The sequence below is a fragment of the Stenotrophomonas sp. DDT-1 genome, assembly GCF_001580555.1.
GTDB lineage: Bacteria > Pseudomonadota > Gammaproteobacteria > Xanthomonadales > Xanthomonadaceae > Stenotrophomonas > Stenotrophomonas sepilia.
Map to the genome: position 1 here is coordinate 1 of NZ_LEKR01000016.1, position 57,671 is coordinate 57,671.

Annotated in this window: 47 protein-coding genes (1 of these 47 running past the window's edge); 32 read left to right on the forward strand and 15 right to left on the reverse strand. The window is 67.2% G+C overall.

Annotated features, from left to right (window positions below; all coding sequences use genetic code 11):
• The 7 genes from AB839_RS21140 to AB839_RS10045 form a co-directional block, all read left to right on the forward strand.
• A partial coding sequence (locus AB839_RS21140) for an IS3 family transposase (RefSeq protein ID WP_156476642.1) occupies positions 1-96 on the forward strand: 96 nt, incomplete at its 5' end.
• 633 nt (positions 97-729) lie between these two features.
• Positions 730-3,195, forward strand: a complete 2,466-nt coding sequence (locus AB839_RS10020; RefSeq protein WP_061479245.1) for a GH92 family glycosyl hydrolase — start codon at positions 730-732, stop codon at positions 3,193-3,195.
• Between the two features lie 96 nt (positions 3,196-3,291).
• Positions 3,292-4,341, forward strand: a complete 1,050-nt coding sequence (locus tag AB839_RS10025) for a LacI family DNA-binding transcriptional regulator (protein ID WP_061479246.1) — start codon at positions 3,292-3,294, stop codon at positions 4,339-4,341.
• Between the two features lie 60 nt (positions 4,342-4,401).
• The gene (gene fucP, locus AB839_RS10030; RefSeq protein WP_061479247.1) at positions 4,402-5,715 is read left to right on the forward strand and encodes an L-fucose:H+ symporter permease; all 1,314 of its coding nucleotides are present in this window, start codon (positions 4,402-4,404) and stop codon (positions 5,713-5,715) included.
• A 7-nt stretch (positions 5,716-5,722) separates the two neighbouring features.
• Positions 5,723-6,718, forward strand: coding sequence for a carbohydrate kinase (locus tag AB839_RS10035; protein WP_061479248.1), 996 nt, complete (start codon positions 5,723-5,725; stop codon positions 6,716-6,718).
• A complete protein-coding gene (locus tag AB839_RS10040; protein WP_061479249.1) occupies positions 6,715-7,941 on the forward strand; it encodes an AGE family epimerase/isomerase in 1,227 nt (408 codons plus the stop codon). The genes AB839_RS10035 and AB839_RS10040 overlap by 4 nt, the downstream gene beginning before the upstream one ends.
• A gap of 101 nt (positions 7,942-8,042) precedes the next feature.
• Entirely contained in the window at positions 8,043-10,661 is a 2,619-nt protein-coding gene (locus tag AB839_RS10045) for a glycoside hydrolase family 2 protein (RefSeq protein WP_061479250.1), read from the forward strand.
• Positions 10,662-10,785: 124 nt separating this feature from the next.
• On the opposite strand, the gene mtnC is transcribed toward AB839_RS10045, so the two are convergent.
• The 5 genes from mtnC to AB839_RS10070 form a co-directional block, all read right to left on the reverse strand.
• Positions 10,786-11,481 carry an acireductone synthase gene (gene mtnC / locus AB839_RS10050; protein WP_061479251.1) on the reverse strand — a complete coding sequence of 232 codons (696 nt, stop codon included), beginning with the start codon at positions 11,479-11,481 and terminating at the stop codon, positions 10,786-10,788.
• Positions 11,482-11,484: 3 nt separating this feature from the next.
• Positions 11,485-12,042: an acireductone dioxygenase gene (locus tag AB839_RS10055; protein WP_061479252.1), complete on the reverse strand. Its 558-nt coding sequence runs from the start codon at positions 12,040-12,042 to the stop codon at positions 11,485-11,487.
• A 92-nt stretch (positions 12,043-12,134) separates the two neighbouring features.
• Positions 12,135-12,776: a methylthioribulose 1-phosphate dehydratase gene (locus AB839_RS10060; protein ID WP_057497058.1), complete on the reverse strand. Its 642-nt coding sequence runs from the start codon at positions 12,774-12,776 to the stop codon at positions 12,135-12,137.
• Between the two features lie 557 nt (positions 12,777-13,333).
• Positions 13,334-14,761, reverse strand: a complete 1,428-nt coding sequence (locus tag AB839_RS10065) for an amino acid permease (RefSeq protein WP_053500013.1) — start codon at positions 14,759-14,761, stop codon at positions 13,334-13,336.
• An 80-nt stretch (positions 14,762-14,841) separates the two neighbouring features.
• Complete coding sequence (locus AB839_RS10070) at positions 14,842-16,317, reverse strand: amino acid permease (protein ID WP_005416354.1); 1,476 nt, start codon at positions 16,315-16,317, stop codon at positions 14,842-14,844.
• A 133-nt stretch (positions 16,318-16,450) separates the two neighbouring features.
• On the opposite strand from AB839_RS10070, the gene AB839_RS10075 reads away from it, so the two are divergent.
• Entirely contained in the window at positions 16,451-17,065 is a 615-nt protein-coding gene (locus tag AB839_RS10075) for an NUDIX hydrolase (RefSeq protein WP_082783325.1), read from the forward strand.
• Positions 17,066-17,159: 94 nt separating this feature from the next.
• On the opposite strand, the gene serA is transcribed toward AB839_RS10075, so the two are convergent.
• A complete protein-coding gene (gene serA / locus AB839_RS10080; protein ID WP_061479254.1) occupies positions 17,160-18,401 on the reverse strand; it encodes a phosphoglycerate dehydrogenase in 1,242 nt (413 codons plus the stop codon).
• Positions 18,402-18,570: 169 nt separating this feature from the next.
• On the opposite strand from serA, the gene AB839_RS10085 reads away from it, so the two are divergent.
• The 3 genes from AB839_RS10085 to AB839_RS10095 all read left to right on the forward strand — a co-directional run bounded on the left by AB839_RS10085 (position 18,571) and on the right by AB839_RS10095 (position 22,229).
• Complete coding sequence (locus AB839_RS10085; protein WP_061479255.1) at positions 18,571-19,959, forward strand: FAD-binding oxidoreductase; 1,389 nt, start codon at positions 18,571-18,573, stop codon at positions 19,957-19,959.
• Positions 19,960-20,020: 61 nt separating this feature from the next.
• Entirely contained in the window at positions 20,021-20,320 is a 300-nt protein-coding gene (locus AB839_RS10090; protein ID WP_049447145.1) for a DUF2388 domain-containing protein, read from the forward strand.
• 145 nt (positions 20,321-20,465) lie between these two features.
• Positions 20,466-22,229, forward strand: a complete 1,764-nt coding sequence (locus AB839_RS10095) for a DUF4105 domain-containing protein (protein WP_061479256.1) — start codon at positions 20,466-20,468, stop codon at positions 22,227-22,229.
• Here the strand turns inward: AB839_RS10095 and AB839_RS10100 are convergent.
• Positions 22,207-23,283 (reverse strand): ATP-binding protein, encoded by a 1,077-nt coding sequence (locus AB839_RS10100; protein ID WP_061479257.1) that lies wholly within the window; start codon positions 23,281-23,283, stop codon positions 22,207-22,209. The two genes, AB839_RS10095 and AB839_RS10100, sit on opposite strands and share 23 nt — an antisense overlap.
• Positions 23,283-23,999, reverse strand: coding sequence for a response regulator (locus tag AB839_RS10105; protein ID WP_005416361.1), 717 nt, complete (start codon positions 23,997-23,999; stop codon positions 23,283-23,285). Before AB839_RS10105 ends, AB839_RS10100 begins: the two co-directional genes overlap by 1 nt.
• A 129-nt stretch (positions 24,000-24,128) precedes the next feature.
• Between AB839_RS10105 and AB839_RS10110 the strand changes: the two genes are divergently transcribed.
• From AB839_RS10110 to AB839_RS10125, 4 genes are all read left to right on the forward strand, one after another.
• Positions 24,129-25,277, forward strand: coding sequence for an efflux RND transporter periplasmic adaptor subunit (locus AB839_RS10110; protein WP_061479258.1), 1,149 nt, complete (start codon positions 24,129-24,131; stop codon positions 25,275-25,277).
• A gap of 36 nt (positions 25,278-25,313) precedes the next feature.
• Positions 25,314-28,463, forward strand: a complete 3,150-nt coding sequence (locus tag AB839_RS10115) for a multidrug efflux RND transporter permease subunit (RefSeq protein WP_061479259.1) — start codon at positions 25,314-25,316, stop codon at positions 28,461-28,463.
• Positions 28,444-28,836 (forward strand): nuclear transport factor 2 family protein, encoded by a 393-nt coding sequence (locus AB839_RS10120; RefSeq protein ID WP_061479260.1) that lies wholly within the window; start codon positions 28,444-28,446, stop codon positions 28,834-28,836. Before AB839_RS10115 ends, AB839_RS10120 begins: the two co-directional genes overlap by 20 nt.
• A gap of 83 nt (positions 28,837-28,919) precedes the next feature.
• Positions 28,920-29,612, forward strand: a complete 693-nt coding sequence (locus AB839_RS10125) for an MliC family protein (RefSeq protein ID WP_061479261.1) — start codon at positions 28,920-28,922, stop codon at positions 29,610-29,612.
• 164 nt (positions 29,613-29,776) lie between these two features.
• Here AB839_RS10125 and yeiP read toward each other — a convergent pair whose 3' ends face one another.
• From yeiP to AB839_RS10150, 5 genes are all read right to left on the reverse strand, one after another.
• The gene (gene yeiP, locus AB839_RS10130) at positions 29,777-30,343 is read right to left on the reverse strand and encodes an elongation factor P-like protein YeiP (RefSeq protein WP_005409468.1); all 567 of its coding nucleotides are present in this window, start codon (positions 30,341-30,343) and stop codon (positions 29,777-29,779) included.
• Between the two features lie 49 nt (positions 30,344-30,392).
• A complete protein-coding gene (locus tag AB839_RS10135; protein ID WP_061479262.1) occupies positions 30,393-31,163 on the reverse strand; it encodes an SDR family oxidoreductase in 771 nt (256 codons plus the stop codon).
• 100 nt (positions 31,164-31,263) lie between these two features.
• On the reverse strand, positions 31,264-32,160 hold the full coding sequence (locus AB839_RS10140) for a hydroxymethylglutaryl-CoA lyase (RefSeq protein WP_061479263.1): 897 nt from the start codon (positions 32,158-32,160) through the stop codon (positions 31,264-31,266).
• Positions 32,157-32,558, reverse strand: a complete 402-nt coding sequence (locus tag AB839_RS10145; RefSeq protein ID WP_061479264.1) for a VOC family protein — start codon at positions 32,556-32,558, stop codon at positions 32,157-32,159. Before AB839_RS10145 ends, AB839_RS10140 begins: the two co-directional genes overlap by 4 nt.
• Before the next feature lie 2 nt (positions 32,559-32,560).
• Entirely contained in the window at positions 32,561-33,349 is a 789-nt protein-coding gene (locus AB839_RS10150) for an enoyl-CoA hydratase/isomerase family protein (RefSeq protein ID WP_061479265.1), read from the reverse strand.
• Between the two features lie 119 nt (positions 33,350-33,468).
• On the opposite strand from AB839_RS10150, the gene AB839_RS10155 reads away from it, so the two are divergent.
• Genes AB839_RS10155 through AB839_RS10165 form a run of 3 tightly spaced genes read left to right on the forward strand, consistent with a single transcriptional unit; the run spans position 33,469 to position 35,830 of the window.
• Positions 33,469-33,723, forward strand: a complete 255-nt coding sequence (locus AB839_RS10155) for a FeoA family protein (protein WP_049464336.1) — start codon at positions 33,469-33,471, stop codon at positions 33,721-33,723.
• Entirely contained in the window at positions 33,720-35,585 is a 1,866-nt protein-coding gene (locus AB839_RS10160) for a ferrous iron transporter B (protein WP_061479266.1), read from the forward strand. The genes AB839_RS10155 and AB839_RS10160 overlap by 4 nt, the downstream gene beginning before the upstream one ends.
• Positions 35,585-35,830: a DUF6587 family protein gene (locus AB839_RS10165; RefSeq protein WP_061479267.1), complete on the forward strand. Its 246-nt coding sequence runs from the start codon at positions 35,585-35,587 to the stop codon at positions 35,828-35,830. The genes AB839_RS10160 and AB839_RS10165 overlap by 1 nt, the downstream gene beginning before the upstream one ends.
• 67 nt (positions 35,831-35,897) lie before the next feature.
• On the opposite strand, the gene AB839_RS10170 is transcribed toward AB839_RS10165, so the two are convergent.
• Complete coding sequence (locus AB839_RS10170) at positions 35,898-36,359, reverse strand: DUF4304 domain-containing protein (protein ID WP_061479268.1); 462 nt, start codon at positions 36,357-36,359, stop codon at positions 35,898-35,900.
• A 191-nt stretch (positions 36,360-36,550) separates the two neighbouring features.
• Here AB839_RS10170 and AB839_RS10175 point away from each other — a divergent pair, with 191 nt between their 5' ends.
• From AB839_RS10175 to AB839_RS10195, 5 genes are all read left to right on the forward strand, one after another.
• The gene (locus AB839_RS10175; RefSeq protein WP_061479269.1) at positions 36,551-37,231 is read left to right on the forward strand and encodes a dihydrodipicolinate reductase C-terminal domain-containing protein; all 681 of its coding nucleotides are present in this window, start codon (positions 36,551-36,553) and stop codon (positions 37,229-37,231) included.
• A gap of 289 nt (positions 37,232-37,520) precedes the next feature.
• On the forward strand, positions 37,521-38,648 hold the full coding sequence (gene carA / locus AB839_RS10180; RefSeq protein WP_061479270.1) for a glutamine-hydrolyzing carbamoyl-phosphate synthase small subunit: 1,128 nt from the start codon (positions 37,521-37,523) through the stop codon (positions 38,646-38,648).
• Positions 38,649-38,797: 149 nt separating this feature from the next.
• Positions 38,798-42,040 (forward strand): carbamoyl-phosphate synthase large subunit, encoded by a 3,243-nt coding sequence (carB, locus tag AB839_RS10185; protein ID WP_061479271.1) that lies wholly within the window; start codon positions 38,798-38,800, stop codon positions 42,038-42,040.
• Entirely contained in the window at positions 42,037-42,513 is a 477-nt protein-coding gene (gene greA, locus AB839_RS10190; protein WP_005409483.1) for a transcription elongation factor GreA, read from the forward strand. The genes carB and greA overlap by 4 nt, the downstream gene beginning before the upstream one ends.
• A gap of 4 nt (positions 42,514-42,517) precedes the next feature.
• Complete coding sequence (locus AB839_RS10195; RefSeq protein ID WP_061479272.1) at positions 42,518-43,435, forward strand: hypothetical protein; 918 nt, start codon at positions 42,518-42,520, stop codon at positions 43,433-43,435.
• A 97-nt stretch (positions 43,436-43,532) separates the two neighbouring features.
• On the opposite strand, the gene AB839_RS10200 is transcribed toward AB839_RS10195, so the two are convergent.
• The gene (locus tag AB839_RS10200; protein WP_061479273.1) at positions 43,533-44,573 is read right to left on the reverse strand and encodes a DUF1176 domain-containing protein; all 1,041 of its coding nucleotides are present in this window, start codon (positions 44,571-44,573) and stop codon (positions 43,533-43,535) included.
• Between the two features lie 158 nt (positions 44,574-44,731).
• On the opposite strand from AB839_RS10200, the gene recJ reads away from it, so the two are divergent.
• From recJ to AB839_RS10245, 9 genes are all read left to right on the forward strand, one after another.
• On the forward strand, positions 44,732-46,489 hold the full coding sequence (gene recJ / locus AB839_RS10205; RefSeq protein WP_061479293.1) for a single-stranded-DNA-specific exonuclease RecJ: 1,758 nt from the start codon (positions 44,732-44,734) through the stop codon (positions 46,487-46,489).
• Positions 46,490-46,633: 144 nt separating this feature from the next.
• The gene (locus AB839_RS10210) at positions 46,634-49,543 is read left to right on the forward strand and encodes a VIT domain-containing protein (RefSeq protein WP_061479274.1); all 2,910 of its coding nucleotides are present in this window, start codon (positions 46,634-46,636) and stop codon (positions 49,541-49,543) included.
• Positions 49,544-49,621: 78 nt separating this feature from the next.
• On the forward strand, positions 49,622-49,870 hold the full coding sequence (locus tag AB839_RS21720; protein WP_061479275.1) for a hypothetical protein: 249 nt from the start codon (positions 49,622-49,624) through the stop codon (positions 49,868-49,870).
• Positions 49,793-50,918 (forward strand): peptide chain release factor 2 gene (gene prfB / locus AB839_RS10220; protein ID WP_111008336.1). Its coding sequence is split into 2 segments (ribosomal slippage): positions 49,793-49,867 and positions 49,869-50,918, totalling 1,125 coding nucleotides; the frame shifts between segments, so codons are not numbered across the junction. The genes AB839_RS21720 and prfB overlap by 78 nt, the downstream gene beginning before the upstream one ends.
• 153 nt (positions 50,919-51,071) lie before the next feature.
• Complete coding sequence (locus AB839_RS10225) at positions 51,072-51,854, forward strand: helix-turn-helix transcriptional regulator (RefSeq protein WP_019661470.1); 783 nt, start codon at positions 51,072-51,074, stop codon at positions 51,852-51,854.
• Positions 51,855-52,404: 550 nt separating this feature from the next.
• Positions 52,405-53,790 carry an NAD-dependent succinate-semialdehyde dehydrogenase gene (locus AB839_RS10230; RefSeq protein ID WP_061479276.1) on the forward strand — a complete coding sequence of 462 codons (1,386 nt, stop codon included), beginning with the start codon at positions 52,405-52,407 and terminating at the stop codon, positions 53,788-53,790.
• 63 nt (positions 53,791-53,853) lie between these two features.
• Positions 53,854-55,494 (forward strand): acetolactate synthase large subunit, encoded by a 1,641-nt coding sequence (locus tag AB839_RS10235; RefSeq protein WP_061479277.1) that lies wholly within the window; start codon positions 53,854-53,856, stop codon positions 55,492-55,494.
• Positions 55,495-55,640: 146 nt separating this feature from the next.
• Positions 55,641-57,152, forward strand: coding sequence for a lysine--tRNA ligase (gene lysS, locus AB839_RS10240; protein ID WP_061479278.1), 1,512 nt, complete (start codon positions 55,641-55,643; stop codon positions 57,150-57,152).
• A 204-nt stretch (positions 57,153-57,356) separates the two neighbouring features.
• Positions 57,357-57,671, forward strand: the beginning of a protein-coding gene (locus AB839_RS10245) for a two-component system response regulator (RefSeq protein WP_049435901.1). The gene runs 831 nt beyond the window's last position; 315 of the gene's 1,146 nt are visible here — the first part of the coding sequence; its start codon is at positions 57,357-57,359; its stop codon lies beyond the right edge, outside the window.

Genomic DNA, 57,671 nt, shown 5'->3' on the forward strand with positions numbered 1-57,671 from the left:
GAGTACATCAAGTACTACAACCAAGAGCGAATCAGATTGAAATTGAAGGGGCTAAGCCCGGTAAAGTACCGGGAGCAGGCCCAAGCAGCCGCCTGACCCCACCGTCCAAGTCTCGGGGGTCACTTCAACCCCTGGGGGCTCGATGGCGCCATCCATGGCGCCAACGGTCCTGCCAGCCCACACCGCCCCGCCTTTGACAGTTTCCCGGTGACGGTTGGATGGGTCCTGGAATTGCGTGGGGTCATGGAGTCAGATCCGTTTTCCAACGGAAAACGGATCTGACTCCAATCGATTTCGTTATCCGACAGAGATTCATCCACGCATGGCGTGGATCTACAGATCGCGGGACTCTGTCGAAGGCGGGGTGGGTCCGGTTGCGGGGGCGTGAGCCGCATGGATGCGGCGACCGAGCTTACATGGACGTACTTGCAGCGTCCCCCGCAACCGGACCCACCCCGCCATCCCACGGACAGCCGGCTTTTGCTGTTGCTGTTGCTCCAGCTCGAAGCAGGTGCAGGGCGCAGCCCTGCCGAACACCCCCTCTCATGCTGCGCCGCAGAATGCATTCGGCCGAACCTGCATGCTCTACTTGAATCGATCTAAATTCACGGTCTGGTGGGTCGGGCGTCATTCCAGGGGAGCTCTCTGCAGGTCAGGGCAGGGCTCAGCGGAACGGTGCCGAACGCCCCCGGCCGTCTGCCTCCGCGTCATCGACTACAGGAACCCGACATGCGCCCAGTGCCGTCCGCTCCCGCCGTCCCATTGTCCTCGCGCCCGCTGGTGCGCCTGGCCTGCCTGCTCGCGCTGTCGTCAGTGCCAGTGCTGCTGCAGGCTGCCCCGGCAGCGCTGGAGCGCGAGGTCAACACCTTCATCGGCAGCAAGGACGACGGCAACACGTTCCCAGGTGCGTCGGCACCGTTCGGCCTGATCCAAGTCAGTCCGATCGGCAGCCACTACTCGGGCTGGCGCTATGACGACGAGAAGATTCGCGGGTTCGGCCACTCCTTCCTGTCCGGCGCAGGTTGCTGGGAACAGGGCGGGCAGGTGTCGGTGCTGCCGGTGACCGGCTCGATCGGTCCGGGCGGTGATTTCGATACCGGCAACGCCAAGCAGTTCGACCACAAGGCCTATGCCTCGGCTTACACCCACGATGGCGAGGTCGGCCAGGCCGGCTACTACAAGGTGCGCCTGACCAGCTACGGCGGCATCGATGCCGAGGCGACCGCACGTACCCGTGCCGCGGCCGAGCGCTACACCTTCAGCCAGCGCAGCGGCGATGGCCACGTCCTCGTCAATGTCGGCCAGGCCAACGAGCGCCATTCGGTGATCGGCAGCGTGGTCGATGTGGTCGGCGACCGCGTGGTGGAAGGCAAGCTGGTCACCAAGAGTTTCTGTGGCGGCCACCAGTACACCACCTGGTTCCGCATCGAGTTCGACCGTCCCTTCAAGGCGCATGGCACTTGGGGCGAGGGTGGTGGCCTGCCGGGCGCGCGCCACAGCATGGAAGGCGAGCAGAAGCCCAACGGCGCCTGGCTCAGTTTCGACCTGGCCAAGGGCCAGTCGGTGACGGCGGTCAGCGCGATCTCGCATGTGGACGCCGAAGGCGCGCGCACCAACCTGCGCGCAGAAGGCATGCAGAATGGGGCGCTGCTCGGCTTCGACCGCATGCGCGCGCTGTCCCAGCAGGCCTGGCGTGAGCAGTTGGGCCGGGTGCGCGTGCAGGGCGGCACCGCCGATGACCGCACCGTGTTCTACAGCGCGGTCTACCACGCGCTGCTGCAGCCGATGACCGGCAACGATGCCGATGGCCGCTACCGCGGCTATGACGATGGCATCCACCGTGCCGATGGCTGGACCTACTACGAGTACTTCTCGCTCTGGGACACCTACCGCGCGCAGAACCAGTGGCTGGCACTGACCCGCCCGGACGTGGCGCGCGACATCGGCCGCACCCTGCTGGCGATCAATGAGCAGATCGGTTGGCTGCCGCGTTGGGGCTATGCCAACTTCGAGACCAACATCATGACCGGCGATCCGGTCACGCCGTTCATGGTCGACCTGTGGCGCTTCGGCGCACTCAAGGGCCGTGAATCGCAAGCCTGGGATGCACTGCGCCGCAATGCCTTCGGCACGCCACCACTGAACTCGCGCATGGCCGGACGCTCCGGCAACCCGACCTACCTGGACAAGGGCTATGTGGCCTACGACCGCGCGTTCCCGTCCAAGGGCATGGACGTCGATCCGCACCACGGTGGTTCGGCCACGCTGGAGTACGCGCTGGCCGACTGCGCGCTCTCGCAGATGGCCGATGGCCTGGGCCATGCGCAGGATGCGGCGACACTCCGTGAGCGTGGCCGCAACTGGCGCAAGGTGTGGGACCCGCAGGTGCGGGATGCCGAGACCGGCTTCACCGGGTTCCCGCGCCCGCGCACCGAGGATGGCCAGTGGTACACCCCGTCCGACGGCCATTACAGCCCGCGTTCGCACCACGGATTCCATGAGGGCACGGCGTGGCAGTACCAGTGGCTGGCGCAGCAGGACGTGCCGGGCCTGGTCGAAGCGATGGACGGCCGCGAACAGGCGGGCCGCCGCCTCGATGCGTTCTTCGCGATGGACGCACTGCAGGCCGATCCGCTCAATGCCGCCCGCAAGGCGTGGGTGGTCGGGCCGTACAGCTACTACAACCAGTTCCGCTACAACCCCAACAACGAGCCGGACCTGCACTCGCCGTGGCTGTACACGCTGATCGGCCAGCCGTGGAAGACCGCCGCCGTGGTGCGTGCCGCGCAGCAGTTGTTCACCAATGCCCCCAATGGCGTGACCGGCAACGATGACCTCGGCACGATGTCGGCCTGGTACCTGTTCAGCGCCATCGGCGTGTACCCGGCGGTGCCGGGCAGCGGCCAGTTCCTGCTGCACACGCCGCGCTTCAGCAAGGTCGAAGTGGACATGGGCAATGGCCGGACCCTGCGCATCGACGCGCCGGGTGCCGATGGCCGCCGCCTGCAGTACGTGCAGGGTGTGCAGGTCGACGGCCAGCCGCATGCACCGGTGTGGCTGGACTGGGACCGGCTGCAGCAGGGCCCGCGCCTGCAGTTCGCACTCGACGCGAAGGCGCCGGAGCAGGGCTGGGGCACCGCGGTGAAGGACCTGCCGGTGTCCTGGTGCGCGGCACCGGGCAGCCAGCTGCGCTGAGCCGGACTGTGCCGTTCTCGCTGACCCAGCGAACGGCACGGCACGACACGGCCCTGATCCATTAGGCTTGAGCCTCCAGCGGAGTCCGGGAAGACGATGAACGACAACGGCAACAGTCCCAGCAAGCGCGCCGGCAAGGCGGTGACGGTGACCGACATCGCGCGCGCGATCGGCGTGTCACGGGCAACCGTGTCGCTGGTGCTGCGTGGCAGCCCGCTGGTCAATGTCGATACCCGGGCCAAGGTCGAGGCCGAACTGCGCCGCCAGCGCTACGTCTACAACCGCGCGGCGGCCAACCTGCGCCGGCGGACCTCGTCGAGCATCGCGCTGGTGATCAACGATCTTTCGAACCCGTTCTTCGCCGAGTTCGCATCGGGCGTGGACGAGGCGTTGGGTGGGCGTGGCTACGTGACCCTGCTCGGCAGCACGGGTGAATCGCCGGAGCGGCAGCAGGCGGTGCTGTCCACGCTGATGGAGCACACCCCGGCCGGCCTGATCCTGTCGCCGGCCGAGGGCAGCGATACCGCACAGCTGCGGCAGGCACTGGGTGCCAATGCCAACGTGCTGCTGTTCAACCGCGAACTGGCCGGGGCCGACTGGGACTTCCTGACCCTGGACAACCAGCACGGCGCCTATCTGGCCACGCGCCACCTGATCGAGCGCGGCCACCGCCAGATCGCCTTCTTCGGCGGCCACGCCGCATCCAGTTCCTGCCACCAGCGCCGTGCGGGTTTCCAGCAGGCGCTGGCCGAGGCCGGCCTGTCGCTGCCGCCGGGCTGGATGATCGAATCGGCGCCGAACCGGCTGGAAGCCGCTGCGCGCACCGATGAGCTGTTCGCCGATGGCCATCGCCCAAGTGCGGCGGTCTGCTACAACGACACCGTCGCGCTGGGCCTGATGCTGGGCTTGAACTCGCGCGGTATCCGTCCGGGCGGTGATTTTGCCGTGACCGGCTTCGACGATATTTCCGAGGCGTCGGTCGCGGTGCCGCCGTTGACCACGCTCACCGCCGACCCGCGCGAGCGTGGCCGCCAGGCTGCCGCGCTGCTGCTGCAGCGGCTGGACGAACCGGACGCGCCGCCACGGCGCACGGTCGCGCCGGTGCAGTTGCGCATCCGCGAAAGCAGCGCCGCACGACCGAACTGATTTCTTCCATATACCCCTTCCACGCAACAACGACCTTCCGCGCATCGAGGCGCGTACCGCATGCCGATCTCCGCAACGCCCCGTCCATCGGGTTCTTCGGGCAACGCACCCGCCGTCACCAACGGCAAGGCGTTGGCTGTCGTCACCACGATCTTCTTCATGTGGGGCTTCCTGACCTGCCTCAATGACATCCTGATCCCGCACCTGAAGGCGGTGTTCGAACTGAATTACGCCAAGGCGATGCTGGTGCAGTTCACCTTCTTCGGTACTTACTTCCTGATGTCGCTGCCGGCGGGCCGCCTGGTGGCGGCGCTGGGCTACAAGAAGGGCATCGTGGCTGGACTGGTGATCGCCGGCATTGGCGCGCTGGGCTTCTGGCCGGCGGCCGAGCTGCGCGTTTACGGCGCCTTCCTGGGTGCGTTGTTCGTACTGGCCACGGGCATCACCGTGCTGCAGGTCGCCGCCAACCCGTACGTTGCGCTGCTGGGCCCGGAACAGACCAGTTCCAGCCGCCTGACCCTGGCGCAGGCGCTGAACTCGCTGGGCACGGCCATCGCCCCGATTTTCGGCGGCATGCTGATCCTGTCCAACACGGTCAAGAGCGCTGACGACATCGCGGCGCTGCCGGCCGCCGAGCAGCTGGCCTACCGTGCCGCCGAGGCGCAGGCCGTGCAGGGACCGTACGTGGGCCTGGCCGTGGCGCTGGTGCTGCTGGCGCTGTTCGTGTTCCTGTTCCGCCTGCCGGCGCTGAGCGACGCCACCGAGCAGGCCGACCAGGGCCACCATCACAGCTACCTGGACGCGCTGCGCAAGCGCCACCTGCTGCTGGGCGTGCTGGGTATCTTCTTCTACGTCGGCGCTGAGGTTTCGATTGGCAGCTTCCTGGTCAACTACCTGTCGATGCCCAACATCGGTGGCTTCAACGAACAGGAAGCCACGCACTACGTGTCGGCCTACTGGACGATGGCGATGATCGGCCGCTTCGCGGGCTCCGCGCTGCTGGCGCGCTTCTCGCCCAGCCGCCTGCTGGCGATCTTCGCGCTGGTCAACGTGGCGCTGCTGGTCACGACCATGCTGAGCTCCGGCAACATCGCGCTGTACTCGGTGGTGGCGATCGGCCTGTTCAACTCGATCATGTTCCCGACCATCTTCGCGCTGAGCATCGAGCGCCTGGGGCCGCTGACCAACAAGGGCTCCAGCCTGCTGATCATGGCCATCGTCGGCGGTGCCGTGGTGCCGTACCTGCAGGGCGTCCTGGCCGACCACATCGGTGTGCAGGCCAGCTTCATCCTGCCGCTGCTGTGCTACGGCTACATCATTTTCTACGGACTGGTCGGCGCGCGTACGCCGGCCTCCGCAACGCAGGGAGGCTGAGTCCGGAATGGGTGCCATCGTTTGCTTCGGCGAAATTTTGATCGATCTACTAGCGCAGCCGCCGGCCTCGGCCGACACGCCGCGCGCCTTCCTGCAGTACGCCGGTGGTGCACCGGCCAACGTTGCCGTGGCGGCTGCACGGCTGGGCGCTAAGACCCAGTTCGTGGGCATGCTGGGCCGCGACATGTTCGGCGACTTCCTGGCCGACAGCCTGGTCGAGCACGGCGTGGGCACGGATTACATCGTGCGTACCGATGCGGCCAAGACCGCACTGGCCTTCGTCGCACTGGATGCCAGCGGCGAACGCAGCTTCAGCTTCTATCGTCCGCCTGCAGCCGACCTGCTGTTCCGTGACAGCGACTTCCAGGCCGCGTGCTTCGACAGCGCGCAGTGCTTCCACGTCTGCTCCAACAGCCTGACCGAGCCGGCCATCGCCGAGGCCACCTTCGCCGGCATGGCCCGTGCTCGCGCCGCCGGTGCGACGGTCAGCCTCGACCTCAATCTGCGTCCTGCGCTGTGGCCGGCGAACGAGGACCCGACACCGCGCCTGTGGCAGGCGCTGGAACGCGCCGACCTGGTCAAGCTGTCGCGCGAGGAGCTGGACTACCTGGCCGCGCCGCTGGGTGCCGATGGCGAGGCAGCGGTACTGCGGCGCCTGCTCGCTGCGCGCGCGCGCTGGGTGATCGTCACCGACGGTGCGGCCACGCTGCACTGGTACACGCGCGACAACCACGGCACGGTCACCAGCTTCCGCGTGGCTGCCGTCGATACCACCGCGGCCGGTGATGCCTTCGTCGGTGGCGTGCTGGTCGGCTTGCTGGAGCGCGGCGGCGCCGGTGCCGGTTTTGCCGCCTTCTGCCAGGACCCGGAGGCGATCACCGCCACGCTGCGCTTCGGCGCCGCGGTCGGCGCGCTGGCTGTTACCCGCAAGGGCGCGTTCGCCGCGATGCCCTCGCTCGATGAAGTGCAGCACCTGCTGCAGGCCCAGGACATTACCGCATGAGCACCTCCCCCGACTTCCGTTCGCCCGCGTTCCTGCGCGCGCATATCGCCGACACGATGGCGTTCTACCACCCGCGCTGCATCGACCCGAACGGTGGCTTCTTCCACTACTTCCGTGACGACGGCAGCATCTACGACGCCAACCATCGCCATCTGGTGAGCAGCACGCGTTTCGTCTTCAACTATGCGATGGCCTACCGCGAATTCGGCAACGTCGAATACCGTGAGGCAGTCGAGCACGGCGTGCGCTACCTGCGCGAGGTGCACCGCAACCCGGCCACCGGCGGTTACGCCTGGACCCTGCGCGATGGCAAGGTCGAGGACGACATGAACCACTGCTACGGCGTGGCGTTCGTGCTGTTGGCCTACAGCTGCGCACTGAAGGCCGGTCTCGAACAGGCCCGCGCATGGATGGACGAGACCTGGCAGCTGCTGGAAGCGCGCTTCTGGGAGCCGCAGCACGGCCTCTACAAGGACGAAGCCGATGGGCAGTGGAATTTCACCGGCTACCGTGGCCAGAACGCCAACATGCACATGTGCGAGGCGATGCTGGCCGCCTTCGAGGCCAGCGGCGAACAGCGCTATGTGGAGCGCGCGCTGCAGCTGGCCGACAACATGACCCGCCGCCAGGCCGCCAAGGCCGGTGGCCTGGTGTGGGAGCACTACGATTCCAACTGGGAGATCGACTGGGATTACAACCTGGATGACCCCAAGCACCTGTTCCGCCCGTGGGGCTTCCAGCCGGGCCACCAGACCGAATGGGCCAAGCTGCTGTTGATCCTGGACCGCCATGTGCAGGCCGATTGGCTGGTGCCGACCGCGCAGCACCTGTTCGACGTGGCCGTGGCGCGCAGCTGGGACGAGGCGCGGGGTGGCCTGTACTACGGTTTCGCGCCGGAGTCGCGCCGGCAGCCGGGCATGGATGGCGCCCCGATCGGTGGCGACAGTTTCGTCTGCGACGATGACAAGTATTTCTGGGTGCAGGCGGAGACGCTGGCGACCGCCGCACTGATGGCCAAGCGTACCGGCGACGACCGCTATTGGCAGTGGTATGAGCGTATCTGGGCGTATTCGTGGGAACACTTCGTCGATCACCGGTACGGCGCCTGGTTCCGCATCCTCGATGCCGACAATCGCAAGTACAGCGACGAGAAGAGCCCGGCCGGCAAGGTGGATTACCACACCATGGGTGCGTGCTACGAAGTGTTGAACGTCGTGCGTTGAGGTCTGCCGCGCTGCGCGCTCGCCGGACGTGGTCCGGCGCTACCGTGGCGTGTTGAATTGGTAGCGCCGGGCCAAGCCCGGCGGAATAACAGGAGCATCCCGTGCATCGCCTTCCCCTCGTTGTCCGCCTGCTCCTGCTGCTGATCGCGGCGTCCGCCTTCCCGGTCGCTGCCACGCCGCTGCAGGCACAGTGGGAGTTCCGTATGCTGCCCGGCGACGCGCAGGGCGCCGCTCACCCAGGTCTGCAGCAATGGCGGGCGGCGACGGTGCCGGGCAGCGTGCACACCGACCTGCTCGCTCACGAACTGATCCGTGATCCGTATGTCGGCGCACCAGAGGCCGAACTGCAATGGATCGGCCTGGCCGCCTGGGAGTACCGCGCCCGCTTCGACGTGGATGCGGCGACGCTGGCAAAGCCCAATGCCGAGCTGCGCTTCGACGGTCTGGATACCTACGCCGACGTCAGCCTCAACGGCAAGCCACTGCTGCGTGCGGACAACGCGCACCGGACCTGGCGCGCGCGCGTGAATGGGCGCCTGCGGGCCAGGGACAATGAACTGCAGATCGTGTTCCGTTCGCCGATCCGCACCCTGCTGCCGGGCGTGCAGGCAATGCCGCACAAGATCGCTGGCAACTACCCGTCGCCGTATGGCGATGAGCCGAAGGACGCGATGGTCGGCAACTTCGCGCGCAAGCCGGCCTACCACTTCGGCTGGGACTGGGGTCCGCGCTATGTCACCGCCGGCGTCTGGCGCGGAATCGATCTGCAGGCTTGGGACGCGCACCGCCTGACCGATCTTGCGGTGCGCACGCATGCATTGAGCACGGAGCAGGCGAAGCTGGCCGTGCTGCTGCAAGTGGAGCAGGGCGCGGCGGCGGGCTCGGCCGTGGTGACCGTGGATGTGCGCGATCCGCAGGGCCGCAACGTGGCCCAGGTGCAGCGCACGGTGCTGCTGAAGCCCGGCCAGAACAGCATCGAGGTTCCGGTTGAACTGGCCGATCCGCGGCGCTGGTGGCCAGTCGGCCACGGTGCGCAGGACCGCTACACGGTGCGGGCCCGCCTGGACCAAGGTGGCGCGCCGGAGCTGGTGCGCGAGCAGCGCATCGGCCTGCGCACGGTTGAACTGCGCCGCGAGGAAGACGGCAAGGGCGGGCAGGGCTTCGCTTTCGTCATCAACGGCGTGGAGATCTTTGCCAAGGGCGCCAACGTCATTCCGTTCGACGCCTTCCCCGCGCGCGTCGATGCCGCACGCCTGCGCCAGGTGCTGACGGCCGCGCGCGACGCCAACATGAACATGCTGCGCAACTGGGGCGGCGGCTACTACGAGGAGGACGCGTTCTTCGACATCGCCGACGAACTGGGCCTGCTGGTGTGGCAGGACTTCATGTTCGGCGGCGGCATGCAGCCGGGCTACGATCCGGCGTTTCGTGCCAACGTGGTGGCCGAAGCACGCGACAACGTGCGTCGTCTGCGCCATCACCCCAGCATCGTGCTGTGGTGTGGCAACAACGAAGAAGAAACTGCCTGGAAGGACTGGGGCCACGGCCGCGACCTGAGGGCGGCCGACCCGGCATTTGCGGCGAAGGTCTGGCAGGGCTACGTCGACCTGTTCGGCAACGACCTGCGCCAGGTTGTGGGCGAGGAGGGGCTGGGCGTGCCGTACTGGTCCAGCTCGCCCAGCAACGACCTTGACGAGAAGGCCAACGATTCAACGCGTGGCGACAAGCACTACTGGCAGGTCTGGGGCAATCCGGCGCTGCCGGTGCAGGCCTACCTGCGTGAGACGCCGCGCTTCATGTCCGAGTACGGGCTACAGGCGTGGCCGTCGGTGGCGACGGTGGACCAGATCGCCACCCGCGCCGAACAGCGCATCGACAGCCCGGTGATCCGCGCGCACCAGAAATTCATGGCCGGCGAGGGCAACAGCCGCCTGCTGCACTACATCGAACTGGGTTACGGCACGCCGAAGGACTTCGAGGACTTCGTCTATCTCAGCCAAGTGATGCAGGCCGATGGCATCGCACTGGCGGCGCTGCATCATCGCGCCTCGCGGCCATACACGATGGGTTCGCTGTACTGGCAGCTCAACGATGTCTGGCCCGGCGCCTCGTGGTCCAGCGTGGACTATTTCGGCCGCTGGAAGGCGCTGCACTTCGCCGCGCGGCGTTTCTTCGCGCCAGTGACGGTGGCAGCGCTGCGCGACGAGGGCAGCACGCGGGTGCGCCTGATCAACGACGGTGCCGCACTGGATGCGCGCTGGCGTCTGCGGGTGATGGACGTGGAGGGGAAGGTGCTGCGTCGTCGCGAGGAAACGGTGACGTTGGCGGCGGCGGGTGTCACGCCGATGGGCGATTTCAGCGATGCAGAGCTGCTGGCCGGTGCCGACCCGATGCGTACGGTGGCGGTGTTCGAGTTGCTGCAGGACGGCAACGTGAGTGCGCGGCAGGTGGTCGGTTTCGTTGAAGCCAAGGACCAGGTGTTGCCGCGGCAGAAACTCAAGGCCACGTTGTCCATCGAAGGGGACCACTATCGTCTGCGGCTGGAAAGCGCGGCGTACGTGCGCGCGGCGTGGATCGACTTCGGCGCGCTGGATGTGCAGGTCGAAGACAACCTGCTGGACCAGCTGCCGGGTGAAACCCGCGATATCGCGGTGCGCGGCCCGGTGGATCTGGTTACCCTGCGCGAAGCGCTGCAGGTGAAGACCCTCAACGACCGTTGAGGGGTATCCCGCTTTGGTAGGTGCCAACCTTGGTTGGCACCCCCGGAACATGCCAACCAAGGTTGGCATCTACCAGAAGCGGAGCCGGGTAGGTGCGGACCGTTGGTCCGCACACCTTTCTTTTTTACAGCTGGATCTGCTGGAAATTCTCGACCCGTTCGTGGCCGTTGGCGGCCTGGCCGGTACGCGGCATCGGGTAATCATCCAGGCGATCGATCAGGCGGGTCTGCAGCCCGGCTTCGCGGGCGGCATCCAGTTCTTCCACCACATCGGACAGGAACAGGATCTCGCCGGCCGGTACGCCGATGGCCTGCACGATGCGCCGGTAGCTGTCGGCCTCGCGCTTGCCGCCGACTTCGGTGTCGAACCAGCCCGACACCAGCGGGCTGAGGTCGCCGGCGTCGCTGAAGCCGAAGAACAGCTTCTGCGCCGGCACCGAACCGGAGGAGTACACGTACAGCGGCAGGCCGGAAGCGTGCCAGCCCTTCAGCACCGGCGCTACTTCCGGGTAGAAGTGCGCGGTGTAGTCGCCACGGCGGTAGCCTTCGTCCCAGATCAGTCCCTGCAGCGCCTTCAGTGCGGTGTGCTTGCGGTCCTGGTCGATCCAGCCCTGCAGCGTCTCGGCCACGAGGCTGTCCTGGCAGGCACCGCCGATCTCGGTAGCCACCGCATCCAGCCAGCGGCGGACGTCCGGCTGCTGGCCATGCTCGGCGACAAACGCGGGCAACGCCTTGCGCGCATAGGGGAACAGCACGTTCTTGACGAACGAGATGCTGCTGGTGGTGCCTTCGATGTCGGTCAGGATGACGCGGGCTTGCATGGATCAGGACGCCTGGGTGGGTACGTAACGAGGGAACTTCTGCGCGATGTCGGTGCCGGTGAAGTGACCGACCCAGCCGTCCGGCTCGGTGAAGAAGCGGATCGCCACGAAGCTGGGTTCCTCGCCCATGTCGAACCAGTGGGTGGTGCCATCGGGCACGGCGATCAGGTCGTCCTTCACGCACTCGATCTCATAGACCTTGTCACCCACGTGCAGGGTGAACAGGCCGGAGCCGGCGACGAAGAAGCGCACTTCGTCTTCCTTGTGGAAGTGCTCGTCGAGGAACTTCCTGCGCAGCTCGGCGCGATTCGGGTTGTCCGGGGCGATCGAGGCTACGTCCACGCTCTTGAAGCCGCGCTCGGCGACCAGGCGGTCGATGTCAGCGCGGTAGGCGGCGAATACTTCCTCCTGGCTGGCGCCCGGTGCGACGGGCGCGGTGGCCTGCCAGCGCTCGAAGGTGACGCCGATCTTCTGCAGCTCGGCAGTGATGACCGCGCCGTCCTGGGTGTCCAGCAGCGGCGAATCGGGGCGGGTGTCGTCGTAGATGCGCAGTCGGCTCATGGCGGCAGCTTGAACGTCTCGGGGGGGAGACAGGGTAGCAGGGTGGGTGTAGGGCGCAGATTCCGGATCGGCATCTGCACCTGCGCGCCGGTTCAGCCGCGCAGCCTGCGCAGCTCCAGTTCGCAGTGGAACAGGAACTCGAACGCTTCCAGGTGGCGGCGTGCCTCGGCCATGTCGCGGCCCCAGGCGTACAGGCCGTGGCCATCGATCAGATAGCCCCACAGGTTCTGCCGGTCGAGCAGGTCATCGACCTGCTTCGACAGCACGTTCATGTCCTGGGTGTTGGCGAACACCGGCACATCGATGGCCATTTCGTGGGTACTGTTGCCGGCGAAGGCCTTCAACAGCTCGTAGCCTTCCAGGCGGATATGACCCTGCGGCGCGTACAGGCGCGAGGCGATGGTCTGCACCGGAGAGTGCGTATGCAGCACGCAGCCGACCTCCGGGAAGCGGCGGTACAACTGGGTGTGCAGCAGGGTCTCGGCGGACGGGCGCAGCGGACGGCCGACGGCCTGGCCGTCGAAGTCCACCACCATGATGTCGTCCTCGATCAGGCGGCCCTTGTCCTTGCCGGACACCGTGATCGCCGCGTGGCGATCGTCCAGGCGGTGGGAGAAGTTGCTGCTGGTGGCCGGCGTCCAGCCGGCGTGGGCCAGTTCGCGGACGTTGTCGATCAGCAGCTGGGCCAGTTCGCTCAGGCGCGCGGTGTCGTAGGGGAAGGTGGGGGCGTTCATGCCGACGATTTTACTGGATTCGGCCAACGGCTGAGCCCCTTGTGGCGGGTCGTGTAGAGCGGTTCATGGGTGGGGGGGGGCGGGTGGGCCGTGCAGGGGACGCTGCAAGTACCTCCCTGTAAGCTCGGTCGCCGCATCCATGCGGCTCACGCCCCTGCACGGCCTACCCGCCCCGCCTCGGACAGGTTCCGGCGTGCGGCCGGCCACGGAGTGAAGAAGGAAAAGCGAAAGCGGGTCGCTTCGCTGCGCTTGCTCGGAGCGGAGCATGGCTCCGCTCTACAGAATCATCCATTCCGGAACATTCGTTCATGAGAACGTTTCATCCACGCATGGCGTGGATCCACCGGACGCACCGGGATACTGTCAGGGGCGGGGAGGCATGGGTTCGCGGGGGTGTCCGCGGCATGGATGCCGCGGCCAAGCCTCCAGGGATGGATTCACGGCGTCCCCCGCGAACCCATGCCTCCCCGCCAAGCCCTCAGCCCAGCTGTTGCCGTTGCCGTTGCTCCGGCTTCAAAGGCGGGTGCAGGGCCGCAGGCCCTGCAATGCAGAAAACCTCACTTACCCCGCAGACGGCTGTGCCTGAAGCCGTAGCAGAAATAGATCACGAAACCGACGAAGGTCCAGACGCCCATCAGCATCCAGTTGTGCATCGTCATCGCCGACAGCAGCGCCAGGCAGCTCAGCACGCCCAGGCTGCAGATCAGCCACGCCATCGGCATGCGGAACGGGCGCGGCAGGTCCGGCTGGGTGCGGCGCAGGATCAGCACGCCGGCACACACCGCCGCGAACGCGATCAGCGTGCCCATCGAGGTCAGCTCGCCAAGGATGTCCAGCGGGAACAGCGCCGCCAGCAGCGCGATGCCGATGCCGGTGATCACCGTGTTGATGTGCGGGGTGCGGTATTTGGGGTGGATCCTGGTGAAAACCGGCGGCAGCAGGCCGTCGCGGCCCATGATCATGAAGATGCGCGGCTGGCCGATGATCATCACCAGTACCACCGAGGACAGGCCGACCAGCGCGCCGACCTCGACCACCCAGCGCAGCCAGCCCAGCTGCGGATGCGCCGCGACCGCGGTCACCACCGGCTCGTCGGTGCCCAGCAGCTGGAATGGCACTAGGCCGGTCATCACCGCCGCCATCGCGATGTAGAGCACGGTGCAGACCACCAGCGACAGCATCATGCCGATCGGCATGTCGCGCTGCGGATTCTTCGATTCCTGCGCCGCCACCGACACCGCCTCGAAGCCGATGTAGGCGAAGAACACCATCGCCGCGCCACGCAGCACGCCTTCCATGCCGTACTTGCCGGGGCCTTCGTTGGCGGGAATGAACGGGGTCCAGTTGCTGGTGTCCACATACTTCCAGCCGACCACGATGACCAGCAGGATCAGGCCGGTCTTGAGCACGACCATCGCCATGTTCATCGCCGATGACTTGCTGATGCCGACGTAGCACAGCCAGGTCAGCAGCAGTACCAGCGCAGCGGCTGGCAGGTTGGCGATCGCGCCGGTGGGGCGCAGCTGTGCATCGAGTGGCGCACTGACCAGCGCCGCCGGTAGATGAATGTCGAACTGGCTGAGCAGGCTGAGGAAATAGCCGGTCCAGCTGACCGCCACCGCCGACGCAGAGACGCCGTACTCGAGCACCAGCATCCAGCCGATGAACCAGGCCGACAGTTCGCCGAAGGTGGCATAGGTGTAGGTATAGGCGCTGCCAGAGACCGGCACCATCGAGGCGAACTCGGCGTAGGCCAGCGCGCAGAAGGCGCAGCAGATGGCGGCCAGCACGAACGACAGCATGATCGCGGGGCCGGCGTGGTTGGCGGCGGCCTGGCCGGTGATGACGAAGATGCCGCCGCCAATCACGGCACCGATGCCGAGGGCGGTCAGGCCCCAGGGGCCGAGGTGGCGGCGCAGGCTCAGGCCGTTGGCGTCTTCGTGGGCGGCATGCGGGTGCTTGGTGGCCCACAGTTGCTTGAACATGTCTGGTGGTCTTGTCGAAGCGCGCCATGTCTGGCGCGGGGAAAACGGACGGGCCGGCACAGGGCCGGCCCGTAGGCGGATCAGGGTGACTTGGCCAGCTTGCTGTTGCGCATGCCATAGCCGAGATAGATCAGCATGCCCAGCACGGTCCAGCCGACGAACAGGTGCCAGTGCACCACGAACGCCTGCCAGAACAGGAACAGGCAGGCCGCAGCGCCAAGCGGGCAGATGATCCACACCGCTGGCACGCGGAACGGGCGGTGGATCTCCGGCTTGGTATAGCGCAGCACCAGCACGCCGATGCAGACCGTGGCGAAGGCCAACAGGGTGCCCATCGACACCAGTTCGCCCAGCACGTTCAGCGGCACCAGGCCGGCCAGTGCGGCGGCGATCACCCCGACCACGATCGTGGCCCAATAGGGGGTGCGGAAACGAGCGTGGACCTTGCCGAAGAACTTCGGCAGCAGGCCGTCGCGGGAAATGGTGTAGGCGATGCGGGTCTGGCCCATCATCATCACCAGCACCACCGAGGACAGGCCGGCGATGGCGCCGATCTCGACCAGGGTCTTCAGCCAGGACAGGGTCGGGTAGGGCTCCAGCGCGGTCGCCACCGGCTTGTCGGTGCCCAGCAGGTGGTACGGCATCATGCCGGTCAGCACCGCGCAGACGATGATATAGACGATGGTGCACACGGCCAGCGAGCCGAGCAGGCCGATCGGCATGTTGCGCTGCGGGTCCTTGGTTTCGCCGGCGGCGGTGGAGACCGCATCGAAACCAATGTAGGCGAAGAACACGATGGTGGCCGCGCGGAAGATGCCGCTCCAGCCGAACTCACCCGGCACGCCGGTGTTTTCCGGAATGAAGGGCTGCCAGTTGGCCGGGTCGATGTGGGCCGCGCCGATGCCGATGAACAGGCAGATGACGGTGACCTTGATCGCCACGATGATGGCGTTGACGAACGCCGACTGGGTCACGCCCACGTACAGCAGGCCGGACACCGCCGCCACGATCAGCACCGCCGGCAGGTTGAACAGTTTGCCGGAAGAGACGAACTCGCTGCCGGTCCAGGCGATGGGTGCGGCGCTGAGCAGGTCCGGGAAGGGCATGTGCAGCGTGGTGGTGATGAAGCTGATCAGGTAGGCCGACCAGCCCACCGCGACCGACGCCGAGGCGAACAGGTACTCCAGCACCAGGCACCAGCCGATGAACCAGGCCATGCCTTCGCCGAGGGTGGCATACGAATAGGAGTAGGCACTGCCGGAGACCGGCATCATCGCCGCGAACTCGGCGTAGCACAGGCCCGCCAGGGCACAGGCGAAACCGGCCAGCACGAACGACAGCATCACCGCCGGGCCGGCGTGGTTGGCCGCGGCCTGGCCGGTCAGCACGAAGATACCAGCGCCGATCACCGCACCCACGCCAAGCAGGATGAGGTGTTTAGCCGTGAGGGTCCGTTTCAGCGTGGCTTCGCCGTCCAGGCTGCCTTCGATGGGTTCGCCGGCATCGACGTGCCCGGCCGGCTGGACCGGCTTGACCCTCAACAGAGCTTTCAGCATGCAGTACTTCCTAGTGATCGGATGGGGTGGGCCGCCGATACGTTGCCGGCAACCTTGGAATGGTGAAGGCCGCGCGAACGGCCCGCTGTACCTTAGCCAAAGCTGAAGCCAACGCACAAGCGCAATCGCAACAATGAACGGCGATAATGAGCAGTATTTTTCCGAACCGCCCCCATTCATGCGCCAGACCGCCGAAACCCTTGCCGTGCTTGACGATCGCCTGCGTGGCCTGTTGCGTGACTATGCCCGCCGCGAGCCCGCCCACGACGCACTGGCTGCCGAATTCGGCACATTGCTGGACGATCCAGAAGATCCGTTCCGTCGCGAACGGCTGGCCGGGCATTTCACCGCCAGCTGCTGGCTGGTCAGTGCCGACGGCCAGCGCCTGCTGCTCACCCATCACCGAAAGCTGCAGCGCTGGCTGCAGCTGGGCGGTCACGCCGACGGCGACCGTGATCTGGCGCAGGTGGCGCTGAAGGAAGCCGAGGAGGAGTCCGGCCTGAGCGGCCTGGTGCTGGAAGACCCGGCCATCTTCGATCTGGACAAGCACTGGATTCCCGAGCGCAAGGACGTGCCGGGGCACTGGCACTACGACGTGCGTTTCGTGATCCGGGCGCTGGGGGGAGAGGCCTTCGTGCTCAGCGAGGAATCGCTGGACCTGGCCTGGCGGCCGGTGACCGAAGTCGCGGCCGACCCCGAATCGGATGAATGCATGCAGCGCATGGCGCGCCGGTGGTTGGCGCGCTAGCAACCTGTAGAGCCGAGCCGATGCTCGGCTCGATGCAGGCCGGAACCGCAGCCGAGCAAGGGCTCGGCTCTACACGTGCAAGGCGGGACGCGCGTCAATACAGGATGCGCGTACGCAACGTCCCTGGAATGGCGGCCAGTTCGTCGCGGACGGCGGCGGCCTGTGCCTCGCTGGCGGTGATGTCGATCACCACGTAACCCACCTTCGGGTCGGTGCGCAGGAACTGGCCGTCGATGTTGACGTTGTGGCGCGAGAAGATCTCGTTGACCTTGGACAGCACGCCCGGCACGTTCTGGTGGATGTGCAGCAGGCGCAGGCTGTCTTCGTGTTCGGGCAGGGTCACTTCCGGGAAGTTGACCGCCGACAGGGTGCTGCCGTTGTCGCTGTAGCGCACCAGCTTGGCCGCCACTTCCACGCCGATGTTGTCCTGCGCTTCCAGCGTGCTGCCGCCCACGTGCGGGGTCAGGATCACGTTGTCGTGGCGGGTCAGCGGCGACTCGAAGATATCGCCGTTGCCCTTCGGTTCAACCGGGAACACGTCCAGCGCGGCACCACCGACGTGGCCGCTGGCCAGCGCCGCGTCCAGCGCATCGATGTCGACCACGGTGCCGCGCGCGGCGTTGATCAGGTGCGCGCCCTTGCGCATCCTCGCCAGCTCGGTGCTGCCGATCATCCACTGCGTGGCCGGCGTCTCCGGCACGTGCAGGGTGACGATGTCGGCGCGTGCCAGCAGGTCGTCCAGGCTGGCCGCTGCACGGGCATTACCCAGTGCCAGCTTGGTTTCCACGTCGTGGAAGATCACCTGCATGCCCAGCGATTCGGCGAGCACGCCGACCTGGGTGCCGATGTGGCCATAACCGATGATGCCCAGCGTCTTGCCGCGCACTTCATGGCTGCCGCTGGCTGACTTCGACCAGCCGCCGCGATGGCATTCGGCGTTCTTCTGCGGGATGCCGCGGGTCAGCATGATCGCCTCGGCGATCACCAGCTCGGCCACGCTGCGGGTGTTGGAATAGGGCGCATTGAACACCGGGATGCCGGCCAGTTCGGCCGCATCCAGGTCGACCTGGTTGGTGCCGATGCAGAAGCAGCCCACCGCGATCAGGCGCTTGGCCTCGGCCAGCACCTCGGCGCTGAGCTGGGTGCGCGAACGGATGCCGACAATATGTGCCTCGGCGATGCGCGCCTTCAATTCGTCCTCGGGCAGCGCCTTGGTGTGCGCTTCGATCTGGCTGTAGCCGGCGGCGCTGAACACCTCCACGGCGGTCTGGCTGACCCCCTCCAGCAACAGCACGCGGATATCCTGCTTCGGGAACGAGGTCTTCTTCGGCGACATGAGGCAACACGGCCAGTGGGACAGGGGCTGACCACTATGCCAGATCGAAGCCCCCATGGTGCAGTGCGCAATTGGTTGCATCCGTAGCTATCGGCCCGGCTGCGGGGCTGGACGCTGGCGCGTGCCGCTGGCACGCTTGCCCGTTCTTCACGCCCCGCGCTGGACCGTCATGACCGATTCCCGCATTGCCTCGCTGCAGCAGGCCTGTCCCGGCCTGAAGCTGAAGACCGACCCGGCCGACCTGGAGCATTACGGGCGCGACTGGACCCGGCGCTGGACGCCGGCGCCGCTGGCGATCGCACTGCCGGCCACGGTCGAGGAGGTACAGGCGGTGATGCGCTGGAGTGCCGCCGAGGGCGTGGCGGTGGTGCCGTCGGGCGGCCGCACCGGCCTCTCGGGTGGCGCGGTGGCGGCCAACGGCGAGCTGGTGCTCAGCCTGGAGAGGATGAACAAGGCGCTGGACTACGACGCGGTCGATCGCACCCTGGTGGTGCAGGCCGGCATGCCGCTGGAGGCCGTGCACAACGCCGCGCTGGACCACGGCCTGATCTATCCGGTGGATTTCGCTGCACGCGGGTCGTGCACGATCGGCGGCAACATCGCCACCAATGCCGGCGGCATCCGTGTGATCCGCTACGGCAACACCCGCGAGTGGATTGCCGGGCTGAAGGTGGTCACCGCCAGTGGCGAACTGCTCGAGCTCAACAAGGGCCTGATCAAGAACTCTAGCGGCTATGACTTCCGCCAGCTGCTGATTGGTTCGGAAGGTACGTTGGGGGTGATCGTCGAGGCGACGGTGAAGCTGACCGATCCGCCGCCGGCCAGCAACGTGATGCTGCTGGCCGTACCCAGCTTCGAAGTGCTGATGCAGGTGTTCGCCGCGTTCCGCGCGCGCCTGCAACTGCAGGCCTTCGAGTTCTTCACCGACCGCGCGCTGGAACATGTGCTGGCGCACGGTGCGCAGGCGCCGTTCGACGAGGTGCACCCGTACTACGTGGTCACCGAGTTCGCCGCCAACGACGAGGCGCAGGAAGCGGCAGCGATGGCGGCCTTCGAAGACTGCATGGGCAACGGTTGGGTCAGCGACGGTGTGATCAGTGCCAGCGACGCCCAGGCCGCCCAGCTGTGGCGCCTGCGCGAAGGCATCACCGAATCGCTGGCGCGCTACAAACCCTACAAGAACGACGTCTCGGTACGGATCTCGGCGATGCCGGCGTTCCTGGCCGAGACCCAGGCGCTGATCGGGCAAGCCTACCCGCACTTCGACGTGGTCTGGTTCGGCCATATCGGCGACGGCAACCTGCACATCAACGTGCTCAAGCCCGACGACACCAGTGACGCCGATTTCGTGGCGCAGTGCGAGCACGTCACCAAGCTGCTGGCGCAGGTGCTGGCGCGTTTCGATGGCAGCATCTCGGCCGAGCATGGCATCGGCCTGGTCAAGAAGGGCTACCTGGACAGCACCCGCGGCCCGGCCGAAATCGCGCTGATGAAGGCGGTCAAACGCGCGTTCGATCCCCAAGCGCGGCTGAATCCCGGCAAGCTGTTCGACGCCTGAGCCGGGCAAATCCTTCACGCACCCGTTACGCTCCACGCATCCTTACAACCGGCTTCGAACGATGACCCGTCCGCTTCTGCTGCTCGCCCTGCTGTCCCTGCCGCTGGCCGGCTTCGCTTCCAGCTTTGCCGGCACCTCGGCCGGTTCGGCCACCGGTGCTTCCTCCGGCTCCTCGGGCAGCAGCTCGGGTGATGACAAGGTGGTGCTGGCGGCGCGCGACGATGCCGCTGCGTTCGTCGCCAGCGACGGCCAGATCCGTGGCGCCCGCCTGCAGGCCGCGCTGGTCCACCTGCGTGAGCAGAGTGCCGCCGCACAGCAGCAGAGCGACCTGGAACTGGCCCGCGCGTTGCTGGCGCGTTGATCCGGACTGCATGACCCCGGCGACATCGCGTTCTGTAGAGCCGAGCCATGCTCGGCTGAATGCCTGGCGCATGCGGATCGCAACAGTAGCCGAGCATGGCTCGGCTCGACAGAGGCTTGGTCGGTGGAACGCAGCCACGCATGGCGTGGCTCTACTGCTGATCGCCCACGTCGCGCACGCAGCCGATCGCCTGCAACTCGACTCGGCGGGGCTGAGCCCTGCACAGCAGCGGCTCGCCAGCCAGACCCTGGCCGACGTGCAGTCACTATTGCCGGACGGCCTGCTGGCTGCGTTGCCGGCGCAGGTACGGGTGCGCTGGACGGATGACCTGCCGGCCGATGTGCATGGCCGCACCTTCGCTGGCCATATCGCGTTGCGCCGGAGTCTGCTGGGCGACAGTGCGCCGGGCGCCCGTCGCGCACGCCGCAGCGCGCTGGTACACGAACTGACCCATGTTGCTGACCGTACGGGGGCGAACTGGTCACGCAGTGTGCGCTGGCGTGATCTGGCAGGATGGCAGCGCAAGCCCTGGCATCTGGGCCGTGGCGACAACGACTTCCGTGACCGCAGTCCCGATGCGTATGAACTGAAGGACCCGGCCGAGTACCTGGCAGTGAACGCCGAGCATTTCGTGCTCGACAGCGAGTTCGCCTGCCGGCGCCCGGCACTGGCGCAGTGGTACCAGGCCCATTTCGGAACGCCGCCATCGCTGCCGCAGTCGCACTGCGCGACCGCGTTGCCCTTGCTGCAGGCCGAATCGGAAGAGGGGGCGGCATCGCTGCTGCAGCTCGACCCCGCGCGTGTCTACGCCGTGGATTACCTGTTCGCCGAAGGCAGCGCACAGCCGATGAGCCGCTGGGGCCACAGCATGCTGCGATTGGTGATCTGCAGGCCCGGGCGCGCGCCGGGACCGGACTGCCGGCTGGATCTTGAATACCATCGCGTGCTGTCCTTCCGCGCGTTCGTGGGCGACGTACAGATATCCAACTGGCGCGGCTTGACCGGCGGCTACCCGTCGCGGCTGTTCGTGCTGCCGCTGCAGCAGGTGGTGGACGAGTACACCAAGGTCGAACTGCGCGGCCTGCAGTCGCTGCCATTGCGGCTGCAGCGCGATGAGATCGCCAGCCTGCTCGAGCGCACCGCCCAGGTGCACTGGAGCTATGACGGGCGCTATTACTTCGTCAGCAACAACTGTGCGGTGGAGACCGCCAAGCTGCTGCAGGCCGGAGTGCCGCGGCTGGGCGAGGCCGGGCTGGCCCAGCTGAGCCCGCGCGGCCTCAAGCGCCGGCTGGCGCGGCTGGGCATGCTCGACGAGCGGGTACTCACGGACCGCAACGCCGCGCAGTCACAGGGCTATTACTTCGCTTCCGCGCGCGACCACTACCAGCAGTTGTTCACAGTGGCGGCGACCCAGCTGAGCTTGCCCGCGCGCGATGTGCGCGGCTGGTTGAAGCTGCCGGCAGAACAACGGGCACCGTGGCTGCTGAAGGGCGACCTGCGCGCCAGTGCCGGCCTGCTGTTGCTGGAACAGGCCGCGCAGCGGCGTGCCGAGCTGCGGGCACGCGATGTGCTCAAGCGGCAGCTGCTGGCTGCTGCCAACAGCGCGGAAACCCGCAGCCTGCGCGGCCTGCTGGCGCAGAGTGGGCAGTGGTTGCGCCCGGGGACGCTGCTGCAGGACGGCGGCTATGGGTTGCCGCTGGGCGACGAGCAGGTACTGCTGTCTGCGGCCGTGGCCACTGCCAGTGCGCAGGCGGTACCGGCATGGCAGGCATTGCGTGTGCAGCTTCGCCAGCAGTTGCCGGCGCAGCAGCGTGAGGAAATGGATGCGATCGACGCCAATCTGGCCGCGCTGGGAGCACACCTGCGCACGCAGGCCGCTGGTCCGGCTACTGGCGCGGCAGTTCGATGACGAAACGGCTGCCGCCGCAGCTGCCGGCCGTGCAGCAGGCACGGCCACCATGTGCATCGGCGATGGCCTTGACCACCGCCAGGCCAAGCCCGCTGCCACCGCCCTGGCGCGAACGTGAGCCGTCGGCGCGCATGAACGGAGTGAAGATGTCGGCATGCAGTCCGGGATCGATGCCCGGGCCTTCATCCTCGATGGCCACCTGCACATGGCCCGGCGTGTCATGCACGGCGATCCGCACCTTGCCTGGGCTGGCATAGCGACGCGCGTTTTCCAGCAGCGCCAGCAGCGCCTGGCGCAGGCGCGTGGGATCACAGTGCGCGTTGTGTTCCTCGCGGCTGGTTTCCAGTTCCAGCACGAAGCCCGCAGCGCGGAACTGCGGGTCGACCAGCGTCATCACCGAATGCACCTCGGCCACCACGTCGGTGCGTGCGCGACGCACGTCCAGCCGCGCATTGTCGGACAGGCTCAGCACGCGCAGATCTTCGATCAGTCGCGACAGCCCTTCGACCTGGGCGAGCAGGCTGCGGAACTGCGACTCGTCCGGCTGGAACACGCCCTCAGCCAGTCCCTGCAGGCGGCCGCGCAGGATCGTCACCGGAGTACGCAGCTCATGTGCGATGGCCGCATGCCACATCGCGCGCTCGCTCTCCATGTGCTGCAGGCGGCGCGCCATCGCGTTGAAGTCCTCAACCAGCGTTGCCACTTCGCCCGGCGAATTCTCCTCGACGCTGGCGCGCGCCCCAAGGTCACCGCTGGCGAGCGCACGCACGCTGTCCACCAGCGAATTCAACGGCGACAGGATGCGGTGGGCGAGGCGGAACGAGGCGGCGATGGCCAGCGCCAGGCCGGTCAGGATCACGCCCACCATCCATGCCAGCTCCGGCCCGGTCGGCAGCCAGCTTTCCGGCTCTTCGGTACTTCCGGGGAAGAACTCGACCAGCACCGCGTACAGCAGCCACGACGACAGGATCATCATCACGATGACGCCGATCACCATCAGCGACATCGAGACGATGATGTGGCGGCTGAGCCCGGAACGGCGCAGTCGGGCCATCAGCGGTCAGCCATCAACCGGTAGCCGACGCCGCGCACACTGGCCGGAACATTGACCATGCCCACTTCGTCCAGCTTGCGGCGCAGCTTGCTGACATGGCTGTCGACAGTGCGCTCCAGCGCTTCGCTTTCCGGCAGGCATTCGTGCATCAGCTCGCTGCGGCTGAAGATGCGGGTCGGTGCCAGCGCCATGCAGTGCAGCAGCTTGAACTCGGTGAGCGTGAGCAGCACTTCGTGACTATAGCCTTCGCCCTCCACGTGCACGGCGTGGGTGGCCGAGTCGATCAGCAGCGGGCCGACGCGCAGCGCAGTGGGCGCGTCCACGCGCGAGGCGCGCAGCGTACGCCGCAGCACCGCGCGCACGCGCGCCGCCACCTCGGCCGGGTTGAACGGCTTGACCACGTAGTCGTCGGCACCCATGCGCAGCGCGGTCAGCTTGTCGAGGTCCTGGTCCAGCGCGGTCAGCATGATCACCGGCGTCTCACCACGCTGGCGCAGCTGGGTCAGCACGCTCCAGCCATCCAGGCGTGGCAGCTGTACATCGAGCAGGACCAGGTCGGGGCGGGCGCTGCGATGCAGGTCCAGTGCGCTATGGCCATCGGCCGCGCGCAGCGTGCGCAGTCCTTCGCGTTCCAGGTAGGCGCTGAGAATATCGGCGATCTCGGCCTCATCCTCGACGATCAGGACGAGGGCGGCGAGGGCGGGGGAGGCATGCATGCAGGGGCGGGGCCGTAAGGTGCTTGCCTCCATCGTATCTCCACAGTTCCTCCATCGAAACCCCATCATTGCCACGCACACTGCGCGCTTCAGAACCTATCCGCCGCCTGCGCGGCATTGTGCACAGCAATGAGAACCTTCAGGACACCGGTCGCGTTGATCGCGGCCCTCGCCCTGGCCATGACGGCCTGCTCCACCCCCGAAGCCACTCCCGAAGCCGCACCGCGTGTCAGCGTGGTCACCGTCGGCCCGCAGGTGGTGCAGCGTGACGACGAACTGCCCGGCCGCGTGGCCGCCGTGCGCACCGCGCAGATCCGTGCGCAGGTGGGCGGCATCGTGCAGCGCCGGCTGTTCGACCAGGGGGCCGAAGTGAGCGCCGGCCAGGCCCTGTTCCAGATCGACCCGGCCGCGTTCCGGGCCGATGTCGATTCGGCACTGGCTGCCCTGCAGCGCAGTGAGGCCGCGCTTGGTCGCAGCCGGGTGCAGTCGCAGCGCCTGCATGCGCTGGCCGCCGTGCAGGCGGTCAGCCAACAGCATCGCGACGACGCCAGTGCCGAGTACGAACAGGCCCGTGCCGCGGTGAACGAGGCGCGCGCGATCCTGGCCCGTCGCCAGCTCGACCTGCGCTATGCGACGGTCAGTGCGCCGATTGCCGGCCGTATCGACCAGGCGCTGGTGACCGAAGGTGCGCTGGTCGGCGTGGCCGATGCCGAGCCGATGGCGGTGGTGCAGCAGATCGACCAGGTCTATGTCGATGTGCGCCAACCGGCGGCGCAGCTGGAGTCGCTGCAGCGCAGTGCTGCCGGTGGCGGCGAGCTGCCGGTGACGATCATCGGTGCGGCCGGCAAGCCGCTGTCCGAGCGTGGCCAGCTGCTGTTCTCCGGCATCAATGTCGATGCGCGTACCGGTGATGTGATCCTGCGCATCCTGGTCGACAACCCGCAGCGGCAGCTGCTGCCCGGCATGTACGTGCGCGCGAGGGTGCCACGTGGCGCGCCCGCCAGTGCATTGACCGTGCCACAGCAGGCGGTGCTGCGCAGCGCCGGTGGCCAGGCCTATGCCTGGGTGATCGGCGCCGACGGCAAGGCGGTGATCCGCACGCTGGAAGTGGACGGCAGTGTCGATCACCAGTGGCTGGTGCGCACGGGCCTGAAGGCCGGCGAGAAGGTGGTGGTCGAAGGCCAGGAGCGCCTGCAGGAAGGCGTGGTGGTCGATGCGCGCGACTGGCAGCTGCCGGTCGCCAGCGCCGGTGCAGTGCAGGCCGGCAGCAAGGGCTGAGCCTTTCCGGGGCCGGTCCCTCCAGGGAAATCCAACATGGCACGTTTCTTCATCGATCGCCCGGTGTTCGCCTGGGTGCTGGCGATCTTCATCATCCTGGCCGGCGTGCTGGCGATCCCGCGGCTGGCGGTGGAGCGCTATCCAGCAGTCGCCCCGCCCAGCGTCAGCATCTATGCCAGCTACCCGGGTGCCAGCCCGCAGACGCTGAATGACGCCGTGGTTGGCCTGATCGAGCGCGAGCTGTCCAGCGTCAAGCACCTGCTGTACTTCGAGTCGTCGGTGGACACGTCCGGCGAAGCGTCAATCACTGCCACCTTCAAGCCCGGCACCAATCCGGAGCTGGCGCAGGTGGACGTGCAGAACCGGATCAAGGCGATCGAACCGCGGCTGCCGCGCAGCGTGCGCCAGAACGGCCTGGCCGTGGAGGCCGCTGATTCCGGCTTCCTGATGCTGGTCGGCCTGCGTTCGCCCGATGCCAGCGTCAGCGAGGCCGCGCTGGGCGATTTCATGGCGCGCAACATCATCGAAGAGCTGCGCCGTATCGATGGCGTCGGCCGCGTGCAGTTGTTCGGTGCCGAGCAGGCGATGCGCGTGTGGCTGGACCCGACCCGGTTGACCGGCTACGGCTTGACCATGGGCGATGTGGCCGCCGCCATCGAGCAGCAGAACCTGGAGATTTCGCCAGGACGCATTGGTGATTCGCCGGGTGTTCCAGGCCAGCGCATCACCGTGCCGCTCAGTGCCGACGGCCAGTTGTCCACGCCGGAACAGTTCGCGGCGATCGTACTGCGTGCCGGCGCCGACGGTTCACGGGTGGTGCTGGGTGATGTCGCCCGCGTTGAGCTGGGCGCGCAGAGCTATGCCTGGGGCACCCGCGAGGACGGCCATCCAGCCACCGCCGCCGGCGTGCAGCTGCGCCCGGGCGCGAACGCGGTGCGTACCGCCGCGGCGGTGCGTGAGCGCATGGCTGAGCTGGCGCCGCTGCTGCCACGCGGGGTGGAAGCGAGCATCCCGTTCGACACCGCGCCGTTCGTGAAGATCTCGATCCAGAAGGTAGTGCAGACCCTGCTGGAGGCGATGCTGCTGGTGTTCGCGGTGATGTACCTGTTCCTGCAGAACTGGCGTTACACGCTGATCCCGGCGCTGGTCGCACCGATCGCGCTGCTGGGTACGTTCGCGGTGATGCTGGCGCTGGGCTTCTCGATCAACGTGCTGACCATGTTCGGCATGGTGCTGGCCATCGGCATCATTGTCGACGACGCGATCGTGGTGGTCGAGGGCGTGGAACGGATCATGGCCGAGGAGGGCCTGCCGCCGCGCGAGGCCACCATCAAGGCGATGCGTGAACTGACCGGCGCAGTGATCGGCATTACCCTGGTGCTGACCGCGGTGTTCATCCCGATGGCGTTCGCCAGCGGTTCGGTGGGCGCGATCTACCGTCAGTTCACCGTGGCGATGGCGGTGTCGATCCTGTTCTCGGCGCTGCTGGCCCTGAGCCTGACGCCGGCGCTGTGCGCGACCCTGCTGCGCCAGGCCAACCACGGCCATCACGGTCGCGGCGGGCTGTTCGTCGCCTTCAACCGGGGCTTCGAGCGGATGACCGGGCGTTACCAGCGTGGTGTGGCGACGGTGCTGCAGCGGAGCGGGCGGGTGATGGGCGTGTTCGCCGCGCTGGTGGCGGCGTTGCTGCTGGGCCTGCACTGGCTGCCGGGTGCATTCCTGCCGGAAGAAGACCAGGGCTATTTCATGACCTCGATCCAGCTGCCGGCCGAGGCGACGGCCGAGCGTACGCTGGCCGTTGTCGAAGCCTACGAACGGCACGTGGCCTCGCGTCCGGGCATCGGCTCCAACCAGTCGATCCTCGGCTACAGCTTTTCCGGTTCCGGCCCGAGTGCGGCGCTGACCTACACCATGCTGAAGGACTGGGGTGAGCGCGCAGGCGCAACCGCGGCCGGTGAGGTGGAGGCCGCACAGCAGGCGATGGCCACGGTTGCCGAGGGCGAGGTGATGAGCGTGATGCCGCCGGCCATCGACAGCCTGGGTCGTTCCTCCGGCTTCTCGCTGGCCCTGCAGGCGCGTACCGGGCAGGGCCAGGCCGAACTGCGCGCAGCCCTGCAGCAGCTGCTGAAGCTGGCCGAAGCCAGCCCGCTGCTGTCGGAGGTGCATGCCGATGGCCTGCCGGCCGGCACCAGCGTGCGGCTGGAGATCGACCGCGCCAAGGCCGAGGCGATGGGCGTGGGCTTCGAGCACATCAGCAGCACGCTGTCGGCGGCCATGGGCTCGCAGTACGTCAACGACTTCCCCAACAAGGGACGGCTGCAGCAGGTGATCCTGCAGGCCGATGCGCCGCACCGGATGGAGCTGGAGGACGTGCTGAAGCTGTACGTGCGCAACAGCGAGGGCGGCATGGTGGCGTTGTCCGAGCTGGTCACCCCGCACTGGACCGAAGCGCCGTTGCAGCTGCAACGCTATCTTGGCTTCCCGGCGCTGAACCTGTCCGGCGCCCCGGCCTCCGGCGTGTCGACCGGTCAGGCCATGGCGGAGATGGAGCGGCTGGCCGAAAAACTCCCGCCCGGCTTCGCCCTGCAGTGGACCAGCCAGTCGCTGCAGGAGCGTGAGTCGGGGGCGCAGGCGCCGTGGCTGCTGTTGTTGTCGATGCTGGTGGTGTTCCTGGTGCTTGCCGCGCTGTACGAGAGCTGGTCGATTCCGTTGGCGGTACTGCTGGTGGTGCCACTGGGCCTGCTTGGCGCGGTCGCCGCGGTGCTGTTGCGCGGCATGCCCAACGACGTGTTCTTCAAGGTCGGCATGATCACCGTGATCGGGCTGTCGGCGAAGAACGCGATCCTCATCGTCGAATTCGCGCGCCAGCTGCAGCAGCAGGGGCGCGGTCTGGTTGAAGCAGCGCTGGAGGCGGCGCGGCTGCGCCTGCGCCCGATCGTGATGACCTCGCTGGCGTTCGCGCTGGGCGTGGTGCCGCTGATGCTGGCGCAGGGCGCGTCGAAGGAAACCCAGCAGGCGATTGGAACCGGTGTGTTCGGCGGCATGGTCAGTGCGACCGTGCTGGCGGTGTTCTTCGTGCCGGTCTTCTATGTAGTGGTGCAGGGCGCGCGGCAGTGGATCGCGCAGCGCCTGCGCAGGCGCCGGCCGATGCCGGGAGGAACCGTGGATGGAACGGAACATCGTTGAAGATCTGCATGAGCAGCAGTTGCTGGCGCTGGAACAGCGCCTGTGCGCAGCGCTGCTGGAGAACAATCACGATGCGTTGAACGCGCTGGTATCTCCGGCCCTGTTCCTGATGGACGGCCACGGTGGCCGCATGCTCGATCTGCCGTGGCTGGGCGATTGGTTGGCAGGAGACCTGCAGGTACGAAGCCTGCAGCTGCACGCGGTGGAAACGCTGCTGTGTGGCCGTCTGGCGTTGCTGTCCAGCGACGTGCGGATGTCGGTGTGGCGGCAGGGCCGGGAGCGCGAACTGAAGCTGCGCCTGTTGCGGGTCTGGACCTGCAGTTCCGGCGGCAGTGGCGCGCAGCTGCTGTCGATGGCGGTGCTGGCCGCATGAGTGCGGTCAGGCCGTTTTCAGGCCCCGCTCACCCCGAGGTGGTAGGGTCGAGCATTCCTGTAGTGTCGACAAGGAGTCGAGCCATGCGTGTAGTACCCAGTCTGTTGGCAGCCTCCCTGGGGTTGGTCCTGGCCGCGTGCCAGCCGGCCCAGGCACCCGCGGCGGGCAGCAATGACGCCTCGCCCGCCACGCCGCAGCCGAGCGCCAACACGGAAGGCGGCAGCGAGACCGCCTACCAGTGTGGTGATCTGAGTGTGGGCGCGACCTTCAATGGCGAGGATGCTGCCACGCTGGTGATCGGCGAGCGTCGCTTCGCCATGACCTCCGAGCGCGCGGCATCCGGCGCCAAGTACAGCGATGGCCTTGGCAACAGCTTCTGGACCAAGGGCAGCGATGATGGCCTGCTTAGCCTGAAGGGCGAGCCGGATCGCGAGTGCCATGCGGTGGAAGCCACCGAAGGCGATGGCAGCGCCGGCAATGCCGCGTTCCGTGCCACCGGCAATGAACCTGGATGGCTTGCAGTCGTCGATGGCGATATGCCGGGCCTGCAGGTGGAAGTTGACTATGGCGAGCGCCGCTTTGACGTGGCCAAGCCCACCCAGGGCGCTGATGGATGGAGCGGGAAGGCGTCCGACGGCACCGACGTCAAGCTCAGCTTCCAGCGCACTACCTGCCAGGACGACATGAGTGGGGAGGCGTTCGAGGCGAAAGTGATGTTGACCGTCGGTACCCGCCAGTACCACGGCTGCGGCAATTTCGGCGCGAAGCGGCCGTAAGCCCTCTGTAGAGCCGAGCCCACGCTCGGCTGCGTTGTGCTCTGCACAGGCACAGCAGCCGAGCGCGGGCTCGGCTCTACACAACTGCTGTCAGCGATGCGCTGCTTGCTGCCTGCGGCGAACTTGCCGCAGGCAGTGATCGGCAGGCGATCGGCGCAGGATGCTTAGTCGGCACGGCCGGCGAATTCGCCGGTGGCGGTGTTCACCAGCACGCGCTCGCCGTTGACGATGTACTCCGGCACCATGATCTCGATGCCGGTGTTGAGCTTGGCCGGCTTCGGGCGCTTGGTGGCGGTGCCACCCTTCAGTTCCGGCGGCGTCTCGATCACTTCCAGCACCACGGAGGCCGGCAGCTGGATCGCCACCGGCTGCTCGTCGATCACCTGCACGTAGATGCCGGTCAGGCCGTCGGTGATGTAACCGGCGTCATCGCCGATCACGTCCGCATCCAGGGTGTACGGGGTGTAGTCCTCGTCATCGAGGAACACGAAGGCATCGCCGTCCTTGTACGAATAGGTGGACTGGCGGCGCAGCAGTTCGACCTCGACCAGGTTGTCGTCGGCATCGAAGCTGGCATCGAGCTTGTTGCCGCCCGGCACGCTGTACATGATGAAGCGGAAGCGGACGTTGCCGCCGCGACCCTGCGGCGAGCTGCGCTCGATGTCGCGGATCTGGTACACGCCGTTGTTGTACTCGACGACGTTGCCCTTCTTGATGTCGTTGGCTTTCATGGTGATCTAGGTCGTTGGGGGAGGGCGCCGTCCCGGCGCCCGTGGGGAATCACTTCGGAGCGAGGCGGGTAGCGCCGTCCAGGCGGATGGTCTCGCCGTTGAGGTAGGTGTTTCCGAGGATGAAGCCGACCAGGCTGGCGAAGTCTTCCGGCTTGCCCAGGCGCGACGGGAACGGAATCGAGGCGGCCAGCGACTGCTGCACGGCTTCGGGCATGCCGTCCACCATCGGCGTCCAGAACACGCCGGGAGCAATCGTATTGACGCGGATGCCGAAGCGCGACAGTTCGCGTGCCATCGGCAGCGTCATCGACACCACGCCGCCCTTGCTGGCGGCATACGCGGCCTGGCCGATCTGGCCTTCATAGGCGGCAATGCTGGCGGTGTTGATGATCACCCCGCGCTCGCCATCGATGCCGGCCTCGTTGTGCTGCATGCGGTTGGCGGCGGCCTTGGCGACATTGAAGCTGCCGACCAGATTGACCATCACCGTGCCCTGGAAGCCGGCCAGCGGCATCGGGCCGTCCTTGCCCAGCACGCGGCCGGCGCCGAGGATGCCGGCGCAGTTCATTGCCACGTTCAGGCCGCCGAGGAAATCGTGGGCCAGGTCGATGGCCGCAGCCACGGCGGCCTCATCGCTGACGTTGACGTTGAAATAGCGGGCGTTGTCGGCACCCAGCCCGGCAACGGCGGTCGCACCCTTGTCGTCGTTGAGATCGAACAGGGCCACCTTGCCGCCCTGGGCGACGAGGTGCTGGGCCACGGCCAGGCCGAGGCCGGAGACGCCACCAGTGATCACGGCACGTACGGAAGACAGCTGCATTGAACGGTCCTGCAGGTTCGAGAACCGCCGATTCTAACGGAAGCTGCGACCGTCGCTGTTGTGCACTGCGCCGCCGCAGCAGGGCGGCGCAGTGCGGCGGTCAACCTGCGGCGGCCAGCGCCTGCCCGGTGCGGCTGGCGGTGGCGCGACCGAGCAGGCCTGCCAGCCAGCGGCCGGTCTCGGCCAGTGCCGGCAGGTCCACGCCGCTGTCCAGGCCCAGGCCCTGCAGCAGGTAGACCACGTCTTCGCTGGCCACATTGCCGCTGGCGCCCTTCGCATACGGGCAGCCACCGGCGCCGGAGACGGCACTGTCGACCACGCGCACGCCTTCTTCCAGGCAGGTGGCGATGTTGGCGATGGCCTGGCCGTAGGTGTCGTGGAAGTGCACGGCCAATGCGTCCATCGGAATCTCGGCCGCCACCGCCTGCAGCATCGCCCGTGCCTTGCGCGGGGTGCCGACGCCGATGGTGTCGCCCAGCGAGATTTCGTAACAGCCCATCTGGTGCAGCGCGCGCGCCACGCGCACCACGTCGGCCAGCGGCACCTCGCCCTGGTAGGGGCAGCCGAGCACGGTGGAGACGTAGCCGCGCACGCGCACGCCATCGGCGGCGGCGCGGCGCAGGATGGGCTCGAACCGGGCGAGCGACTCGTCGATGCCGGCATTGGTATTGGTGCGGTTGAACGCCTCGGACGCGGCAGTGAACACCGCCACCTCCTCGACGCCGACCGCACGGGCGCGGTCGTAGCCCTGTTCGTTCGGTACCAGCACCGGGTAGTGGACACCCGGCCTGCGCTGGATGCCGGCATAGACCTCGGCGGCGTCGGCCAGTTGCGGGATCCACTTCGGGCTGACGAAGCTGGTCGCCTCGATGCTGCGCAGGCCGGTGGCCGACAGGCGGTTGATCAGTTCGATCTTGTCGGCGGTGGACACCGACTGCTTTTCGTTCTGCAGGCCGTCACGCGGACCGACCTCGACGATGCGGACGTAATCGCTCATGCGGCTGCCCCATCGGCGGGGCGGTGGCAGACCGCTTCGATGTTGTTGCCGTCCGGGTCGAGCACGAAGGCCGCGTAGTAATCCGGGTGATACCACGGGCGCAGGCCCGGCGCGCCGTTGTCGCGGCCGCCGGCGGCGAGCGCGGCGGCATGGAAGGCATCCACCTGCGCACGGCTGGCGCAGGCGAAGGCCACGTGTACGCCGTGACTGGCGGTGCCGCCATTGCCGAGCCAGAAGAACGGCTTGCCGTCGCTGCCGAAGCCGACGTGGTCGTGGTCGCCGGTCTGTTCGGCGCTCACTTCCATCACCACGCCGATCTGCAGCGGCGCCAGTGCCTGCAGGAAGAAGGTCCTGCTGCGCGCCAGGTCGGCGCTGGTCAAACCAAGATGATCGAGCATGTTCAGGCTTCCGTGACCCAATGGGGGGCGCGCTTGTCGAGGAAGGCGCCCAGGCCTTCCTGGCCTTCGGCCGAGACCCGCAGGCGCGCGATCAGGGCCGCATTATCGCGATCCAGTGCGTCGCGGTCATGGCTGTCGCGGACCTGCCGCACCAGCTGCTTGGCGGTGGACGAGGCGATCGGGCCGGCCTTGTCGAGCAGGGCCAGCTGGCGTTCCAGCGCCTCGTCCAGGCGCTCGGGTTCGACCAGTTGATGGACCAGGCCGATGCGCAGCGCGGTGTCGGCATCGAAGTGCTCGCCGGTGGCGAACCAGCGACGGGCCTGGCGCGGGCCGATGGCCTCGATCACGTAGGGCGAGATGACGGCGGGCAGCAGGCCCAGGCGGCTTTCGGTCAGGCCGAAGCGGGCCGCAGTGCTGGCGATGGCAATGTCGCAGCAGGCAACCAGGCCGACGCCGCCACCGAAGGCCGCGCCGTGGACCCGGGCCAGGGTCGGCTTGGGTAGCTCGTCCAGGGTGCGCATCAGCCGCGCCAGGGCCAGCGAGTCCTCGCGGTTGTCGGCCTCGCTGGCGGCGGCCATGCCGCGCATCCACTGCATGTCGGCACCGGCCGAGAAGGAAGCGCCGTGACCGGCGACCACCACGGCCCGGACCGAATCATCGCCGCCGGCGGCTTCCAGTGCGGCAGTCAGCCGGGCGATCAGGCTGGCGTCAAAGGCGTTGTGCAGCTCTGGCCGGTTCAGCCAGAGGGTGAGGACAGCGCCACGGCGCTCGATCTGCAAAGCATCGTTCATGGGATTCCAGGGTCACTCCATACCTGTATGGATCATAGCGGGCCATTGGTCATGGGCCATGACGCGACGCGGGAATGTTAGAATCGAGAACCATTTACATCCAGCAGAGAACACGCTAGATGACGCTGTCCGAACTGCCGCTGCACACCTCGGCCGTGGTCGAGTCCGTGCAGGACCTGCATGCCAACGATGCCATTGCCCGTCGCCTGCGCGAGCTGGGTTTCGTGAATGGCGAGGAAGTACGCCTGGTGGCCAAGGGCCCGGTGGGGGGCGAGCCGCTGCTGGTGCAGGTCGGGTTCACCCGGTTCGCGCTGCGGATCAGTGAAGCCAAGCGCGTCGTGGTCGACGCCGTCAGTCAGGAACGACGCGCATGACCGCCACTGTCTCCGCCTCACCGCTGCGCATCGCGCTGGTCGGCAACCCCAACAGCGGCAAGACCGCGCTGTTCAACCAGCTGACCGGCAGCCGGCAGAAGGTCGCCAACTACACCGGCGTCACGGTAGAGCGCAAGGAAGGCCGCCTGCGTGCGCCGTCCGGCCGCGAATTCGCCGTGCTCGACCTGCCGGGTGCCTACAGCCTGCATCCGGCCAGCCTGGACGAGGCGATCACCCGTGACCTGTGCCGGGGCTTCTACCCGGGCGAAGCTGCGCCGGACGTGCTGCTGTGCGTGATCGACGCCACCAACCTGCGCCTGCACCTGCGCTTCGCGCTGGAACTGCGTGAGCTGGGCAAGCCGATGGTGGTCGCCCTGAACATGGTCGATGCGGCCCAGCGCCGTGGCATCCAGGTGGACGTGGCAGCGCTGGAGCGCGAGCTGGGCGTACCGGTGGTGGAGACCGTGGCGGTGCGCAAGCAGGGTGCCAAGGCCCTGGTCGAGCGCCTCGATGCGATGGTGCCGCACCTGGATGCGCCGGTGCCGGGCCCGGAAGGTGGCATCGACTACCACGCCAAGGTGCGCGAGATCCTGTCGGTCGCCGTGCGGATGCCGGCGCGGACCGCGAAGATCGACGACGCGCTGGACCGCTGGCTGCTGCACCCGGTGTTCGGGCTGATCAGCCTTGCGGTGGTGATGTTCCTGATCTTCCAGGCGGTCTATGCCTGGGCGACGCCGTTGATGGATGGCATCGAGGCTGGCTTCGCCTGGCTCGGTGCTCTCGTTGGCAGCGTGTTGCCGGAGGGGCCGCTGGCCAGCCTGCTGACCGACGGCATCATCGCCGGCGTCGGTGGCGTGGTGGTGTTCCTGCCGCAGATCCTGATCCTGTTCTTCTTCATCCTCGTGCTGGAGGAATCCGGCTACCTGCCGCGTGCGGCGTTCCTGCTCGACCGCACGATGGCCGCCGCCGGCCTGTCCGGCCGCTCGTTCATCCCGCTGCTGTCCAGCTTCGCCTGCGCGGTGCCGGGCATCATGTCCACGCGCAGCATCCAGGACCCGCGTGACCGCCTGGCCACCATCTTGGTCGCACCGCTGATGACCTGCTCGGCGCGCCTGCCGGTGTACGCCCTGCTGATCGGTGCGTTCATTCCGCAGAAGACGGTGTGGGGGGTATTCAACCAGCAGGGCCTGGTCCTGTTCGGCCTGTACGCCGCCGGCATCCTCAGTGCGCTGGCGATGTCGTGGATCATGAAGAAGTGGCGCCGCGACAAGAGCGAGCATCCGCTGATGCTGGAGCTGCCGTCGTACCGCCTGCCACATGTGCGTGACCTGGCGGTGGGCCTGTATGAGCGCGGCATGATCTTCCTCAAGCGTGTCGGTGGCATCATCCTGGCGCTGACCATCCTGCTGTGGGTGCTGCTGTCGTTCCCGGCGGCACCAGTGGATGCCACGATGCCGGCCATCGACTACAGCTACGCCGGCCGGATCGGCCATGCGATGGCGGTGTTCTTCGCACCGCTGGGCTTCAACTGGCAGATCTGCATCGCGCTGATTCCGGGCCTGGCCGCGCGTGAGGTGGCGGTGTCGTCGCTGGCCACCGTGTATGCGCTGTCGGCCGCCGATGACGATGCCGCCAGCCAGGCGCTGACCCCGCTGATCAGCGATGGCTGGTCGCTGGCCACGGCCCTGTCGCTGCTGGTCTGGTACATCTACGCCCCGATGTGCATCTCGACGCTGGCGACCATCAAGCGCGAGACCAACTCCTGGAAGCAGATGGGCTTTGCCGCGTTCTACCTGTTTGCCGCGGCTTACGTGGCCGCGCTGATCACCTATCAGGTGACCAAGGCGCTGGGAGGCGGCTGATGGAAACCGGGCTGCTGATCCAGTACCTGATCATCGCGGTGGCCGTGCTGGTCAGTGCCTGGGTGGTACTGAAGAAGCAGTTCCCGGGTACCGTGCGCACGCTGCGCGGGGCCTTGGCGCTGGCCCTGCTGAAGCCGGGTCGCGCGGCCTGGCTGCAGGCGCTGGGGCGGAAGATCGCGCCGCCGGCCAGCGGTGGTAACGGTGCCTGTGGGGGGTGCGACAGCTGCGGGCCGACCAAGAAGTAGCGTCCAGCCATGCTGGACCGCGGCTGTCCGGAGGGAGCGAACTTTCGACCCGCACGCTTTCCAGGGTTCAGACCTCTCTGCGGATGATCGCGCGGAAGTTCCCGTCCTGATTCAATCGCCGCACCGATTGGCGGTTTCCATGGGCTGCTGCGAAACCCGCCACGTCGGCCAGGGCATCGAGCAGCAGGGCCTTCAACGCGTCGCGGTTGCCGGCCTCCAGCAGATCTTCAAGGTCCTGCTGGATGAAGGTCCGGCGCAGGCCTGGCGTTTCTTCGATCCGCCAGTCGACATGGGGCGTGGGAATGCTGGAGCGGTACCGGAAAGCCGTTTCAAGATCGTCAGGCGCGAGGGGATACGCGAGCAGCTCTGGAAAGTAGAGTCCAGCATTCACATAGAAGCCCCGGCTTTCGCTGGCGCGCTGGTGATTAACGACAAGCAGGGCGGCATCCAGCAAGCGGTAGCGCGTGGTCGACGTCCCGGCATAACCGGTCTTCCTGGCGCATTTGCTGAAGACGGTCGAGGATTTCATGGGTTTTGCCCGGGCTGAGGGAAGGGCCACAGACTTGAAGGGGAGCGTTGCCGCGTCCAGTGGCAAACCCGTCACCGCAGGGGCAAGCAGCATCGCAGCGATGGCGCTTGCCGGAGCGGGCGTGCTGCCGCTAGCCTGCAGGCATGAACCAGACTCCCCTGCGATTGCTCATTCACGGTGCCTCCGGGCGCATGGGCCAAGCCCTGCTGCGGCTGGCCGCCGAACATTCCGAAACCCTGCAGATCGTGGCCGCCGTGACCGGTCGCGCGCCGGCCCAGCGCGTAATCGACGGTGTGCCGTTCTTCGCGGCCAGCGAACTGCCCGGTGCGCCGGTGTTCGACGTGGCCATTGACTTCAGCCTGCCGGAGGGCTTCGACCCGCTGCTGGCGCTGTGCGTCGATCGCGGGGCAGGGCTGGTGTCGGGTACCACCGGTATTTCCAGCACGCAGCGCCAGGCGTTGGATGCGGCAGCGGCGAAGATCCCGCTGGTATGGGCCTCGAACTTCAGCCTGGGCGTGGCGGTACTGGACGAACTGGTGGAGCGCGCGGCGCAGGCGCTGGCTGGCTGGGACTGCGACATCGTCGAATCGCACCACACCCAGAAGAAGGACGCGCCATCGGGCACTGCACTGACCCTGGGCGCGGCCGCGCAGCGGGGCGGGGCGGAGCCGCATTACGCCAGCCTGCGCGCCGGCGACATCGTCGGCGAGCACCTGGTGCAGTTCACCGGGCTGGGCGAGCGCATCGAGCTGGTACACCGGGCCACCAACCGCGACATCTTCGCCCGCGGCGCCCTGTTCGCCGCCCGCCAGCTGCAGGGCCGAGCCCCGGGCAGCTACCGGGTGCGCGATCTGCTGGACGGGCCGCGTTAACCGGTAGCGCCGGGCCGTGCCCGGCGTCGGTGTCGGTTCCGCCGGGCATGGCCCGGCGCTACCAGCGGGTGCCGCATACCCGGCCGGATCGAAATGAATGCGCAATCGCCTGTTCATGAGGCGCGATAACCGCTGGCGCGAGCGCCCCGGCAGCGCTACAATTCGCACTCGCCGAATCACGAAAGCCGGACCGGTCCCAGACCGTACGTCCGCGCTTTTTTGCAACCGGATTTCCGTGAAGCGCAGGCGTGACTTCGGCAGCCCCCTCGGTAGCCAAAGTGAGATTCCCGTGACCCAAGCCGCAATCCTCGTCCTCGAAGACGGCACCGTATTCGAGGGCGAATCCGTAGGCGCGCCCGGCCTGTCCGTCGGTGAAGTGGTGTTCAACACCGCCATGACCGGCTATCAGGAAGTGTTGACCGACCCGTCCTACGCCCGGCAGATGGTCACGCTGACCTATCCGCATATCGGCAACACCGGCATGACCGACCAGGACGATGAAGCGTCCAAGGTGTGGTCGGCCGGCCTGATCGTGCGAGACGTTCCGCGCCGTCCCAGCAACTGGCGCAGCCAGGTGTCGCTGCAGGACTGGCTGATCCAGCGTGGCGTGGTCGCCATCGCCGGCATCGACACCCGCAAGCTGACCCGCATCCTGCGCGAGAAGGGCGCGCAGAACGGTGCGCTGATGGCCGGCGACATCGACGTGGAAAAGGCACTGGAAGCCGCCCGCAAGTTCCCGGGGCTGAAGGGCATGGATCTGGCCAAGGTCGTCACTACCGAGAAGACCTACACCTGGACCGAGGGCCAGCTGGACCTGGATGCCAACGCCTTCGTCAGCGTGCCGGCCCGGTTCAAGGTCGTGGCCTACGACTTCGGCGTGAAGACCAACATCCTGCGCATGCTGGCCGAGCGCGGCTGCGAAGTGACCGTGGTGCCGGCGCAGACCCCGGCCGCCGAAGTGCTGGCACTGAAGCCGGACGGCGTGTTCCTGTCCAACGGCCCGGGTGACCCGGAACCGTGCGACTACGCCATCGAAGCGATCAGGACCTTCATCGACGTGAAGATCCCGACCTTCGGCATCTGTCTGGGCCACCAGCTGCTGGGCCTGGCCTCGGGCGCGCAGACCATGAAGATGGGCCACGGCCACCACGGTGCCAACCACCCGGTGCAGGACCTGGACAGCGGCCGGGTGATGATCACCTCGCAGAACCACGGTTTCGCGATCGACGAAGCAACCCTGCCGCCGACCCTGCGCGTGACCCACCGTTCGCTGTTCGACGGCACCAACCAGGGCGTCGCCCGCACCGACGTGCCGGCGTTCTCGTTCCAGGGCCACCCGGAAGCATCGCCGGGCCCGCACGACGTCGGTCCGCTGTTCGACCGTTTCGTGGCGCTGATGGAGCAGGCCAAGGCGTGATCAGTACGCCGCCGGCCCCCCGGTGGCGTCGCGATGGACCGTAAACCCCGCATCGCTGCTGCCACTGGCGCGGCGCTGCGGATCAAGATTCCTGATCGACAGCGTGCGATCACTCCACCTTGTCACGCTGTACTGACTTAGAGAAGAAAATGCCCAAGCGCACTGACCTCAAGACCATCCTCATCATCGGTGCTGGCCCGATCGTCATCGGCCAGGCCTGCGAGTTCGACTACTCCGGTGCCCAGGCCTGCAAGGCCCTGCGTGACGAGGGTTACCGCGTGGTGCTGGTCAACAGCAACCCGGCCACGATCATGACCGACCCGGAGATGGCCGACGCCGTCTACATCGAGCCGATCAACTGGCAGACGGTCGAGAAGATCATCGCCAAGGAAAAGCCCGATGCGCTGCTGCCGACCATGGGTGGCCAGACCGCGCTGAACTGCGCGCTGGACCTGGCCGACCACGGCGTGCTGGAGAAGTACAACGTCGAGCTGATCGGTGCCAAGCGCGAAGCGATCCGCATGGCCGAAGACCGCGAGCTGTTCCGCGTGGCCATGGGTGAGATCGGCCTGGAGTGCCCGACCGCCGCCGTCGCCCACACCCTGGACGAAGCGCTGGAAATCCAGACCCGCGTCGGCTATCCGACCATCATCCGCCCCAGCTTCACCCTGGGCGGCAGCGGTGGCGGCATCGCCTACAACCGCGAAGAGCTGGTCGAGATCGTCAGCCGCGGCCTGGAGCTGTCGCCGACCACCGAAGTGCTGGTGGAAGAGTCGGTGCTGGGCTGGAAGGAATTCGAGATGGAAGTGGTCCGCGATACCGCGGACAACTGCATCATCGTCTGCTCGATCGAGAACCTGGACCCGATGGGCGTGCACACCGGTGACTCGATCACCGTGGCGCCGGCGCAGACCCTGACCGACAAGGAGTACCAGCGCCTGCGCGATGCCTCCATCGCCGTGCTGCGCAAGATCGGCGTCGATACCGGTGGCTCGAACGTGCAGTTCGGCATCAACCCGAAGACCGGCCGCGTGGTCGTCATCGAGATGAACCCGCGCGTGTCGCGTTCGTCGGCGCTGGCTTCCAAGGCCACCGGCTTCCCGATCGCCAAGGTCGCCGCCAAGCTGGCCGTGGGCTACACCCTGGACGAACTGAAGAACGAAATCACCGGCGGCCTGACCCCGGCCTCGTTCGAGCCGTCCATCGACTACGTCGTCACCAAGATCCCGCGCTTCGCCTTCGAGAAGTTCCCGGCCGCCGATGCCCGCCTGACCACCCAGATGAAGTCGGTGGGCGAGGTGATGGCGATGGGCCGCACCTTCCAGGAGTCGGTGCAGAAGGCCCTGCGTGGCCTGGAAACCGGCAAGGTCGGCTTCGACCCGACCGGTCTGGACCTGGGCAACGAAGACGACCTGCAGACCCTGCGTCGCGAGCTGAAGGCGCCGGGCCCGGAGCGCCTGTTCTATGTGGCCGATGCGTTCCGCGCCGGCATGAGTGTGGAAGAGATCTACGCACTGTCATTCATCGATCACTGGTTCCTGGACCAGATCGAGGAAATCATCGCGGCGGAAGGCGAAGTCGCCGCCGGTGGCATCGATGCGCTGGATGCCGCACGCCTGCGCAAGCTGAAGCGCGCTGGCTTCTCCGACGCGCGCCTGGCGCAGCTGACCGGCACCAACGAAGCCGCCATCCGCGCGCTGCGTCGTGCGCACAAGGTGCGCCCGGTCTACAAGCGCGTGGACTCCTGTGCCGGTGAGTTCTCCACCGGCACCGCCTACCTGTACTCGACCTACGAGGACGAGTGCGAGGCCGCGCCGAGCAACCGCGACAAGATCATGATCCTGGGCGGTGGCCCGAACCGCATCGGCCAGGGCATCGAGTTCGACTACTGCTGCGTGCACGCGGCGCTGGCGCTGCGCGAGGATGGCTATGAAACCATCATGGTCAACTGCAACCCGGAAACCGTGTCGACCGACTACGACACCTCCGACCGCCTGTACTTCGAGCCGCTGACCCTGGAAGACGTGCTGGAGATCGTCGAACTGGAACAGCCGAAGGGCGTGATCGTGCAGTACGGCGGCCAGACCCCGCTGAAGCTGGCGCGCGCGCTGGAAGCCAACGGCGTGCCGGTGATCGGCACCAGCCCGGACTCGATCGACCTGGCCGAAGACCGCGAGCGCTTCCAGCAGCTGGTCGACAGGCTGGGGCTGAAGCAGCCGCCGAACCGCATCGCCCGCAATGATCAGGAAGCCCTGCTGCTGGCCCGCGAGATCGGCTACCCGCTGGTGGTGCGCCCGAGCTACGTGCTGGGCGGCCGTGCGATGGAAATCGTCTACGGCGAAGCCGACCTGGCCCGCTACGTGCGCGACGCGGTGAAGGTGTCCAACGATTCGCCGGTGCTGCTGGACCGCTTCCTCGACAACGCGGTGGAGTGCGACGTCGACATCATCGCCGACAAGGAGGGCAACGTCCTGATCGGTGGCGTGATGGAGCACATCGAAGAAGCCGGCGTGCACTCGGGCGATTCCTCGTGCTCGCTGCCGCCGTACTCGCTGTCGGCTGAAACCCAGGCCGAGCTGCGCCGCCAGGTGGTGGAGCTGGCCAAGGCCCTGAACGTGGTCGGCCTGATGAACACCCAGTTCGCGATCCAGACCAGCGACGAAGGTGCCGACACCATCTATCTGCTGGAAGTGAACCCGCGTGCCTCGCGCACCGTGCCGTTCGTGTCCAAGGCCACCGGCATGCCGCTGGCCAAGATCGCCGCCCGCTGCATGGCCGGCAAGACCTTGGCCGAGCAGGGTGCGACCAAGGAAATCGTGCCGGACTACTACTCGGTGAAGGAAGCGATCTTCCCGTTCGCCAAGTTCCAGGGCGTCGACCCGATCCTGGGGCCGGAGATGCGCTCCACCGGCGAGGTGATGGGCGTCGGCCGCAGCTTCAACGCCGCCTTTGCGCGTGCGCAGGAAGCCGGCGGCATCAAGGCGCCGCCGGTCGGCAAGGCCTTCGTTTCGGTGCGCGACCCGGACAAGAAGCGCGTGCTGCCGGTGGCCAAGGCACTGCTGGCGCGTGGCTACAGCCTGGTTGCCACCCGTGGCACCGCTGCGTGGCTGCAGCAGCACGGCATGGACTGCGAGATCATCAACAAGGTGGTCGAAGGCCGTCCGCACATCGTCGACTCGATCAAGAACGGCGAGATCGTCTACATCGTCAACACGACCGAAGGTCGTTCGGCGATCAACGACTCGTTCTCGATCCGTCGCGAGGCGCTGCAGCATCGCGTCACCTACTCGACCACCATTGCCGGCGCCAAGGCGCTGGTGGATTCACTGGAATTCCGCGGCACCGGCCCCGTCTGGTCGCTGCAGGAGCTGCACAAGGAGTTGAATGCATGAGAGCCCCGATCACGATGAAGGGCGCGCAGAAGCTGCGCGACGAACTGGATCACCTGAAGTCGGTCAAGCGCCCGAAGGTCATTGCGGCCATCGCCGAAGCGCGTGAGCACGGTGACCTGAAGGAGAATGCCGAGTACCACGCCGCGCGCGAGGAACAGGGCTTCATCGAAGGCCGCATCAAGCAGCTGGAGGGCGAGCTGTCGCACGCCGAAATCATCGACGTGAGCAAGCTCAATGCCGGCTCCAAGGTGGTGTTCGGCGCCAGCGTGACCCTGGCCGACGTGGAAACCGACGAAGAGAAGAAGTATCAGATCGTCGGTGACCTGGAGGCGGACATCAAGCAGGGCCTGATCGCGATTTCCTCGCCGGTGGCGCGCGCGATGATCGGCAAGCTGGAAGGTGATTCGATCGTGATCGACGCCCCGGCCGGCCAACGCGAGTACGAGATCGTCAGCGTCAGCTACGTGGACTGACCACGTGGCGACGGCGACCCTGCTGTTGCCGGCACGCAGCCGCTTTGCCGCGGCTGCGCTGCCGGACGATGTGGCACGTGCGCTCGGCCGTGCCACCACGGTGCAGGTCGCGCCGGGCGAACGCGCGCAGCTGACACGCCATTTCTCGGTTGCCGCGCCGCACTGGCCGGTGGCCGCGTTGACCCGCCAGCGCGACGTCGGCGATGCCGCCGGCGCCAGCTGGCTGCGCGCCGATCCGGCCTGCATGGTGCCGGACATGCATGGCGCGCGGATGATGGCCTACGGCGAAACGCTGCGGCCGACGCTGGCCGATTGCCTGGCGTTGCTGCCGGTGTTGCAGCCGTTGTTCGCCGACGCCGGCTTTGTGCTTGACGCACCCGATCCTTCGCGCTGGTACCTGCGGCTGCCGATCGACAGCGAGCTGCCGGACTTCGACAGCCCCGACGAGGTGCTGGGTGATGACCTGTTCTCGCACCTGCCGGAAGGGCAGGGCGGCCGTCGATGGCGGGCGCTGATGACCGAGGCACAGGTGCTGCTGCACAACCATTCCTGGAACCAGCAGCGTGCCGCGCAGGGACAGCAGCCGATCAACTCGCTGTGGTTCTGGGGCGGTGGCGTGATGCCGGTGTCGGTCAGCACCCCGCACGCGCAGGTGCGCAGCCGCGACGCGCTGCTGCAGGGCCTGGCCCTGGCGGCTGGTGTGGCCGTGGACGGCGAGCAGGCGGTGGATGCACTGGTTGATCTGCGCCAGCTGCGCTCTTTGCAGCAGCTCGGCAATGATGCGATCCGGCCGCTGCTGGCCGCGCTCAAGCGTGGCGAACTGCAGCGGCTGGTGCTGGATTTCGAGGATGGCCTGCAGTTCCAGCTGGACCGTGGCCAGCGCTGGCAGTTCTGGAAGAAGCCGCGCCAGCTGCACGACTGATCGGGGTCGGATCCGTTTTCCATCGGAAAACGGCGTTGACCCCGATGTTTGCCGGGGTTGCCGGCCAGCGGGCGGCACTATCGCAGATAGCGGCGCCTCAACGGACCTCGCTGACCACCGTCGGCAGCTGCCAATGACCACCCGCCACGCCGCGGCACTGCCCGGTGGTGAACTCGCCGCTCTTCACGAATCGCGCGCCATCCCAGGCCCAGTCGTGGCCGGAAAAGCAGTCACCGATGCCGCGTCCACGGAAGCGCCCGCGCAGCGTCGCGTCATCGCGATCAAAGTCCTCCGCGTTGGAGGTCACGAACTTCGCCTGGTACGGCGCCCTGTCCTGCACTACCCAGTAGCCGCTGCTGAAGTTGTAGGCACCCATGAAGCAGCTGGTGCTTGCCAGCACATGCTGGGCGTCCAGTCGCTGGATCTCGATCTCGTCTGTCCCGCCCTCGCTCAGGCGGGCGCACTCATCCGGCTTCGGCAGGCTGGCGATCAGTGCCTTGCGCAGGCCCGGTGCTTTCGCCAGTGCCGCGTCCGAGGCGCGCGGTGCCACCAGTGTGCCGCGCATGATCACTGGCACCGGCAACGCCGCAGGTACGCTCGTTTCGGGCTTGTCGCCACGCCGCACCAGCGCCCCCGGCGTGTCCAGCCGGCCCTGGGCCTCGTCCATCTTCAGTAGTACGGCCGCCGCACCGCGGTCGGAGATCGGCCACGCCTTGCCCTCGCCGTCGATGATGTCGATGCGTGCCTGGCGCGGCAGCGCGGCGACCAGCGCATCGGTCTGTCCCTGCTGCAGCAGTACTTGATCTCCGTCGCCGGTGTCGCGCACCGGGCCCAGGTCCTTGCCGTTCAGGTGCAGGCGCAGCGCCCCGGTCGGCGTCGGGCTTCCGCCATCCTCGCCATTGCGCAGCCGCGCGAGCACCTTCGTACCCGGGCCGCCGGCGCGCTCCAGCATCAGGCTGAGCAGGTTGCCCGCAGCTTGCGGGCTGTAGCCAGCCGCGCGGCAGGTGCGGGTGTTGTCACAGGCCAGCGACCAGTCGTTGTGTTCGAATTCGACCCCGGGCCTGGGCTCAGGCGTCGCGGAGTGGGCGGCCGAGGCCACGGTGAGTGCCATCAGCGCGGTCAGCAGGGTGCGGGTCATGGATGGAAGTCCGTTCCAGGGCAGGCAAGCATGGAAGATGCGGTCGTGAAATCCAAATGCTGCTGGCCGAAGAGCCAAGGTGCCTCGTCAGCAGCGGCAGCCGACTGGGAGAGTGGTGCACGTTATGATGTGCAGGTCTTTCGTAACCGGCGATGCCGATGTCCCTTGCCGCCGATGCTGTGCAGCCCGCCTCTGATACGCCGATGATCCGCCGCCGCGATGCGGTCGTACCCGGCAGTTGGCCGGAGGGCACGCTGCCGCTGCTGGCGCGTCTCTATGCCAGCCGTGGCGCAGGTACACCGGAGTTGGCGCAGCCGAAGCTGGGCAATCTGCACGCGCCTGAGCTGCTGACCGGCATCGATGATGCGGTGGGTCTGCTGATCGAGGCCATCGCCAACGACAAGCGCATCCTGGTGGTCGGCGATTTCGATTGCGATGGCGCCACCGCCTGTGCGGTCGGCGTGCGGGGCCTGCGCATGCTCGGCGCGCAACACGTCTTCCACGCGGTGCCGAACCGCATGGTGCACGGCTACGGCCTGTCACCGTCGCTGGTGGAGGAGCTGGCCGCGCTGCAGCCGGACCTGCTGGTTACGGTCGACCACGGCATTGCCTGCCATGCGGGCGTGACCGCGGCCAAGGCGCGCGGCTGGCAGGTGCTGGTCACCGACCATCACCTTCCCGGGCCGCAGTTGCCGCCGGCCGATGTCATCGTCGATCCCAATCTCGACGGTGATGCCTTCCCCAGCAAGTCACTGGCCGGCGTCGGCGTGATCTTCTACGTGCTGATGGCGCTGCGCCGGCAGATGCGCGAGGCCGGCGTCTTTGCCGATGGCAAGGGACCGGACCTGACCACGCTGCTGGACTTGGTGGCGGTGGGCACCGTTGCGGACCTGGTAGCGCTGGACCCGAACAACCGTGCGCTGGTCAGCGCAGGCCTACGCCGTCTGCGCGCGGGGCAGGGCTGTGTCGGCCTGCGTGCGCTGATCGAAGCCAGCGGCCGTGATGCTGCGCGGCTGACCGCTACCGACATCGGCTTTGCACTCGGCCCGCGCCTGAATGCCGCAGGCCGGCTGGAAGACATGGCGCTGGGCATCGCGCTGCTGTTGACCGAAGACCCGCGCCAGGCGCGCGAGATCGCGCAGACGCTGGAGCAGATCAACTCAGAACGCCGCGCCGTCCAGCAGTCGATGACCGATGACGCCGAGCAGGCGTTGACCCGCGTGGTGCTCGACATGTCGGGGCAGCGACCGGTGGCGGCCTGCCTGTTCGATGCCGACTGGCATCCGGGCGTGGTCGGCCTGGTCGCGTCGAAGATGAAGGATCGCCTGCATCGTCCGGTGATCGCCTTCGCCCCGGCCGAGCCCGGCGCCGATACCCTGCGTGGCTCTGCGCGCTCGATTCCCGGGCTGCACATCCGTGACGCCCTGGCGCTGGTCGATGCGCGCCACCCAGGCCTGATCGAACGCTTCGGCGGCCACGCCATGGCGGCTGGGCTCAGCCTGCGGCGTGACCACGTTGATGACTTCAAGGCAGCCTTCGTCGCGGTGGTGCTGGAGATGCTCGATCCGGCGGCACTGCAGCAGCAGGTGCTCAGTGACGGCGAGCTGGCCGCGGACGAGCTGGACCATCGCCACGCCGATGCGTTGCGCCTGGCCGGGCCGTGGGGCCAGGGTTTCCCCGAGCCACTGTTCGATGGCCGCTTCGAAGTGGCCAACTGGCGCGTGCTGAAGGAGCGTCACCTGAAGCTGGAACTGCGCCTGCCCGGCGTACCCGGCACCATCAACGCCATCCATTTCGGCGGCTGGCACGGCAACGCGCCGAGTCGCCACGTGCATCTCGCCTATCGGCTCGCCTGCGACGACTATCGCGGCGGCAGCGCCATCCAGCTGATCGTCGAGCACTGCCTGCCCGCCTGAGAAAAAGGGGACGGAGGGGATTAAGTCGCTTGTGCCTTGTTTGCCAGTTGCGACTTAATCCCCTCCGTCCCCATTTTTTGGTCTCCCAACCCCGTTACGGCTGCTGGTGCGTTCAACGATCCACGATCCCACTGGAGTCCGGTCATGGTCTTCGCCCGTTGCTGCATTGTGTTGTTGCTGGCCCTTGCGGCCTGGCCCGCTGGCGCGCAGTCGCCGCCGATCTCCCGGCCGCAGGCCGCCACCCCGCTGCTGATCGCACCGGCGGCTGAGCAGCCGGTTCAATTACGACAAGCCCGCATCGAAGGCGAAGTGCAGGCCGGCATCGCCCAGACCCGGATCACGCTGGAATTCCACAACCCCAACCGGCGGGTACTGGAGGGCGAGCTGCAGTTCCCGCTGGCCGATGGCCAGCAGATCAGCGGCTTCGCGCTGGATATCAACGGCGAGATGCGTGACGCGGTGCCGGTGCCCAAGGACCGCGGCCGCCAGGTGTTCGAGGAGATCGCCCGTCGTGGCGTCGACCCGGGGCTGCTGGAACAGACCGCCGGCAACCAGTTCCGGCTGCGCATCTATCCGCTGCCGGCCGGCGGCAGCCGGCGCGTGCAGCTGGTGATTCGCGAGCCGTTGGCCTTCGCCGGCCAAGGCTGGCAGTGGACGCTGCCGCTGCAGTTTGCTGCCGGTGCAGCCTCGGTTGAACTGAAACTGCAGGCACCTGGCACGACCACCGTAGGTACGGCGCCATTCCGCATCAGCGCGGGCCAGCTGCAGTGGCAGGGCAGGGGTGCGCAGCTGCCGCAACAGCTGCAGTGGCAGCTGCCGGCAGCCCGCCAGGCACAGGTGCAGGTGGCGCCCTGGCAGGACGGCCATTACCTGCTGGCGCAGCTGCCGGTGGCGGCCAGCAGCACGCCGCGCAGACTGCCGAGCGAAATCGGCCTGCTGTGGGACGGCTCCGGTTCGGCGGGACAGCGCGAACGCACGCGTGAGTTCGTACTGCTGGATCACTACTTCGCCGCGATGGGCGACGGCACCGTGGCCTTGACCGTGCTGCGCGATCGCGCCGAGCCGGTAAGGCGCTTCCGCATCCGCGCCGGTAACTGGAGCGAGCTGCGTGCAGCGCTGCAGGCCGTGCGCCCGGACGGTGCCAGCGCGCTGGCGCAGTGGCAGCCGCAATCGAGCGTGAAGGAATACCTGCTGTTTAGCGATGGCCTGCTGACCTATGGGCCGGAACAGCTGTCGGCGATGGCGCCGGATCAACGCCTGTTTGCCGTCAGCAGCGCCGGCGCGCGCACCGATGCCGTGCGACTGCGGGGTTGGAGTGAGGCGCATGGCGGTCGCTTCGTCGCGCTGGGCAAGGATGTCGATGCGGCGGTGCACGCGTTGCTGGCATCGCCGCTGGATGTGCAGGTCGATGCGGGACGCGGCGTGCAGGAAGTAGTGATCGATCGCCGCAGTGAAGCCGACGGCTGGCTGTGGCTGCACGCACGACTGGCAGCCGACGGTGTGCCGATGCGGGTGCGCGTGGGTGGCGGCGAATGGCAGGCGTTGCCCGCCACGCAGAAGAGCAAGGACGGTGAACTGCTGGCCGGTTTGTGGGCGCAGGCGCGTCTGCAGCAGCTGGCCGCCGACCGCCGTGGCAACCGCGAGGCGATGCAGCGCCTGTCACAACAGTTTGGCCTGGTGGGGCCGGATACCTCGCTGATCGTGCTGGAGACGTTGGAGGACTACCTGCGCTATGCGATCCGCCCTTCGGGCACGCTGCGCGCCGAGTACGACGCCAGGTTTGCAGTGCAGGTAAGAGATCGCGCCGCTGCTGATCGCCAGCGCCTGGATGAAGTGGCCGCCCGCTGGAAGGAGCGCCAGCAGTGGTGGAACCGCAGCTGGCCGAAGGATGCGCCGCCGCAGGCGAAGGGCGGGGCACTGGAAGTGGCCTCGGCGGACTACGCGATGGAATCGGCCCCGATGGCGATGCTCGCCGCGCCTGCCCCCGCCGCTCCGCCCGCCCCCACGCCGATGGCGGCGACCGAGCAACGCATGGAAGCCAGCAGCGCGCGTGCACGTCGCTCAGCGCCTGCATCGAACAAGGCCCTGGATTCAATCACGGTCACTGGTGGCCGTGTCACTGCGCCCGCTGCCGCCAACGACGGCCAGCTCGGCATCCAGCTGGCGGCCTGGCAGCCGGACTCGGCCATCGCCCGGCGCCTGCGCCAGGGGCCGCCGTCGCAGCTCTATGACCGCTATCTGGCCGAGCGCGATGCCCACGCCGACAGCAGCGCGTTCTTCCTCGATGTGGCCGACCTGCTGCTGGAGCAGGGCCAGCGCGAGCTGGCACTGCGGGTGCTGTCGAACCTGGCCGAAATGGATCTGGACAACCGCCACCTGCTGCGCGTGCTCGGTTACCGACTGATGCAGGCCGATGCTCCCGCACTGGCGGTGCCGGTGTTCGAGCAGGTGCTGGCGATGGGCCAGGAAGAACCGCAGAGCTTCCGCGACCTGGGCCTGGCGCTGGCAGCGGCCGGCAAGCCACAGCAGGCGCTGGCGCCGCTGTACCAGGTGGTGGTGCGGCCGTGGGACAGCCGCTTCGATGGCATCGCCCTGATCGCACTGGATGAGCTGACCAACCTGGTGGCCGGCAGCACGCCCCGGCTGGATACCACCGGCATCGACCCGCGCCTGTTGCAGGCGATGCCGCTGGACCTCCGCGTGGTGCTGTCGTGGGACGCCGACAACAGCGACATGGACCTGTGGGTAACCGACCCGAACGGCGAGCGCGCTTACTACGGTAATCGGCTGACGTACCAGGGCGGGCAGATGTCGCAGGACTTTACCGGCGGCTATGGCCCCGAGCAGTTCTCGCTGCGCAACGCCAAGCCGGGCAAGTACAAGGTGGAGGCGAACTACTTTGGCAGCCGCCAGCAGCTGGTGACCGGTGCGACAACCCTGATGCTGCGGCTGACCACCCACTGGGGCACGCCGAAGCAGAAGGATCAGATGGTGACGATGCGACTGAAGGACCGTGCCGAGACCGTGCTGGTGGGCGAGTTCGAGGTTAAATAGTCAACTGCCCCAAGTGGCCGTCCGAGGGGGGGCAAGGAAGACCCTCGTCGACGCCGCTCTGGGGCAAGGAGGCCCTGTGTGGGGTCGGCCGCAGCCCGGCCGGCTCCCCGCGCCAAGGCGGACATCGCCCGCCTGAATGCAGCGCCAGTGCATCATGCTGGAGCCCCGGCGCAGGCCCAGGCCCTCATTCCGGGCATCCCCGGCCTGCGGTATCATTACCAGTCATCTTTTGAATGCATAACCGCCGACATGATCGAACTGAATCCTGTCCGCCAGCGCATCACCGATCTGACCGATCGCGTGCTGTCGCTTCGGGGGTATCTTTGACTACGACGCCAAGAAAGAGCGTCTTGAAGAAGTAACGCGGGAGCTGGAAAGCCCCGACGTCTGGAACAACGCCGAGTACGCCCAGAACCTGGGCCGCGAGCGTTCCAGCCTGGAAAAGACCGTGGGCGGCATCGCCTCGGTGCTCGATGGCCTGAACGACGCCACTGAACTGCTGGAGCTGGCCGAGTCCGAGCAGGACGAGGAGACCGCACTGGCGGTGGTCGCCGACCTCGACAAGCACCAGGCGCACGTGGAGAAGCTGGAGTTCCAGCGCATGTTCTCCGGCGAGATGGACAATGCGGCCGCGTTCGTCGACATCCAGGCCGGTGCCGGTGGCACCGAAGCCCAGGACTGGGCCGAGATCCTGCTGCGCATGTACCTGCGCTGGTGCGAGTCGCGCGGCTGGAAGACCGAACTGATGGAAGTCTCCGGTGGCGACGTCGCCGGCATCAAGTCGGCCACGCTGCGCGTGGAAGGCGATTACGCCTACGGCTGGCTGAAGACCGAGACCGGCGTGCACCGCCTGGTGCGCAAGTCGCCGTTCGACTCGGACAACCGCCGCCACACCAGCTTCACCTCGGTGTTCGTGTCGCCGGAAATCGATGACAACATCGACATCACCATCAACCCGGCCGACCTGCGTACCGACGTGTACCGTTCGTCCGGTGCCGGTGGTCAGCACGTGAACAAGACCGAGTCGGCGGTGCGTATCACCCACATCCCGACCAACATCGTTGTGGCCTGCCAGACCGGCCGCAGCCAGCACCAGAACCGCGACAACGCGATGAAGATGCTGGCCGCCAAGCTGTACGAGCTGGAGATCCAGAAGCGCAACGCCGAGAAGGACGCGGTGGAAGCCACCAAGTCCGACATTGGCTGGGGCAGCCAGATCCGCAACTACGTGCTCGACCAGAGCCGTATCAAGGACCTGCGTACCGGCATCGAGCGTTCAGATACGCAGAAGGTGCTGGACGGCGACCTGGACGAGTTCGTCGAGGCCAGCCTGAAGGCCGGTTTGGCCGTGGGCTCCAAGCGCGCCGATGCCTGATCGACGCGCCTGCGCGGATTTCCTCACCCTCGTGCGCAACGCCGAGGGTGGCTGATCACGCTTCCGGTAGAGCCGAGCCCATGCTCGGCTGCTGTTGGCGCAGTAGCAGACGCGTCGAGCATGGCTCGACGCTACAAGGGGTAGGACGGGCCGATGATGCGCAGCGAAAGTGAACGCAAGGAACTCGGTGGCTTCCTCAAGGCCTGCCGCGCCCGTGTCGACCCCGCCACGCTCGGCCTCCCGGCCGGGCGCCGGCGCACCCCGGGCCTGAAGCGCGAGGAAGTCGCGCTGGCGATCGGGGTCAGCGTCAGCTGGTACACCTGGATCGAGCAGGGCCGTGAAGTGCGCGCCTCGCCCGAAGTGCTGGAGCGCCTGGCGCAGGTGCTGCGCATGAGCGACGACGAGCGCGCCTACGCGTTCGCGCTGTCCGGCTACGGCGTGCCTCTGGAATCGCCGGACGAGAGCGTGACCGATGGCCTGCGCCAGCTGGTGGAGGCGATGCAGCCGATCCCGGCCTACGTACGCAATACCCGCTTCGACATCCTGGCCTGGAACCCGGCCATCGCCGATCTTTTCGTGGACTACAGCCAGCTGGCGCCGCATGAGCGCAACACGCTGCGGCTGATGTTCCTGTACCCGCCGTATCGCACGCTGATCCTCAACTGGGAAGAAATGACCCGCGGGCTGCTGGCGGGCTTCCGCGCGGCGATGGCGCAGGCCCCGGACAAGGCCCCGTTCCTGGCGCTGGTGGAAGACATCGCCGCGCACAGCGAAGAGTTTCGCCAGTGGTGGCCGGAGCACGACGTGCGTCGGTTCGATGAAGGTGCGAAGAAGCTCAACCATCCCACGCGGGGGTTGCTGGACCTGCAGTACGTGGCGCTGGTGCCGGAGAGCCGGCACGACCTTTCCCTGGTGACCTACCTGCCGCGGAAGTAGGTTGATCGGCAGGGCTTGCAGCCCTGCACCTGCTCAATGCAACGGCCAAAGCCAGAGCCAGAGCCAGAGCCAGAGCTAGGTTCCGTGGTTTGGCGGGGCGGTGTCGGAGTGCGGGGACGCCGCAAGTACGTCCGTGTAGGCTTGGCAGCCGCTTGCTCGTGTGCGCAGGACAGCGCACACGAGCAAGCGGCGACCGAGCTTACATGGGTAAGGGCGCTTTGCTTGCGAAGCACTGCTTCGCAAGCGCCCGAACGCACAGCCGCCAGCGGCTGGGCCGGGCCCCGGAGGGGTACTTGCAGCGTCCCCCTCAACCGGACCCGCCCCGCCAACCCACGGAATGCCAGCTTCTGCCGTTGCCGTTGCCGTTGCCTTGGCTTGGCTTGGCTTGAAGCCTCTGCGGGTGCAGGGCGCAGCCCTGCCGATAACCCCATTCACACAGGTAAGTGCAGGTCACAGGATAAGCAGACGCCTTGTTGCCTCCGCCAATCGGGTCCACATTTCTGGGCAGAAGACGGGCCGCTGCCCGTTGCCGAGACAACAGGAGCCCTGCATGTCCGCTGCCCCCACCACCGCCATTTCCCGCGATCCGGCCACCGGCCAGCAGATCGCCAGCCATCCCTTCGCCACCGATGCCGAGCTGGAAACAATCCTCGATCGCGGCCAGGTCGGCTTTGCGGCCTGGAGCGTCAAGAGCCTCGAACAGCGCGCAGACGTACTGCGTGCGATGGCCGCCGTACTGCGGCGTGACCGCGAAAAGCTGGCCGCGCTGGCTACCGCCGAGATGGGCAAGGTACAGGCCGAATCGCTGGCCGAGATCGAGAAGTGTGCCGTGCTGTGCGACTGGTACGCCGACCATGGCGCGCAGTTCCTGCGCGACGAACCGACCCAGGTGCCCGACGACAAGGCCTACGTGTCCTACCTGCCGCTGGGCGTGGTGCTGGGCATCATGCCGTGGAACTTCCCGTACTGGCAGGTGATGCGTGCGGCGGTGCCGATCCTGATGGGCGGCAACGGTTTCCTGCTGAAGCCGGCCGAGAACATCGTCGGTACCGCGCAGCTGCTCGACGCGGCCTGGCGCGATGCCGGCCTGCCGGAAGGCACCTTCATCGCCGCCAACATCAGCCGCGAGGGCACCAGCCGCGCGATCGCCGATGATCGCATCGCTGCAGTGACCCTGACCGGCAGCGTGGCCGCAGGCCGCAGCATCGCCGCCCAGGCCGGGCAGGCGCTGAAGAAGGTGGTGCTGGAGCTGGGGGGCTCGGATCCGTTCATCGTACTGGCCGACGCCGATCTGGACGCCGCCGTTGATGCGGCGGTAGCCTCGCGCTTCCAGAACACCGGGCAGGTCTGCATCGCCGGAAAGCGCATCATCGTCGAAGACGCGGTCTACGACCGTTTCGTGGCGCAGTTCTGCGAGAAGGTGCAGGCACTGACCATCGGCGATGGCCGCGAGGCAGGCAACCGCATCGGGCCGATGGCACGCCAGGACCTGCTGGAACAGTTGGACGCGCAGGTGCGCGCCTCGGTGGAGGCAGGCGCGATGCTGCTCGTCGGTGGCCATCAGCTCGATCGCCCGGGCGCGTTCTATGCGCCCACCGTGTTGGCGGACGTGGAGCCGGGCATGCAGGCCTTCGATACCGAGACCTTCGGGCCGGTGGCCTCGATCAGTCGCGCCCGCGACGCCGACCATGCGGTGGAACTGGCCAACCAGAGCGAATTCGGCCTGAGCGGCAACCTGTGGACCGGCGACCGCGCGCGGGCCATGCAGCTGGCGCGCCGGCTGCAGACCGGCGGCGTGTTCGTCAACGGCTTCTCCGCTTCAGACCCGCGCGTGCCGATCGGCGGCGTGAAAAAGAGTGGCTTCGGTCGTGAGCTCTCGCACTTCGGCATCCGCGAATTCGTCAACGCGCAGACGGTGTGGTTCGACAAGCGTTGACGCGCAGCTTCCCTCCTTCCTGCAACGATCCACCATCAGTCCAGCGAAAAGGACGGCATTCCAATGTCCAAGGGTTCAGATCTGCTTGTCGCCGCACTTGAGAACGAAGGCGTCGAGCGCATTTTCGGTATCCCCGGCGAGGAAAACCTCGACGTGGTCGAGTCGCTTCGTCATTCCAGCATCGAGCTGGTCATCACCCGCCACGAGCAGGCAGCGGTGTTCATGGCCGCCACCTATGGCCGCCTGACCGGCAAGCCCGGCGTGTGCCTGGCCACGCTCGGTCCGGGCGCGCTCAACTTCACCACCGGCGCCGCCTATGCGCTGCTCGGTGCGTGGCCGGTGATCATGATCACTGGCCAGAAGGGCATCGTCGCCAGCAAGCAGGCGCGCTTCCAGATCGTCGACATCGTCGGCACGATGAAGCCGCTGACCAAGCAGGCACGGCAGATCGTCTCGGCGCGCACGATCCCGACCATCGTCCGCGAGGCGTTCCGTGTCGCCCAGGAAGAGCGCCCGGGCCCAGTGCTGCTGGAGCTGCCCGAAGACATCGCGGCCGATGAGGTGGAGGGCGTGGCGCTGGTGCCGCCGCACGCGGTGGATCGTCCCATCGCCAGCCCGGAAGCGTTGGATCGGGCGGCAGAGACCATCCGCAGTGCCAAGCGACCGTTGCTGATGATCGCTTCGGCGGCGTCGCGGCCGCAGTCCAGCGAGGCGCTGTCGGCGTTCGTGCTGCGCGCCGGCATTCCGTTCTTCACCACGCAGATGGGCAAGGGCGCGGTGGCCGGCGGCTCGGGCCTGTACATGGGTACCGCAGCGCTGACCGAGCGTGATTACGTGCACATGGCGATCGACCAGGCCGACGTGATCGTGACCATCGGCCACGAGGTCACCGAGAAGCCGCCGTTCGTGATGCGCCCGGGCGGGCCGACCGTGATCCATATCGGCTACTCGCAGGCGGCGGTGGAACAGGTGTACTTCCCGCAGGTGGAGGTGATCGGCGACATCGGCCGTTCGCTGACCCAGCTGGCCGACCGCATCGAAGGCGCGGTGCCGAATGCCGCCGCGCTGCTGCCGCTGCGCGCGACCATCCTCGAGCATCTGGCCGACCGTGCCGAGGAGGCCCGTTTCACCCCGCAGCGGCTGGTGCACGACGTGCGCCAGGTGATGCCGCCGGACGGCATCGTGGCGCTGGACAACGGCATGTACAAGATCTGGTTCGCTCGCAACTACCGTACCCAGGTCGCCAACACATTGCTGCTGGACAACGCGCTGGCGACCATGGGCGCGGGCCTGCCATCGGCGATCATGGCCTCGATCCTGTATCCACAGCGGCGGGTGCTGGCGGTGTGTGGCGATGGTGGTTTCATGATGAACAGCCAGGAGCTGGAGACAGCGCGCCGGCTGGGGCTCAACCTGGTGGTGCTGATCCTCAACGACGGCGCCTACGGCATGATCCGCTGGAAGCAGGCGGTGGATGGCTTCACCGACTACGGCATGACCTTCAGCAACCCGGATTTCGTGAAGTACGCCGAGGCCTATGGCTGCAAGGGGCATGAGGTGACCGCCATCGAGCAGTTCATCCCGACCCTGCAGGCGGCGTTCAACGAGGGCGGGGTGCACCTGGTGTCGGTACCGGTCGATTACTCGGAGAACCAGCGGGTGCTGGTGGACGAGCTGCGGCAGGCGTTCCCCGGGAACGCGTAGGCGCCGATCCGCTGATGGGGTCAGATCCCTTTGCTGCGCAAAGGGATCTGACCCCTCTCCAGGCCGGGGCAGGGCGGTTTTGGTATGCTGTGGAGCCGGCCGCGCCGGGCGCAAGATCCCCCTCACTACACGATTCCCGCAGATCCATGAGCGAAGCTACCGATACCCCCCCCGTCGACGAGAACAAGTTGATCGCCGAGCGCCGTGAGAAACTCAAAGCGCTGCGTGGGCAGGGCATCGCGTACCCGAACGATTTCCGTCGTGAGGACTTCGCCGGCCGCCTGCAGGACGAATTCGCCGATGCCGAACAGTGGACCGCCGAGGCGCTGGAAGGCAACGGCCGCCAGGTGAAGATGGCCGGCCGCCTGATGGCCAAGCGCATCATGGGCAAGGCGAGCTTCGCGCAGATCCAGGACGAGTCCGGCCGCATCCAGCTGTTCCTGCAGGGGGCCGTGCTGGGCGACGCCTACACCGCGTTCAAGGGCTGGGACGTGGGCGACATCATCGCCGTCGAAGGCGGCCTGACCCGGACCAGGACCGGCGAGCTGTCGGTCAAGGCCGAGTCGATCCGCCTGCTGACCAAGTCGCTGCGTCCGTTGCCGGACAAGTGGCACGGCCTGGCCGACGTCGAGCAGCGCTACCGCCAGCGTTACGTCGATCTGATCGTGACCCCGGAATCGCGCGCGGTCTTCATCAAGCGCTCGAAGATCATCCGCGCCATGCGTGCGTGGCTGGACAACCGCGACTTCCTGGAAGTCGAGACGCCGATGATGCATTACATCCCCGGCGGCGCGGCGGCCAAGCCGTTCACCACCCACCACAACGCGCTGGACCTGGACCTGTACCTGCGCGTGGCGCCGGAGCTGTACCTCAAGCGACTGACCGTGGGCGGCCTGGAGCGCGTGTACGAGATCAACCGCAACTTCCGCAACGAAGGCGTCAGCACCCGCCACAATCCGGAATTCACCATGATGGAGCTGTACGAGGCCTATGCCACGTACAACGAGATCATGGACCTGACCGAAGGCGTGATCCGTGACGTGGCCAGGACGGTCAACGGCAGCACCGAGGTCGAGTGGGACGGCGCGAAGATCGACCTGGGCCCGGCGTTCCGCCGCTGGCGCATGGACGAAGCCGTGCGCCACCACAACCCGGAAATCTCGGTTGCCGACTGCACCGACCGTGACGCGCTGCTGCGCCATTGCGAGCGTTTGAACATCCGCGTCAAGCCGTCCTACGGCTGGGGCAAGCTGCTGCTTGAGATCTTCGAGGCCACCGTCGAGCACACCCTGATCCAGCCGACCTTCATCACCGACCATCCGGTGGAAGTCTCGCCGCTGGCCCGTGCCAACGACAATGATCCGGGCTACACCGACCGCTTCGAGCTGTTCGTCAACGGCAAGGAGCTGGCCAATGGCTTCTCCGAGTTGAACGACCCGGAAGATCAGGCCCAGCGCTTCCAGGCCCAGGTGGCCGCGAAGGAAGGTGGCGACGATGAGGCCATGCACTACGACGCCGACTACATCCGTGCGCTGGAGTACGGCATGGCCCCGACCGGCGGCCTCGGCATCGGCGTCGATCGTCTGGTGATGCTGCTGACCGGCAGCAGCTCGATCCGCGATGTGCTGCTGTTCCCGTACATGCGTCCGGAGCAGTAAGTCGCGTTTTTGACTCCCGATTGTGCGCGCCGTCCCGAAACGAGACGGCGCGATTGACGCGTCCCGCACTCGGCGTATCGTAATTGCACTACCTTGACGCCTGTTATGGCTTGATCGGCGTCAGGGGAGGGCACGGTGTGGGGAGTCCGCTTCACATTGTGATGACGATCATGAATCGGGACGCATGACACGGGAGTCAGGCCGATGCAGGGTGCGAGCGTTCGCAGCGGCAGAGTATCCTCGCCTGCTGATGATCCAGCGTGGTCGAAAAACCAGGCAGAGTACGCGTTGAATATCGTCATCGTTGATGACCAGACTTCCGCCCGGACGATGCTGCGTCACGTCATCGAAGACATCGCGCCGGAACTGAGCGTGTATGACTTCGGCGATCCGCTGACCGCATTGGCCTGGTGCGAAGCCCATCCGGTCGACCTGTTGCTGCTCGATTACCGCATGCCGGAGATGGACGGGCTGGAATTCGCCCGTCGTTTCCGTCGCCTGCCCAAGCACCGCGACATT

Coding starts and splice junctions, on each gene's coding strand:
- AB839_RS10175 (WP_061479269.1), top strand. CDS start 36,551: ATGGGCCAAGCCCTGCTGCGGCTGGCCGCCGAACATTCCGAAACCCTG.
- AB839_RS10235 (WP_061479277.1), top strand. CDS start 53,854: ATGTCCAAGGGTTCAGATCTGCTTGTCGCCGCACTTGAGAACGAAGGC.
- AB839_RS10225 (WP_019661470.1), top strand. CDS start 51,072: ATGATGCGCAGCGAAAGTGAACGCAAGGAACTCGGTGGCTTCCTCAAG.
- AB839_RS10040 (WP_061479249.1), top strand. CDS start 6,715: ATGAGCACCTCCCCCGACTTCCGTTCGCCCGCGTTCCTGCGCGCGCAT.
- yeiP (WP_005409468.1), bottom strand. CDS start 30,343: ATGAAAGCCAACGACATCAAGAAGGGCAACGTCGTCGAGTACAACAAC.
- AB839_RS10020 (WP_061479245.1), top strand. CDS start 730: ATGCGCCCAGTGCCGTCCGCTCCCGCCGTCCCATTGTCCTCGCGCCCG.
- recJ (WP_061479293.1), top strand. CDS start 44,732: ATGTCCCTTGCCGCCGATGCTGTGCAGCCCGCCTCTGATACGCCGATG.
- AB839_RS10070 (WP_005416354.1), bottom strand. CDS start 16,317: ATGCTGAAAGCTCTGTTGAGGGTCAAGCCGGTCCAGCCGGCCGGGCAC.
- AB839_RS10125 (WP_061479261.1), top strand. CDS start 28,920: ATGCGTGTAGTACCCAGTCTGTTGGCAGCCTCCCTGGGGTTGGTCCTG.
- AB839_RS10115 (WP_061479259.1), top strand. CDS start 25,314: ATGGCACGTTTCTTCATCGATCGCCCGGTGTTCGCCTGGGTGCTGGCG.
- AB839_RS10035 (WP_061479248.1), top strand. CDS start 5,723: ATGGGTGCCATCGTTTGCTTCGGCGAAATTTTGATCGATCTACTAGCG.
- fucP (WP_061479247.1), top strand. CDS start 4,402: ATGCCGATCTCCGCAACGCCCCGTCCATCGGGTTCTTCGGGCAACGCA.
- AB839_RS10230 (WP_061479276.1), top strand. CDS start 52,405: ATGTCCGCTGCCCCCACCACCGCCATTTCCCGCGATCCGGCCACCGGC.
- serA (WP_061479254.1), bottom strand. CDS start 18,401: ATGTCGCCGAAGAAGACCTCGTTCCCGAAGCAGGATATCCGCGTGCTG.
- AB839_RS10200 (WP_061479273.1), bottom strand. CDS start 44,573: ATGACCCGCACCCTGCTGACCGCGCTGATGGCACTCACCGTGGCCTCG.
- mtnC (WP_061479251.1), bottom strand. CDS start 11,481: ATGCAAGCCCGCGTCATCCTGACCGACATCGAAGGCACCACCAGCAGC.
- AB839_RS10065 (WP_053500013.1), bottom strand. CDS start 14,761: ATGTTCAAGCAACTGTGGGCCACCAAGCACCCGCATGCCGCCCACGAA.
- AB839_RS10075 (WP_082783325.1), top strand. CDS start 16,451: ATGAACGGCGATAATGAGCAGTATTTTTCCGAACCGCCCCCATTCATG.
- AB839_RS10060 (WP_057497058.1), bottom strand. CDS start 12,776: ATGAACGCCCCCACCTTCCCCTACGACACCGCGCGCCTGAGCGAACTG.
- AB839_RS10025 (WP_061479246.1), top strand. CDS start 3,292: ATGAACGACAACGGCAACAGTCCCAGCAAGCGCGCCGGCAAGGCGGTG.
- AB839_RS10170 (WP_061479268.1), bottom strand. CDS start 36,359: ATGAAATCCTCGACCGTCTTCAGCAAATGCGCCAGGAAGACCGGTTAT.
- AB839_RS10150 (WP_061479265.1), bottom strand. CDS start 33,349: ATGAACGATGCTTTGCAGATCGAGCGCCGTGGCGCTGTCCTCACCCTC.
- AB839_RS10135 (WP_061479262.1), bottom strand. CDS start 31,163: ATGCAGCTGTCTTCCGTACGTGCCGTGATCACTGGTGGCGTCTCCGGC.
- AB839_RS10055 (WP_061479252.1), bottom strand. CDS start 12,042: ATGAGCCGACTGCGCATCTACGACGACACCCGCCCCGATTCGCCGCTG.
- AB839_RS10160 (WP_061479266.1), top strand. CDS start 33,720: ATGACCGCCACTGTCTCCGCCTCACCGCTGCGCATCGCGCTGGTCGGC.
- AB839_RS10100 (WP_061479257.1), bottom strand. CDS start 23,283: ATGGCCCGACTGCGCCGTTCCGGGCTCAGCCGCCACATCATCGTCTCG.
- AB839_RS10165 (WP_061479267.1), top strand. CDS start 35,585: ATGGAAACCGGGCTGCTGATCCAGTACCTGATCATCGCGGTGGCCGTG.
- AB839_RS10140 (WP_061479263.1), bottom strand. CDS start 32,160: ATGAGCGATTACGTCCGCATCGTCGAGGTCGGTCCGCGTGACGGCCTG.
- AB839_RS10210 (WP_061479274.1), top strand. CDS start 46,634: ATGGTCTTCGCCCGTTGCTGCATTGTGTTGTTGCTGGCCCTTGCGGCC.
- AB839_RS10120 (WP_061479260.1), top strand. CDS start 28,444: ATGGAACGGAACATCGTTGAAGATCTGCATGAGCAGCAGTTGCTGGCG.
- lysS (WP_061479278.1), top strand. CDS start 55,641: ATGAGCGAAGCTACCGATACCCCCCCCGTCGACGAGAACAAGTTGATC.
- AB839_RS10155 (WP_049464336.1), top strand. CDS start 33,469: ATGACGCTGTCCGAACTGCCGCTGCACACCTCGGCCGTGGTCGAGTCC.
- carB (WP_061479271.1), top strand. CDS start 38,798: ATGCCCAAGCGCACTGACCTCAAGACCATCCTCATCATCGGTGCTGGC.
- greA (WP_005409483.1), top strand. CDS start 42,037: ATGAGAGCCCCGATCACGATGAAGGGCGCGCAGAAGCTGCGCGACGAA.
- AB839_RS10110 (WP_061479258.1), top strand. CDS start 24,129: ATGAGAACCTTCAGGACACCGGTCGCGTTGATCGCGGCCCTCGCCCTG.
- AB839_RS10105 (WP_005416361.1), bottom strand. CDS start 23,999: ATGCATGCCTCCCCCGCCCTCGCCGCCCTCGTCCTGATCGTCGAGGAT.
- AB839_RS10090 (WP_049447145.1), top strand. CDS start 20,021: ATGACCCGTCCGCTTCTGCTGCTCGCCCTGCTGTCCCTGCCGCTGGCC.
- AB839_RS10145 (WP_061479264.1), bottom strand. CDS start 32,558: ATGCTCGATCATCTTGGTTTGACCAGCGCCGACCTGGCGCGCAGCAGG.
- AB839_RS10085 (WP_061479255.1), top strand. CDS start 18,571: ATGACCGATTCCCGCATTGCCTCGCTGCAGCAGGCCTGTCCCGGCCTG.